The 57,294-nt window shown below is 35.1% G+C and carries 60 protein-coding genes and 5 tRNA genes (2 of these 65 only partly in view); 12 read left to right on the forward strand and 53 right to left on the reverse strand.

The features are described from left to right. The 6 genes from BUE84_RS22875 to BUE84_RS24105 all read right to left on the reverse strand — a co-directional run. Positions 1-1,235, reverse strand: the 5' portion of a protein-coding gene (locus BUE84_RS22875; RefSeq protein WP_079243635.1) for an NHLP bacteriocin system secretion protein. 28 nt of this gene lie to the left of the window's left edge; 1,235 of the gene's 1,263 nt are visible here — the first part of the coding sequence; its start codon is at positions 1,233-1,235; the stop codon falls past the left edge of the window. An 11-nt stretch (positions 1,236-1,246) separates the two neighbouring features. Then, positions 1,247-2,821: a TolC family protein gene (locus BUE84_RS22880; RefSeq protein ID WP_079243636.1), complete on the reverse strand. Its 1,575-nt coding sequence runs from the start codon at positions 2,819-2,821 to the stop codon at positions 1,247-1,249. A gap of 23 nt (positions 2,822-2,844) precedes the next feature. Then, the gene (locus BUE84_RS22885; protein WP_047426351.1) at positions 2,845-3,366 is read right to left on the reverse strand and encodes a cyclic nucleotide-binding domain-containing protein; all 522 of its coding nucleotides are present in this window, start codon (positions 3,364-3,366) and stop codon (positions 2,845-2,847) included. A 68-nt stretch (positions 3,367-3,434) separates the two neighbouring features. Continuing rightward, a complete protein-coding gene (locus BUE84_RS22890) occupies positions 3,435-3,767 on the reverse strand; it encodes a hypothetical protein (RefSeq protein WP_079243637.1) in 333 nt (110 codons plus the stop codon). A gap of 18 nt (positions 3,768-3,785) precedes the next feature. Beyond that, positions 3,786-4,433 carry a helix-turn-helix transcriptional regulator gene (locus tag BUE84_RS22895; RefSeq protein WP_079243638.1) on the reverse strand — a complete coding sequence of 216 codons (648 nt, stop codon included), beginning with the start codon at positions 4,431-4,433 and terminating at the stop codon, positions 3,786-3,788. A 42-nt stretch (positions 4,434-4,475) separates the two neighbouring features. Further along, positions 4,476-5,078, reverse strand: a complete 603-nt coding sequence (locus tag BUE84_RS24105) for a hypothetical protein (RefSeq protein WP_099049868.1) — start codon at positions 5,076-5,078, stop codon at positions 4,476-4,478. A 251-nt stretch (positions 5,079-5,329) separates the two neighbouring features. Between BUE84_RS24105 and BUE84_RS22905 the strand changes: the two genes are divergently transcribed. Continuing rightward, the gene (locus BUE84_RS22905) at positions 5,330-6,088 is read left to right on the forward strand and encodes a response regulator transcription factor (RefSeq protein WP_079243639.1); all 759 of its coding nucleotides are present in this window, start codon (positions 5,330-5,332) and stop codon (positions 6,086-6,088) included. A 259-nt stretch (positions 6,089-6,347) separates the two neighbouring features. Here BUE84_RS22905 and BUE84_RS22910 read toward each other — a convergent pair whose 3' ends face one another. The 13 genes from BUE84_RS22910 to BUE84_RS22970 form a co-directional block, all read right to left on the reverse strand. After that, positions 6,348-7,136, reverse strand: a complete 789-nt coding sequence (locus BUE84_RS22910; protein WP_185117004.1) for a DUF5694 domain-containing protein — start codon at positions 7,134-7,136, stop codon at positions 6,348-6,350. A gap of 30 nt (positions 7,137-7,166) precedes the next feature. Next, entirely contained in the window at positions 7,167-8,654 is a 1,488-nt protein-coding gene (lanM, locus tag BUE84_RS22915; RefSeq protein WP_079243640.1) for a type 2 lanthipeptide synthetase LanM, read from the reverse strand. A gap of 249 nt (positions 8,655-8,903) precedes the next feature. Further along, complete coding sequence (locus BUE84_RS22920; RefSeq protein WP_079243641.1) at positions 8,904-9,278, reverse strand: hypothetical protein; 375 nt, start codon at positions 9,276-9,278, stop codon at positions 8,904-8,906. 58 nt (positions 9,279-9,336) lie between these two features. Beyond that, a complete protein-coding gene (locus tag BUE84_RS22925) occupies positions 9,337-9,708 on the reverse strand; it encodes a hypothetical protein (RefSeq protein WP_047426365.1) in 372 nt (123 codons plus the stop codon). Between the two features lie 135 nt (positions 9,709-9,843). Next, a complete protein-coding gene (locus tag BUE84_RS22930; RefSeq protein WP_238594316.1) occupies positions 9,844-10,728 on the reverse strand; it encodes a hypothetical protein in 885 nt (294 codons plus the stop codon). Between the two features lie 205 nt (positions 10,729-10,933). Then, positions 10,934-11,263, reverse strand: a complete 330-nt coding sequence (locus BUE84_RS22935) for an NHLP leader peptide family RiPP precursor (RefSeq protein WP_079243643.1) — start codon at positions 11,261-11,263, stop codon at positions 10,934-10,936. A gap of 835 nt (positions 11,264-12,098) precedes the next feature. Beyond that, positions 12,099-14,057: an adenylate/guanylate cyclase domain-containing protein gene (locus BUE84_RS22940; RefSeq protein WP_079243644.1), complete on the reverse strand. Its 1,959-nt coding sequence runs from the start codon at positions 14,055-14,057 to the stop codon at positions 12,099-12,101. Positions 14,058-14,199: 142 nt separating this feature from the next. Further along, positions 14,200-14,535: an NHLP leader peptide family RiPP precursor gene (locus BUE84_RS22945; RefSeq protein ID WP_079243645.1), complete on the reverse strand. Its 336-nt coding sequence runs from the start codon at positions 14,533-14,535 to the stop codon at positions 14,200-14,202. 194 nt (positions 14,536-14,729) lie between these two features. After that, positions 14,730-14,813 (reverse strand) — tRNA-Leu (locus tag BUE84_RS22950). A 78-nt stretch (positions 14,814-14,891) separates the two neighbouring features. Then, a tRNA-Leu gene (locus BUE84_RS22955) sits at positions 14,892-14,973 on the reverse strand. Between the two features lie 120 nt (positions 14,974-15,093). Continuing rightward, positions 15,094-15,177: transfer RNA gene (locus BUE84_RS22960), tRNA-Leu, on the reverse strand. Positions 15,178-15,183: 6 nt separating this feature from the next. Then, a tRNA-Gly gene (locus BUE84_RS22965) sits at positions 15,184-15,259 on the reverse strand. Positions 15,260-15,263: 4 nt separating this feature from the next. Continuing rightward, a tRNA-Leu gene (locus BUE84_RS22970) sits at positions 15,264-15,345 on the reverse strand. Between the two features lie 178 nt (positions 15,346-15,523). On the opposite strand from BUE84_RS22970, the gene BUE84_RS22975 reads away from it, so the two are divergent. From BUE84_RS22975 to BUE84_RS22990, 4 genes are read left to right on the forward strand one after another with little or no spacing between them, the layout of a single operon-like run. Next, positions 15,524-15,901 carry a DUF3127 domain-containing protein gene (locus BUE84_RS22975; RefSeq protein ID WP_041461994.1) on the forward strand — a complete coding sequence of 126 codons (378 nt, stop codon included), beginning with the start codon at positions 15,524-15,526 and terminating at the stop codon, positions 15,899-15,901. Between the two features lie 58 nt (positions 15,902-15,959). Continuing rightward, complete coding sequence (aat, locus tag BUE84_RS22980; protein WP_079243646.1) at positions 15,960-16,613, forward strand: leucyl/phenylalanyl-tRNA--protein transferase; 654 nt, start codon at positions 15,960-15,962, stop codon at positions 16,611-16,613. Then, positions 16,600-17,478: a DMT family transporter gene (locus BUE84_RS22985; RefSeq protein WP_079243647.1), complete on the forward strand. Its 879-nt coding sequence runs from the start codon at positions 16,600-16,602 to the stop codon at positions 17,476-17,478. Before aat ends, BUE84_RS22985 begins: the two co-directional genes overlap by 14 nt. A gap of 47 nt (positions 17,479-17,525) precedes the next feature. After that, entirely contained in the window at positions 17,526-18,392 is an 867-nt protein-coding gene (locus BUE84_RS22990) for a hypothetical protein (protein WP_079243648.1), read from the forward strand. A gap of 46 nt (positions 18,393-18,438) precedes the next feature. On the opposite strand, the gene BUE84_RS22995 is transcribed toward BUE84_RS22990, so the two are convergent. The 8 genes from BUE84_RS22995 to BUE84_RS23030 form a co-directional block, all read right to left on the reverse strand. After that, entirely contained in the window at positions 18,439-19,821 is a 1,383-nt protein-coding gene (locus tag BUE84_RS22995; protein ID WP_079243649.1) for a tetratricopeptide repeat protein, read from the reverse strand. 207 nt (positions 19,822-20,028) lie between these two features. After that, on the reverse strand, positions 20,029-20,997 hold the full coding sequence (locus BUE84_RS23000) for a zinc-binding alcohol dehydrogenase family protein (protein ID WP_079243650.1): 969 nt from the start codon (positions 20,995-20,997) through the stop codon (positions 20,029-20,031). 240 nt (positions 20,998-21,237) lie between these two features. Beyond that, entirely contained in the window at positions 21,238-21,816 is a 579-nt protein-coding gene (locus BUE84_RS23005; protein ID WP_079243651.1) for a Crp/Fnr family transcriptional regulator, read from the reverse strand. 48 nt (positions 21,817-21,864) lie between these two features. Further along, positions 21,865-23,247 (reverse strand): phosphoglucosamine mutase, encoded by a 1,383-nt coding sequence (gene glmM / locus BUE84_RS23010; protein ID WP_079243652.1) that lies wholly within the window; start codon positions 23,245-23,247, stop codon positions 21,865-21,867. A gap of 68 nt (positions 23,248-23,315) precedes the next feature. Beyond that, entirely contained in the window at positions 23,316-24,332 is a 1,017-nt protein-coding gene (locus BUE84_RS23015; RefSeq protein WP_079243653.1) for a DUF4421 family protein, read from the reverse strand. A gap of 218 nt (positions 24,333-24,550) precedes the next feature. Next, on the reverse strand, positions 24,551-26,584 hold the full coding sequence (gene feoB, locus BUE84_RS23020) for a ferrous iron transport protein B (protein WP_079243654.1): 2,034 nt from the start codon (positions 26,582-26,584) through the stop codon (positions 24,551-24,553). Continuing rightward, a complete protein-coding gene (locus BUE84_RS23025) occupies positions 26,584-26,790 on the reverse strand; it encodes a FeoA family protein (protein WP_238594433.1) in 207 nt (68 codons plus the stop codon). Before BUE84_RS23025 ends, feoB begins: the two co-directional genes overlap by 1 nt. Positions 26,791-26,971: 181 nt before the next feature. Next, positions 26,972-27,871 (reverse strand): GLPGLI family protein, encoded by a 900-nt coding sequence (locus BUE84_RS23030; protein ID WP_079244024.1) that lies wholly within the window; start codon positions 27,869-27,871, stop codon positions 26,972-26,974. A gap of 182 nt (positions 27,872-28,053) precedes the next feature. Here BUE84_RS23030 and BUE84_RS23035 point away from each other — a divergent pair, with 182 nt between their 5' ends. Then, the gene (locus BUE84_RS23035; RefSeq protein ID WP_079243656.1) at positions 28,054-28,551 is read left to right on the forward strand and encodes a DinB family protein; all 498 of its coding nucleotides are present in this window, start codon (positions 28,054-28,056) and stop codon (positions 28,549-28,551) included. Between the two features lie 50 nt (positions 28,552-28,601). On the opposite strand, the gene BUE84_RS23040 is transcribed toward BUE84_RS23035, so the two are convergent. Further along, positions 28,602-31,313, reverse strand: coding sequence for a TonB-dependent receptor (locus tag BUE84_RS23040; RefSeq protein WP_079243657.1), 2,712 nt, complete (start codon positions 31,311-31,313; stop codon positions 28,602-28,604). Positions 31,314-31,764: 451 nt separating this feature from the next. Between BUE84_RS23040 and BUE84_RS23045 the strand changes: the two genes are divergently transcribed. Further along, a complete protein-coding gene (locus BUE84_RS23045) occupies positions 31,765-32,646 on the forward strand; it encodes a cupin-like domain-containing protein (protein ID WP_079243658.1) in 882 nt (293 codons plus the stop codon). A 55-nt stretch (positions 32,647-32,701) separates the two neighbouring features. On the opposite strand, the gene BUE84_RS23050 is transcribed toward BUE84_RS23045, so the two are convergent. The 18 genes from BUE84_RS23050 to BUE84_RS23130 form a co-directional block, all read right to left on the reverse strand. Beyond that, a complete protein-coding gene (locus BUE84_RS23050; RefSeq protein WP_079243659.1) occupies positions 32,702-33,490 on the reverse strand; it encodes a T9SS-dependent choice-of-anchor J family protein in 789 nt (262 codons plus the stop codon). Positions 33,491-33,590: 100 nt separating this feature from the next. Next, positions 33,591-35,315: a hypothetical protein gene (locus tag BUE84_RS23055; RefSeq protein WP_079243660.1), complete on the reverse strand. Its 1,725-nt coding sequence runs from the start codon at positions 35,313-35,315 to the stop codon at positions 33,591-33,593. Between the two features lie 130 nt (positions 35,316-35,445). Next, complete coding sequence (locus tag BUE84_RS23060) at positions 35,446-36,174, reverse strand: metallophosphoesterase family protein (RefSeq protein ID WP_079243661.1); 729 nt, start codon at positions 36,172-36,174, stop codon at positions 35,446-35,448. A gap of 1 nt (position 36,175) precedes the next feature. Continuing rightward, complete coding sequence (locus BUE84_RS23065; RefSeq protein WP_079243662.1) at positions 36,176-36,718, reverse strand: RNA 2'-phosphotransferase; 543 nt, start codon at positions 36,716-36,718, stop codon at positions 36,176-36,178. 10 nt (positions 36,719-36,728) lie between these two features. Further along, a complete protein-coding gene (locus BUE84_RS23070) occupies positions 36,729-37,670 on the reverse strand; it encodes an ADP-ribosylglycohydrolase family protein (RefSeq protein ID WP_079243663.1) in 942 nt (313 codons plus the stop codon). Beyond that, positions 37,670-38,356 carry an SIR2 family NAD-dependent protein deacylase gene (locus BUE84_RS23075; protein ID WP_079243664.1) on the reverse strand — a complete coding sequence of 229 codons (687 nt, stop codon included), beginning with the start codon at positions 38,354-38,356 and terminating at the stop codon, positions 37,670-37,672. The genes BUE84_RS23070 and BUE84_RS23075 overlap by 1 nt, the downstream gene beginning before the upstream one ends. Next, positions 38,353-38,937 carry a hypothetical protein gene (locus BUE84_RS23080; protein WP_079243665.1) on the reverse strand — a complete coding sequence of 195 codons (585 nt, stop codon included), beginning with the start codon at positions 38,935-38,937 and terminating at the stop codon, positions 38,353-38,355. Before BUE84_RS23080 ends, BUE84_RS23075 begins: the two co-directional genes overlap by 4 nt. Further along, complete coding sequence (locus BUE84_RS23085) at positions 38,934-39,443, reverse strand: O-acetyl-ADP-ribose deacetylase (protein WP_079243666.1); 510 nt, start codon at positions 39,441-39,443, stop codon at positions 38,934-38,936. The genes BUE84_RS23080 and BUE84_RS23085 overlap by 4 nt, the downstream gene beginning before the upstream one ends. Further along, positions 39,440-40,075: a DUF4291 domain-containing protein gene (locus BUE84_RS23090; protein WP_079243667.1), complete on the reverse strand. Its 636-nt coding sequence runs from the start codon at positions 40,073-40,075 to the stop codon at positions 39,440-39,442. Before BUE84_RS23090 ends, BUE84_RS23085 begins: the two co-directional genes overlap by 4 nt. 75 nt (positions 40,076-40,150) lie before the next feature. Next, on the reverse strand, positions 40,151-40,438 hold the full coding sequence (locus BUE84_RS24880; protein WP_238594317.1) for a hypothetical protein: 288 nt from the start codon (positions 40,436-40,438) through the stop codon (positions 40,151-40,153). Beyond that, positions 40,410-40,604: a hypothetical protein gene (locus BUE84_RS24885; RefSeq protein ID WP_238594318.1), complete on the reverse strand. Its 195-nt coding sequence runs from the start codon at positions 40,602-40,604 to the stop codon at positions 40,410-40,412. The genes BUE84_RS24880 and BUE84_RS24885 overlap by 29 nt, the downstream gene beginning before the upstream one ends. A gap of 11 nt (positions 40,605-40,615) precedes the next feature. Next, on the reverse strand, positions 40,616-41,086 hold the full coding sequence (locus BUE84_RS23100; RefSeq protein ID WP_079244025.1) for a macro domain-containing protein: 471 nt from the start codon (positions 41,084-41,086) through the stop codon (positions 40,616-40,618). Between the two features lie 94 nt (positions 41,087-41,180). After that, positions 41,181-42,251: an adenylosuccinate synthetase gene (locus BUE84_RS23105; RefSeq protein ID WP_079243668.1), complete on the reverse strand. Its 1,071-nt coding sequence runs from the start codon at positions 42,249-42,251 to the stop codon at positions 41,181-41,183. A 32-nt stretch (positions 42,252-42,283) separates the two neighbouring features. After that, positions 42,284-43,129: a hypothetical protein gene (locus BUE84_RS23110; protein WP_079243669.1), complete on the reverse strand. Its 846-nt coding sequence runs from the start codon at positions 43,127-43,129 to the stop codon at positions 42,284-42,286. Between the two features lie 2 nt (positions 43,130-43,131). Then, positions 43,132-43,467, reverse strand: coding sequence for a hypothetical protein (locus BUE84_RS23115; protein ID WP_079243670.1), 336 nt, complete (start codon positions 43,465-43,467; stop codon positions 43,132-43,134). A 77-nt stretch (positions 43,468-43,544) separates the two neighbouring features. Then, the gene (locus BUE84_RS23120; RefSeq protein WP_079243671.1) at positions 43,545-44,093 is read right to left on the reverse strand and encodes a 2OG-Fe(II) oxygenase; all 549 of its coding nucleotides are present in this window, start codon (positions 44,091-44,093) and stop codon (positions 43,545-43,547) included. 33 nt (positions 44,094-44,126) lie between these two features. Continuing rightward, positions 44,127-44,669: an NADAR family protein gene (locus tag BUE84_RS23125; protein WP_079243672.1), complete on the reverse strand. Its 543-nt coding sequence runs from the start codon at positions 44,667-44,669 to the stop codon at positions 44,127-44,129. 379 nt (positions 44,670-45,048) lie between these two features. Beyond that, entirely contained in the window at positions 45,049-45,744 is a 696-nt protein-coding gene (locus BUE84_RS23130) for an NUDIX hydrolase (RefSeq protein WP_079243673.1), read from the reverse strand. A gap of 123 nt (positions 45,745-45,867) precedes the next feature. Between BUE84_RS23130 and BUE84_RS23135 the strand changes: the two genes are divergently transcribed. Further along, on the forward strand, positions 45,868-46,509 hold the full coding sequence (locus BUE84_RS23135) for a DUF1579 domain-containing protein (protein ID WP_079243674.1): 642 nt from the start codon (positions 45,868-45,870) through the stop codon (positions 46,507-46,509). Between the two features lie 48 nt (positions 46,510-46,557). On the opposite strand, the gene lepA is transcribed toward BUE84_RS23135, so the two are convergent. The 5 genes from lepA to BUE84_RS23160 form a co-directional block, all read right to left on the reverse strand. Then, entirely contained in the window at positions 46,558-48,354 is a 1,797-nt protein-coding gene (lepA, locus tag BUE84_RS23140) for a translation elongation factor 4 (RefSeq protein WP_079243675.1), read from the reverse strand. A 124-nt stretch (positions 48,355-48,478) separates the two neighbouring features. Beyond that, positions 48,479-49,498 carry a hypothetical protein gene (locus BUE84_RS23145; RefSeq protein ID WP_079243676.1) on the reverse strand — a complete coding sequence of 340 codons (1,020 nt, stop codon included), beginning with the start codon at positions 49,496-49,498 and terminating at the stop codon, positions 48,479-48,481. A 100-nt stretch (positions 49,499-49,598) separates the two neighbouring features. Then, entirely contained in the window at positions 49,599-50,111 is a 513-nt protein-coding gene (locus tag BUE84_RS23150) for a hypothetical protein (protein WP_034694012.1), read from the reverse strand. A 6-nt stretch (positions 50,112-50,117) separates the two neighbouring features. Then, entirely contained in the window at positions 50,118-50,660 is a 543-nt protein-coding gene (locus BUE84_RS23155) for a hypothetical protein (RefSeq protein ID WP_079243677.1), read from the reverse strand. A gap of 16 nt (positions 50,661-50,676) precedes the next feature. Further along, on the reverse strand, positions 50,677-51,228 hold the full coding sequence (locus BUE84_RS23160) for an RNA polymerase sigma factor (RefSeq protein ID WP_034694015.1): 552 nt from the start codon (positions 51,226-51,228) through the stop codon (positions 50,677-50,679). Between the two features lie 180 nt (positions 51,229-51,408). Between BUE84_RS23160 and BUE84_RS23165 the strand changes: the two genes are divergently transcribed. The 4 genes from BUE84_RS23165 to BUE84_RS23180 all read left to right on the forward strand — a co-directional run bounded on the left by BUE84_RS23165 (position 51,409) and on the right by BUE84_RS23180 (position 55,945). After that, positions 51,409-52,158 carry a Rossmann-like and DUF2520 domain-containing protein gene (locus tag BUE84_RS23165; protein ID WP_079243678.1) on the forward strand — a complete coding sequence of 250 codons (750 nt, stop codon included), beginning with the start codon at positions 51,409-51,411 and terminating at the stop codon, positions 52,156-52,158. Beyond that, on the forward strand, positions 52,148-52,666 hold the full coding sequence (locus BUE84_RS23170; protein ID WP_034694018.1) for a KdsC family phosphatase: 519 nt from the start codon (positions 52,148-52,150) through the stop codon (positions 52,664-52,666). The genes BUE84_RS23165 and BUE84_RS23170 overlap by 11 nt, the downstream gene beginning before the upstream one ends. 8 nt (positions 52,667-52,674) lie before the next feature. Then, positions 52,675-53,238, forward strand: coding sequence for a Maf family nucleotide pyrophosphatase (locus tag BUE84_RS23175; protein ID WP_079243679.1), 564 nt, complete (start codon positions 52,675-52,677; stop codon positions 53,236-53,238). Between the two features lie 148 nt (positions 53,239-53,386). Next, positions 53,387-55,945, forward strand: coding sequence for a tetratricopeptide repeat protein (locus BUE84_RS23180; protein WP_079243680.1), 2,559 nt, complete (start codon positions 53,387-53,389; stop codon positions 55,943-55,945). Positions 55,946-55,962: 17 nt separating this feature from the next. Here the strand turns inward: BUE84_RS23180 and tsaB are convergent, their stop codons facing one another. Together tsaB and BUE84_RS23190 are read right to left on the reverse strand one after the other, a co-directional pair. Beyond that, complete coding sequence (gene tsaB / locus BUE84_RS23185) at positions 55,963-56,643, reverse strand: tRNA (adenosine(37)-N6)-threonylcarbamoyltransferase complex dimerization subunit type 1 TsaB (RefSeq protein WP_079243681.1); 681 nt, start codon at positions 56,641-56,643, stop codon at positions 55,963-55,965. Positions 56,644-56,724: 81 nt separating this feature from the next. Beyond that, a protein-coding gene (locus tag BUE84_RS23190; RefSeq protein WP_079243682.1) for an SDR family NAD(P)-dependent oxidoreductase crosses the window boundary here: on the reverse strand, positions 56,725-57,294 show its 3' portion. It continues 180 nt past the right edge of the window; 570 of the gene's 750 nt are visible here — the last part of the coding sequence; the start codon falls outside the window, past its right edge; it ends in the stop codon at positions 56,725-56,727.

The raw sequence follows: 57,294 nt of genomic DNA on the forward strand, positions 1-57,294 counted from the left end.
GCAGGAACTACAATGGTAGCAGGAGGTTCTTGTTTTATTGTGATTTTCCCGTTACATGACGTTCCTTCCTTTATTGAAATATTGGGACCCTTGGCAGAGGTCCATTTGAAACCGCTATAAGATTTAGGATCTTTCTCAAATTCTACATGCACTTCAAACAGAGGGCCTGAGGATAATAACCCTTTAGCCAGCTGATCGTTTTTTACTGAAGTCATCATTCCTCGTTCAGTAATAGGAAAATCAGAAACATAGGTAACTTTTCCTTCCATAAACCCATATTCCTGAGGTTGTACAGTAGACGGGACAACAAGAGCTTCCATCCCTTTCCTAATTTTTTTTCCATCCTGAGAAGGGATATACAAAACTCCTTTGAGTACGGCAAAGTTTTCTGTCCCTTTATTTTTTAATTTAAATAATGGTGTTCCTGCTCCTACAACTCCTCCGGCATCCGTTAAAACTTCTACAACTTCTCCATCATAAGGGCTTTTAATTTTATTCTGAGTTTCATATCTTTCTGATAAAAACTGAAGATTTCTTTCTGCTTCTGAAATACGCTGATTTTGCAACGTAATTTTTTGTTGTAAATCAAAACCCAGGTTATGCTGTTGGCTTGATGCTTCCGCCATTTGTCCTTTTAATCTTTCTATTGTGTTTTTTGAGGCATCTATCTGTTGTTTCGTTCCTGCTACCTGAGACTTTATAATGAGTCCTTTATTCAGTAGATTATTCTCTGATTCGAGTTGGCTGTAAAGGAATGCCAGCTTTTTCTTTTCAGCTTCTATTTCTCCCTGAATACTGACCCTGTTCTGGTTAATTAATTTTCCTTCAAGCTGATTTCCTTGACTGCCATAGGCCATTAGTTTTCCCATCTCAAATTTTCTATCTGAGAGTACAGCCTTTGCATCTTCGATTTGCTGATAAAGTTCGGGCTGTTGAATAGTAGCAATAATATCTCCTTTTTTCACATCATCTCCAATAGAGACATGAAGCTTAACAAGCTGACCTTGAGAGGTAGCAACTACTTCATGTACTTCTCCTCCAAGTACCACTCCTGTAGCATTCAATTTTGTTTTTACCGTACCCATTACTGACCAGCAAATTCCTGTTACCAATGCAATAAAAACCGTAAAAAGGGCAATCCAAGCTTTGGGCCCCGTAACTTTTATGAGCTGATCTAATTTCTCCGGAGTAGACAGTTTTTCTAATGCTGACTTTCTAAAAAACCCTGCTGACATAATTTTAATATTTAATAATTAGAGATGTTTGGTATCGTGTAAAAAACATTCTGATTTAAAGTAAATCCTTTATCTCCCTGAGATATTAATGTTCCTGTTTCATGTCTCAGATTAATAATGGCATTGGCAAATTGCTGGTATGCCTGAAGGTATTCCAATTCTGAGGATGTAAGCCTTTCCTGAAATAAGATTACATTAAGAATAGTTGTTAGCCCCGCTTGTAATTTTACCTGTTCGTTATTAAAAGCATCTTTGTATGAATTAAGAGCTTCTTTTGCTTTTTCTAAAACAACAACACTATTATCCAGAGTATTGATGGCATTACTGATATTCAGCTCTATGTTCCTTTGTAGATTATCATTTGAGATTTTCTGATCATTTAAGGCAACGAGGCTTTTGGCATAGTTTCCTTTCGCAAGATTATTATTAACAGGGAAAGTAAATGTCAGCTTAGCACCTGCGCCTAAATTCCTTCCTTCATTATTAGTAAATGAAGAAAATGTTTTGTCTATTCCATTTCCTGCAATGGCACTTCCATAGAAAACAAAACCAGTAAGATCTAATTGAGGTTTTGTATTGTTTTCTGCAAGTTTATACTGCATTTCCAAGGCATCAGAAATTTTTTCAACCGCTTTCAGATCACCTCTTTTTTCTTTAGCTATTTTAATCAGAGTATTTCTATCAAGTCCTTCTCTGTATTGAGATTCAGTAATAGCTGGAAACTCATTGGAAGGAGTATCCAATTGGAGGCTTTCTTCATTACTTAGTCCTATTACTCTTCCCAGATTTATTCTTGCTGTATACAAATTTTGTTCTGCAAGAGCTGTCAGTTTTTCCTGATTAGAGAGGTCTGCATTAACCTGGGCCAAATCTCCGGCCGGTTTTTTATCTGCTTTTATAAGCTCTCTTGTAACTTCCATTACATTTCTTACCCGGCTTTCATTTTCTTTATAAATTTCTAAACTTCTATAAGCCAGATAATAATTCCAGTATGCTTTACCTATTTGCAGAATGGTATATGAATTATTAAACTCATTATTGCTTTTAGTATTTTCTATATAAAGCTGAGAGACTCTTTCTGATAAAGTAGTAACCTCTCTTCCCCTTCCTCTTAATAAAGGTTGTGTCAATGAAAAATTGACAGATCCCAGATGATTTCCCCAGAAAGGCCCAACAAGTTGGTTAAAGCTGTCATAAGGAAAGTTATTATTATTAAAACCATATTTAAGACTTATGTCTGTTATTTGTCCTGTTCTTAATTTTTTACGTACTCCGGCTGAAAAGTCCAGGGTGTTTGTCTTCAAAAATTTATCTATATATTGATTTCTTGTATCAGCATCGAAAAGCGTGTACCGGTTATGTTTCACAGAAAGTTCAGAAAATAAATTGATATCAAATGCACTTCTCTGGATCTGAAAATCACCCTCAGCATCCTGGATTGTATAACCACTTCTTACGATGTCCGGGTTTTTTTCAAATGCGATATTCGAAATTGTTACCAAATCGCTACTTATCTTTGACTGTCCATAGAAATTAGTGATACCGATCCCTGTAAAAAATAAATAGATAAATTTATAAAGTCTCATTTTACCAATGAATATTTCCGGGATTAAACTTCTGAAAATCTGTGAAGTATCTGTCCAAAGCGAGCTCCTGCATTGGCAACACCATCCAATACATTCATATCTATAAGATCTTCTTCCTCAGGATTTCCATATCCTAGCTGGTCTGTTGTTTTACGTAATCTGTTTGAAAGAAATAATGCCAGAGCATAATAGAAATTGGATCTGAATTCAGGGTTTTCTGCCATTCTGGAACTTATTGTATCACGAGAAATCTGATAGATTACTGATGGTCTGGTTACAACTACAGAAACTGATGGCGGCCTTGATTCCAGGAAAGACATTTCTCCTACAATTTCTCCTGCTTCTAGTGTTGCAATACTGTCTCCATTGCTATTATCTGCATATATGGATAATTGCCCAGATAAAACAATAAATAAACTATCTATTGATTCACCTTTATTTATCAGCGTATATCCAATGGGTAGTTCTAATTTACTTCCATTATGAATCATCCATTCCACATCTCTGTCATTTAATTGACCTAAGAAAAAAAGTACTCTTTTCATAATTATATTTCTTTTAAGGTTATGCTAAAGTATTTTGTTTTACGTTGATAGTTTCGCCAAAAAAACTGCTATTCCTGACGTTTATTTATTTTTCTCAACGAATTATACAATCCCTTATAATCTGTTATCACACGATTATTATTCTCATCTGCCGGTTTAAGCTTTTCCTCCTTATTCATCTTCTGGGGTTTTACAGGGATATTGATATACAAATAATCCGGATCTGATTGATCGGTTACTTTAATTTTCTTACCCATAGGAGTTTTTTTTCCAAAGAATTTTTCTAAAGCTTCTTCTGGATTTTCTATTAAATATTTTTTGAAATCTTCATTTTCCCAAGCTTCAGAAATAATTCTAAAAAATGCTTCTTGTCCTCTCTTTTGTTCTTCTGTTAAGTTCATATTTTTGTTTTATACCTGTTATTCTAAAGAGTTTATGAGTTCTTTAGGGGTAATATTATATTGATCTGCAAATAATCTGGAAAAGTAATGCACATCATTATACCCTACTGCATATGCGATTTGAGAGATAGATTTTTGTATATAGTCGTCTATCATCTGTTTAGCTTTATGAAGTCGCAAGACTCTTATATATTTATTAGGCGTCAGATACACCAGGTTAGCCACTTTTCTGTGTAACTGCCTTTCACTCACGGCCATTTTATAGGAAAGCTCATAAAGGTTTAATTCATTCTGGTTCAAAGAACCAAAAATTTCTTTTTCTAAGTTTACAAGCCAATCCTGATCTACTTTTGCTATTTTCTGGGGATTAATCTCATCAGAGCACAACCCACGTACATTTTCATTAGACTCATAGATATCAAAAATTTCCGGTCGCCCACGAAATGTTAGGTTCAATGTTTTTGCTTTTGTTTTCAGCATCATTTCTTCAATGATATCACTTATTTCTTTGCTACTTGAAAATATGATTTCATCCTTTTTTTCTTTATGATGTAATGCTGTGCTCTTGCTTACGGTAATGATATTCTCTAACGGGTTTCTAATATTCAGGATAATCTGTTCCAAAACATCAGGAGAGTTCCAATCTATAGTTTTTGCTGTATTCATTTTAAAAGGGGGATTTTATTAAACAGTTTTGTAATTTCATTTTTAGCTAACCAGATATCTATTAGCATCATAAAAACCTTTAAGCCCTTCATAGTTCATGGATACAGGAATTGTTTCTGATCCCAGATAATTAATAGAATCACCTATTACATCTGCTTTTATGCCCATCAGATTCATTACTCTTAAAAGCTTGCTGTCGCATTCTGCAAAGGCAATACTATTTTTATCATTACAAATTGGGGTAATGGCAGAGACCATTAATCTCTTAAACAATGTACGGTCCTGATTGGTTTTGTTTGTTGCAAATCTTCCAATATGCCATACTGAAGAGGCGTTTTGAGAACAACCAATATCTAAAGGATTGATATTGAATAACTTTTGAATAGGAAGTGTTGTTTTGTAATCCCACTTAATTACTCTTATAGAACCCTGGATGCTTCCCATTGTATCTTTTACAACAAAAATTTCAGAATTTTTGAAATAGCTTAGTTCTTCATTATATACGTCTTTCACATCATTTTGAATTTCCATTTCTGGTATCACATTATCAGAATGATGATTGAAGTTTTCTTCTACTACAAATTGGGCTAGCTCTGCGAGCTGTTCCAGCTCTAATTGATTCAAGTAATTTTGTGTGATTCTCATGGCTTAGTTGTTTTTAACAAATCTACTTGGCAGGGATGTCAATTCCACTACACCATATTGTAGTATTCAACTGAAAGCCAAACAACTACACTTTGGTGTAGTAATTTGATTTTTCTTTGCAAAAACTTAATCCCTATTTAGGGATTTAAATAAATAACCATGATTTAATGTGAAAAAGAAAAATTTTACTCCGCAATATCATTTATTATGTTCATTTTATATTATTTTTGTATAAAACTGACAAAATAAGCATGGATGAAAAAGATTCTTTCTTTAATCATAGAAATACAATAAGCAGCGTAACTGAAGAGGAGAAGGAACAACAATTCAGTTATCTGGAATCGATTAAGGCATTTGCAAGAGCCACATACACTAGCATTTATGTAATTGATTATATGAAGCAGGGGTTTGAATATGTTTCAGACAACCCGCTTTTTCTTTGTGGCAATACTCCGGAGCAAGTATTGGAGATGGGATATGCTTTTTATTTTAAATATGTTCCTCAAAAGGACCTGGAACTTTTGTTAAAGATCAATTCTGTAGGATTTGATTTTTATGATAAGATTCCTCTTGAAAAAAGGCTGGATTACACCATTTCTTATGATTTTCACATTATAAACAAGGAGAATAAAAAGATATTAGTTAATCAAAAATTAACGCCTTTATTTCTTAATAAAGACGGAAAAATATGGAAGGCAGTATGTCTTATTTCTATTTCTTCAGAGAGGGATTCCGGGAATATTAAAATATATCAAAATGGAGAAAATAAAGTCTATCATTACAGACTGGATCAAGATATATGGGAAGCGGAAAAAAAAGCAGTATTATCCAAACGAGAACTTGAAATATTACAGCTTTGTGCAAGAGGATTCACGATTAATGATATAGCAAAAGCCATATTTATTTCTCCGGATACAGTAAAGTTTCATCGAAGAAAATTATTTGAAAGATTAGAGGTAAGCAGTATTACAGAGGCAATTGCATACGCTACAAATAATAAATTGATTTAGTGTAAGAATGTCTCCCATAGATTTAACAATCTCATTGATAAACAGCGACAATAAAATATAATATAAGCTCTTCTTCTCTGGATATATGCTCTGATGTTAAGCAATCAGTCCGGTGAAAAATTCTTTAAGAGTAAATAGAAATCTCTTATTTAAAATGAATACTCCATGGTTTCAAAGAAAACCTGTGGACAGAATTGCTTGGGTTATTAACAGAGTAAGAATTATCTTCTGTTGAAAGGGAAAACGTTCTAATAAAAAGCTATTTCTTTTTCAAATATTGTGAAACATCTACAAGTTCATATTTAGGACTTCTTTTCAGGAACTCATTAAGAAATGCTGTATGAGTAGCTCCCATAATTATCAGAACCCGGTCATCTTTTGTAACAGGAAGTTGGTTTAAGTTTGAAAATATTCTTAAATTTCTTTTATAAAATTTACTCGCTTCATCCGCTCCTTCAAAATTTCCTTTAGTACTGCTGTACGTTAAAATATCTGCATTAATGTTAATCAAACCTTCTAAAGTCTCTTTTGAATTGAAGAAAATTAATTTTTCTAACGTTGACAAACTCTCCACTTTAGCAAATTTTTTAAAAAGGTTAAGTTTATAATTCTTTGAAGTCATACTGTCTACCGGATCTTTCAACTCATCTGCAATATTATAGTTGTACATTGCTGTTTCTTTATCATCAATTCCATAGATATTTTTTACCCCTGAAACTTTGGCTACTTGATAGGCTAATGCTTCTACTTCTCCCTTATATTTAGTATTATATTTTCCGTCATGTAAAAAGTTAGAATAATCTTTCTTAAGTTCTTCGTTATTATTTGGAATGATTTCCACACAAATCATTGTCGGTTTAAAATCTGCCAACATATTAATTATAGCATCAATCTCAACACTATTTTTATCTGAATCGTATTTTACCTTATTGGCATCAGTAGTATTTCCCATATGGAAAACACCTAAGTTCAAAACTTTAGATTTTTGTCCAAATAGATTAAACCAACCTAATACTATGATTAATAATATAAACTTTCTTATTTTCATAACTTTAAATGATCTTATAACTATAAATATCTACCTAAGCTGTTCAAATATTACTTTCTTCTGGAACTCTAAATCCTCTTGAGAAAGCTTGTTTAATTTTCTTTCGATGTTTTCTACCGCACTAAGCTCAAAAAAATCTTTTACGATCCCAAATTCTGTGTGTAAGTCTCTGGATGATGTATTCACCTCAAAATAAGGAATATCTCCTCTTAACATTTGAGCGATTTCATGTTGCAGAATAAAACGTAAATCAGAACCTTCAGGAATATCTTTAAAAGCAATGGAAAGATAATCTTCAATTCTTTGTGTGTATTTTTTTCTGTCCTTTTGATTGTTAGGTAAATTCATGACATTTAAAATTTTACCATATACATTGGTTGAACGCCATATATACCTCACAGGAAGGTTATTAAATTTTTGAATGGGTGAACTATCAGATAGTAAAAATGCTTTTTCACTTAGAAACAGGTTATAACATTTTTCAAAGCCTGATATAAACTGATCGGAATATTCATCCACGAAAACATTCTTACCATTAAAGGTGGGAATATTATTCTGAATATAATCTACTTTGACAGATTTGTATTCCATTTTCCAGTCTTTAGTAAACTTATTGACTCCTTCCTTTTTGGTCACAAAGGCATGCGTATTTTTCGAATATCCCAAACCACACATCCCTGCCGGAATAAATTTCGCATCATTCCCAAAAGGTAAAAGCGCACAATTAATTACAGTATCCTGTTTATCTATATTTTCTAAATTAAGAGTATCAAACGATTTGAAATTATCTCTTAGATGTTCTGAAATCTGAGGCTGTATCGAAGTTTCATGATCAATCACTACAGGTGTATCGCCATTCGCAATAAGGTTTTCAGCATGAAAATCAGTAGAATTTAAAAGATAAAGAATACATAATAAGTATCCCGCTCTTTCATAATAACTCTTTATTTCATTTTCTGAATTGCATGGTTTTCCCAGTACAAATTCCTGCCAATGATAATCTTTTTTATTGAGTATTTGATATTTGTAATCCCCGAGAGAGAGATAATCATTAATCCAGTCTAGGAACTGAAAAAGAGAATGAGAAATTGATGCATTGGTAGGCTTGAAAACCAATTTATTCCCATTTTCTAAAAAAACCATAGAGGTTGAAAAACCATTATGAAAATCACCTTCTCCTATTTTGATATCCTGAACTGCAATAGATTTGTTTTCAATTAACATATTGTCAAATAGTTCTGCAGAACAATCTTTATATGATTCAATGATCTTGGTGTATTGATTCTGAATTTTATTTTTCTGCAGAGGCAAATACTCATCTAAAACAGGAAATTGACGACGAACGTTTTGCCAGTTATCTTTTATTAAATATTCAAAGAAATCTTCAAAAGTTAATTCATTATTATTTCTAATAAATTCTGGCAGCATCCTTGTGATATTTCTCTCATAAATAGAGCACAGATAAGAAGTCATTCTTTCTTCAACAAAGGTTGGTTCTTTTAAAGTGGAATTGGTCATTTTCTATTAGTTTTTTAATATTTATAACGTTCTTATCTTAAAGACTTTTCTTTTCTATAAATGGATTCAAGGTTATTATCTCTGACAAAATTTTTACCATTTTGATTAAATGCATTTCATTCATCCAGCCCGACACTTAATATATTTAATTGAAAGTCAATCGTTTTAACAGGAAGATATGATTTAAAATAAATAAAAAGAGAATGTGCATTCTCTTTTTATTTATGTATTCAGTTTTTATGAATAATACTATCCTACAGTAGTAGCAGTATCTTCAGTCAAACCGTTTCCAAAGCAGCTTAAGAACTGGCAGCTTCCGATTGGAACTGTTTTACCACCTGCAACCATTCCTAATTCTTCTTCTGATAATTCAAATTCTTCAATATCACCACCAAATAAAGCATATGAAAGATATGATAGGTTGATGTAGTATGTATCATTATCTACTTGATCTACTACTACGATTTTTTTGTTTCCTCCAAGAGTAAAATCTGAATGAAGTTCTTTAATTGCCTCAACAGGGTTGTTTACTAATCTTGCTTTGTAATCTGCATCGTTTAAAGCTTTAAACATTACTTCTCTAACTAGTTCTTTTTTCTCTTCTGAAATTGCTTGATAACTCATAATTTTTGAATTTTTAAATGTTAATTAATTTTTTTGTTTTTATTTATTGTATCTAGATTTATACTATTTCTGCAGATGGTTCTGTTATACTACCACCAAAGCAGCTTAAGAACTGGCAGCTTCCAATTGGAACTGTTTTACCTCCGGCAACCATTCCTAATTCTTCTTCTGATAATTCAAATTCTTCAATATCTCCTCCAAATAAAGCAAATGAAAGATATGATAGGTTGATGTAGTATGTATCATTATCTACTTGATCTACAACAGCGATTTTTTTGTTTCCTCCAAGAGTAAAGTCCGGGTGCAATTCTTTGATTGCCTCAATAGGGTTACTTACTAATCTTGCTTTATAAGCTGCATCATTTAAAGCTTTGAACATAACGTCTCTAACTAGTTCTTTTTTCTCTTCCGAGATGGCTTGATAACTCATAATTTCTAAATTTTTAAGTTTTAATGTTTATTTTATTTTTATATTCTTTATTTCAGGCGCACACTGCTCCAGAGAAGGCTTTTTGAAGCGCCTTCCAGACAACAATTATGACTTATATGGCGGGTGATCTTTTAGTTAGAAACTAAAGAGATATCTTTTAATAATCCCCCTAGAGTTTGTTTCCATGGATAGGAATAAACTGGAGAAAAGGGGTTTAAGGATAGAGATATATTTTGAATCCATGACTTTATCTTTCCATTCATTAATTTGTAATTCATCAAATTTTTGGAATGAGTAAAGGGAAAATTTCATGTCAAAGAATTGTAATATTAATTTTATCTCCGGATTTTTTATTTTTTTTCCTTCAATTCCAGCAAATGCCAATGAAAAAAGCCTTTGTTCGTCTTCATTATTTTTCGTCAAGGTGATGATAGCTTTCACAACGATTGTAACCGTTTGACAAACATTAATCACTTCACTTTCTTTTTCAATGTTAAAATTATGTGTCCAATGACCTACAGGATAGGCAAATTGATCTCCATCAATTAAATATTTTAACATATCATTACACAAACTAAATGCTCTATCTACTTCATTAAATAAAAGATGTGTTTTAATTATATTTTGTATCTGCAGCGTCTTATGGGTGAATAACTCAGGATATTTTCCCAAAAGATAATCATCATTTTGAATGGCTAGATGAGAGTATTGAACTGATTTTTCATAATGATTCAATTTATAATGATAAAGTGCCATTATTGGATAATAACCCATATATAAAATAGCCTTTTCATTCTCATTTAGATCTACTGTCATCATGCATTCGTTAATCGTCATACATGTCTCTTCAGATCTTATATCTTTTTTTTGTAATTCGATAGCAAGGTTAGAGAATAATAAAAATAGTTCATTAGTAATCTCAACATTCTCTGTTCTTACCTCTTGATCAATAAGTTCAGTTAATTTTTCTCTTGTTAATTTTTCCAATTTTAAAAGTGGCATGTCTTCATTTTGAAACATAATTTTGAGAAAACTATTTATTGTTTGCATAGAGTACTTTGAATGCATTGGTCTCTCCAAAGTGTTTCCTAAATTCTGACTAACCATCATACTATTAAAATTACATGTTAAATTATTTTTTTTTAAGTTCTCACTATTATTTATTCTGAGCAGTCATGGATAACAATTCTTTTTGTATGGCTTCTACATTCCATGATATTGCTTTTTATATTTTAATACAATTTTTAAAAGCAGGAAATAAAGAGTCTGTTAAATCTTTCCAAATCATTTGTCCTCCTCCTGCGATTATTTCTAATTGTTCTTCTGTCAGTTCTGTATTCTCTAACTCCGGCTCTGCTGGTATATTCAAATACACTTTAGATTTATCTGTCTGATCAACAACAACCAGCTCTTTTCCCTCAGGCAAAACCACTACTACACCTGTCAGTTTTTCTATTGCTTCTATTGGGTTTGAGAGTAGTTCTTTTCTAAATTCCGCATCCTCCCAAGCTTTAGATATAACTGCCTGTATAATTTGTTCTTTTTTGTCTTCCATAACATTGCCATTTTGTTGATGTAAAGGTAAAATGCTTTCTTTTTATAGATTTGCCAAGTTTTACTTCAAAACTGTCAGTTCTATTTCTTTTCGTTAATTATCTTTTTTTAACATCTGCTCCTGATAATTTCCATTTTTAATAAGGTAAAAGTAGAAAGTATTTTCTCTATAGATTTGCCAAGTTTTACTTCAAAACTGTCAGTTCTATTTCTTTTCGTTAATTATCTTTTTTTAACATCTGCTCCTGATAATTTCCATTTTTAATAAGGTAAAAGTAGAAAGTATTTTCTCTATAGATTTGCCAAGTTTTACTTCAAAACTGTCAGCTCTTTTTCTTTTCCTTCAGTTATCATTTTTAGCATCTGCTCCTGATAACTTCCTTTTTTAATAAGGTAAAAGTAGAAAGTATTTTCTCTATAGATTTGCCAAGTTTTACTTCAAAACTGTCAGCTCTTTTTCTTTTCATTCAGTTATCATTTTCAGCATCTGCTCCTGATAACTTCCTTTTTCAATAAGGTAAAAATAGAAAGTTGTTTCTCTATAGATTTGCCAAGTTTTACTTCAAAACTGTCAGCTCTTTTTCTTTTCTTTCTGTTATCATTTTCAGTATCTGCTCCTGATAACTTCCTTTTTCAATAAAGTAAAGATAGAAAGTTGTTTCTCTATAGATTTGCCAAGTTTTACTTCAAAACTGTCAGCTCTTTTTCTTTTCGTTCAGTTATCACTTTTAGCATCTGCTCCTGATAACTTTCTTTTTCAATAAGGTAAAGGTAGAAAGTTGTTTCTCTATAAATTTGCCAGCTTTTACTTCAAAACTGTCAATGATTACTATCTGTTACATTCTTTCCGAATTGACTTCTACAAAGTACATCTTAAGCTCTCCTTTTCCTTTTGCCTGGATATTTCCGCGGTATTCAAAAACAAAGCAGTCTTCATTTTTAATAAGGTGATAAAGCGATTCGCTTATATTTACTTTTCCTACCATCCCATTACTTTCTATTCTGCTGGCTGTATTGACAGTATCTCCCCACACATCGTACTGAAACTTTTTCACGCCAACAATTCCTGCGACAATAGGTCCTGCATGAATTCCTAATCGCATTTCAAAAGCAGGCTTATTTGTTTGTATGTTTTCAGTTTTTCTTTCCGCCATAAACCCTTGCATTTCAAGTCCGGCTAAAACAATATTCTTCAATGAATTCTGATCAGGCTTCGGAATTCCTCCCGCAGCCATATAGGAATCCCCTATTGTTTTTATTTTTTCAATTTGATATTTTTCAGAGATAAGATCAAAGGCCCTAAAACATACATTTATTTCTTCTACCAAACTCTGAGGAGACATTTTTTCTGCCGTTTGTGTAAAAGATTTAAAATCTGTAAACAGAATGGATACCAAATTAAAATCTCTGGCATTTACGCTTCCTTTTTGTTTTAGCTCTTCAGCAATCTCTTCCGGAAGAATATTCAGCAAAAGCTCTTCTGAACGATCTTTCTCTACTCTCAGAGCTTCTCTGGATTTTCTTACAAAATTGAGCCTGTTCCATAAACCACCGGCTACAACAAGGATAAAGCATAAAGAAACAATGACAATATTCCTTTGTTTTTCTTGTTCTTGTACCTCTTCCTTATGTTTTATCTGAATGGTATGTTCTCTCTTTACATAGGCGATACTATCCGTTAACTGCTGTTTCTGAAACTCCATATTCATCATCCTGTTGGAAGTTTCTTTAGAGTTTAAACTATCTTCAAAAATATTTGATTTTTCATAATAGCTAAGAGCTCTCTTATCATCGTTCAGTTTTTTATAAGACTGGTACAGACAGTCGCAAGCATCTTTTTTTAAGCTGAGAGATCCAATTTTTTGAGCAATAGCAAATCCCTTATTACATAGCTTTACCGCTTCATTATTTTTTCCTTGCTCTATATAAATATTACCGATAGCAATTTGAGAATCACCTATATATTGCTGGCTGTTCATTTCTTTTGCCAGTTGTAATGTATTATTGAAATATGCCAGAGCGTTAGAATAGTCCAGCTTTTTATAAAATAAAGTTCCTAGATTATTAAGTACTTCTATTTTAATCTGCTTATCATTTTGTTCGTTCGCAATACTAAGGGCTTTATTTAGGTTTTTATAAGCAAGATCAAAATCTTTCATCCTAACCTGAATAGATCCGGTTGAATTTAAGTTCTGAGCAATAGCCTTTACATCATTCACTTTTTTATAGACATCATATGCTCTTTTATAATATTTCAAAGCGCTGGTATAATCTTCAAGCTTAGAATAAATACCACCTATATTTTGAGTGGTTATTGCTATTGTCTTCGGATCTTTAATTTCCTTCTGTAGCTCCAATACTTTCTGGTAGCAGCTTAGGGCCTGAGGCAGTTTACCTAAGTAATAATAAGTTCCGCCCATGTTATTGGTAACTGAAGATATTCCTAATTTATATCCGGATTTCTTATATTCAGAGATACTTTTTTCAAAATATGAAAGAGACTGAACATAATTTCCCTGAAGAGAGTAGGAAATCGCCAAATAGCTGTAACAATCTCCCGCTTTTTTAAAGTCTTTATTTTCGTAGTAACTCTCCAGACTCTTATTAAAGTATATTACAGATTCCGCAAAATTCCCTGATTCCTGTTTCTTTATACCAATATTCAAAAGACTGTCTGCTTTGTTTTTAGTGATTGTAGATTGATTCTCTTTTTTAACATGGGTCTGAGAAAAAGCTCTAGGGTGATTTCCGATAAATAAAAAACAAAAAAACAATATGTATTTATAATTTATCATAGCGAAAAGGATTTATAGCATTGGTATAAATTAAGTATAGGGTATATCAAATGAATCTCAGACAACGTTTTAGGTTCATTAAAAAATCGTATATAATTCTTGAAAAACATGAATTATACACGATTTATAGAACCTTTACAATCTACCCTCCACCAAAAATACTGCCATCAGAATTAACTGGTTTAATGTAGATGGGTGGGTCTCCTTCATTAGCACCGCCAGATATGATATCCAACTGTTCCTCGTCTAGTTCCATATCTTCCATATTCGGCTCTGCCGGAATATTTACAAAAATGGTAGAAGAGTCTGTTTGATCCACAAACGCAAGATTCTTTCCTGCGGGCAAATTAATAGGACTTCCCAAAAAATTCTCCATAGTAGCTACCGGATTCTGGATTAAACTGTTTTTAAATACAGGATCTTTCCATGCTTTTTTTACAACAGACTGTAAAATTTCCTCGTCTTTGATTAAATTCATAATTTTTTTTTTATTGTTAAACGGTATCTGTTCTAATATGGCATGGTAAATTTATTTTGTTTTAGACTGACAGAACTGACAAAAAAGCCGACAAAAAAAAAGAAGAAAATGAGGAAATATTCTTTCTGAAAATATTGAAATAGAAATTCAACGGAAATAAAAAAGCCCTCCGTAATACATTACAGAGGGCTTTGTACCCCAGACGGGACTTGAACCCGTACGTCCTTGCGGACACAGGATTTTAAGTCCTGCGTGTCTACCAGTTCCACCACCAGGGCATGGTGTGGGCAAAAAAAAAGATTCGAACCAGAGGTTCCAACCTTTTTAACGACTCTAAAAGAGAACTTTTAGAATAGTGCGGATGAAGGGACTCGAACCCCCACGCCTCACAGCACCAGATCCTAAGTCTGGCGTGGCTACCAATTACACCACATCCGCTGGTTTTGTTGATCTGAATATTCAGATTCAACCTGATTTCTTACAAATATAAGATTTTTATTTAAAGAACACTCTCTATTAAAACAAAAAACCCTCCGTAAGATATTACAGAGGGTCTTGTACCCCAGACGGGACTTGAACCCGTACGTCCTTGCGGACACAGGATTTTAAGTCCTGCGTGTCTACCAGTTCCACCACCAGGGCATGGTGTGGAGCGAAAAACGGGATTCGAACCCGCGACCCCAACCTTGGCAAGGTTGTGCTCTACCAGCTGAGCTATTTTCGCATAGTGCGGATGAAGGGACTCGAACCCCCACGCCTCACGGCACCAGATCCTAAGTCTGGCGTGGCTACCAATTACACCACATCCGCTGGTTTTTTATATTGTAAGTTTTAAAGAGCTTGCTTCGTTTTTGTGAGTGCAAATATAGGACAATTTCCTTTACTACCAAACTTTTCAGGAAAAAAAAATAAAATTTCCATATTTTTTTTTCACGGCTTCTTTTATTACATTTCATTTTCTTACTTTTACATCGTTAATATTTACGATATGGAATTACAAGGAACGGTAAAGAAACTTTTTGATGCTCAAACATTTGCGAGCGGGTTTCAAAAAAGAGAAATGGTTATTTTGACCCAGGAACAGTATCCACAGCCGATAAACATAGAATTTTTATCTGATAAAATCAGTTTATTAGATAACCTTAAAGAAGGAGAAAACGTAAAAGTAGGAATCAACATCAGAGGGAGAGAATGGGTTTCTCCTCAAGGTGAAACTAAATACTTCAACTCTATTACAGGGTGGAGAGTAGAGAAAGTTTTTGATAATGCTTCAGAACCTACTCAGGCTATGCCTCAGCAATCTGCATCTCCAGTTTCTAATGAGAATCCGTTTGCCGGAGACGACGATGATGATTTACCTTTCTAATTAAAGAATAAAGATCAAATATAAATCCTGCTTTTTGAAGTGGGATTTTTTTCTAAACATGGTCCGATTAGACGAAAACGAGATTTCATTCCCCGACCCAGAGCTGTATGATGGCCATGAGGGAGTAATTGCTTTTGGGGGCGATTTGTCCGTAGAACGTATTTGGTTTGCTTATCAGCTGGGCATTTTTCCATGGTACAATCCCGGAGAGGAAATCCTTTGGTGGTGTCCTGATCCAAGGTTTGTTCTTGTTCCTGAAGATTTAAAGGTTTCAAAATCTATGAGAAAGGTACTCAACAGAAATGTTTTTACTTTTTCTGAGAATAAAAACTTCAGAGAGGTAATCAGGAATTGCCAGCAGGCTACCCGAAAAGGACAGTCAGGCACATGGCTCTCTGATGAATTGATGGAGTCTTTTGTTCAACTCCATGAATATGGCTTAGCCAAAAGCATTGAAGTGTGGCAGGATGAAGAACTTGTAGGTGGTTTTTACGGATTGCAGATTGGAAATGTATTCTGCGGAGAAAGTATGTTTGCTAAGGTAAGTAATGCTTCAAAAGCAGGATTTATCAACTTTGTAGAAAGTAACAAGGACAATATTGAATTAATTGACTGTCAATCACATACTGAACATCTGGAGAGTCTGGGAGCAAAAATGATTACCAAAAAAGAATTTCTAAAAATCTTACACGAAAATAATGAACGCAGATAAAGAAAAGTGGGTTCTTCTGGTTATCCTGAGCATTATCTGGGGATCATCCTTTATTTTAATCAAAAAATCGCTGGAACATTTCAATCCGTTTCAGGTTGGATCTTTAAGGGTTCTTATTGCCGGTATTATTCTGCTTCCGGTTGCTATTTCCAATTACAAGCTTTTCCCTAAAAAACATTTGAAATGGTTAATTCTGGCTGCTTTTACCGGGAATTTCATTCCGATGTTTCTGTTTCCGATCGCTGAAACCGAAATAAGCAGCAGCATTGCAGGGATTATCAACTCTATGATGCCTATTTTTGTCATTATTGTTGGAGCTTTGGTATGGAAGTTCGAAACAACAAAAAAACAAATTGTGGGCACGTTAATAAGCTTCACAGGAGTCTGTATTCTGGCATTTGGTGGTGGAGACAGTGGAGAATTTAAAATGATCCCAATTCTGTTGCTTTTATTGGCTACTTTATGTTACGCAATGAGCACAACGACCGTGAAGTCTAAGCTGATGGAGGTATCTTCTACCGTTTTATCTGCTTTTGTTTTCTCATTTGTTTTATTACTGCCTTCCATTATTGCCTTAACAGGTACAGGATTCTTTTCAGAATTCAGTTTTTCAAAGGATAATCTGATGGGACTTATGTTTGTCAGCCTTTTATCTGTTTTCGGAACCGGATTGGCAATGATGATGAATTATCGTTTATTGAAAGTTTCCTCTCCTCTTTTTGCTTCAACGGTTACTTTGGTAATGCCAATCGTTGCAATTATCTGGGGAATTATTGATGGTGAAAAACTCTCTTATTTACAATTTATAGGAGCTGGAATTATTATTGCCGGACTCATATTTTTAAGAACAAATCCAAAAAAATAAAATCATATTATAAATTAAATTATATTTGGATGATTTAACTTATAACTATGAAAAAAATTCTACTTTTGGGGGCTATAGCCTTATCTACACTTTCTTGCTCCAGCTCTGATGACACCCCTTTCGACAACAGTGATCCGTCTAATCAAAGCGTAATTCTTCCCACGAAGATGACTATGGACGGTATTGTAATGAAAGTCAATTACAACGGAACTAAAATCATCAGTATGATTAACAGCATTAATCATGGACAAAGAGTGGAGTTCTCCTATACCGAAGATTATGTTTCCGGTATTAAACATTACGAAAATAATGTTCTTGAAAGCGCTGTAGAATATGGATATTCTAATGGGCGCATGGCTTCAGCTATTATAAAGGAATATTCCACTACCGGAACTGTACAGAATACGGTTACATTTACTTATAACTATACCAGTAATACGGAAATCAATGTAAAAAGACAGACGAACTCAGGAACTGCCGGTTCTTCTACGATCAACAGTGTATTTACCTATAACAATGGAAATATGGTAAGTAACGTAGGATCAGGAACAGGAATCGTCAATGGAAATACAGTTAATTACACGGAAAAAGAGACTTATACCTATACTGATAAGAACTATTCTTTCAAAAATGTCAAAGGTTTTGACAAAATTATATTTAACGGAAATGAAAGCAGCGATGGGATAAGCATGTTATTTTCGAATATTAAGAATAGCTTAAGCACTTATAAAGGAGAGTTTACCAATACGACTGCCGGAGGTGGAACAGCAACCGGAACAACATCTCACAAATATACAACCACTTTTAATACTGCTGGTTATCCTTCTGAAGAAAGCAGACAGTCTCTTGATATGAACGGAAATGCAAACACCAGCGCTCCGGATAAATTTTTCTACGAATACAATTATCAATAAAAAAAACCTGCATTTCTGCAGGTTTTCTGTTATCTGTTAGAGAAATTTAGTTCTTTTTCTTCACTTTGCTGGCTTTGACCTTTTTCACTTCGTCTTTAATGAAAGGATATTTTTTTTGCATATCCTTAGCTAAAGAAGGATCAAGTTCCAATGCTTTCTGAAGAGATTCCATTCCTTTATCCTGGTCTTTCAGATTGTAAAAACAATTGCTCAGCTGATAAAACAACTCTGCTCTGTAATGTTTTTTTATCGCTCTGTCTAATACGGTTACTGCATCTTCATACTCTCCTACCAACATTAAAACTTCTGAATAGGCATACCAGTTGTAGAACCTTGAGGGCTCTGCATCCACCAGTTTTTTAAGACAGGAAAGACTTTCTTCAAACTTCCCTGAATCAATGAACAAAAATGCCAATCTCTTCTGATAGTCAAGATTATTTTCATTCAGCTGGGTAGCTTCTTTGGCAAAATGCAATGCTTCAGACATTCCTCCCATTTCTTCATAAAGATAAGACTGCTCCATCATTGCAAGATAAAACTGAGGGTCTTCTCTCAATGATTTCTGAAATGAGTTTAAAGCTAAAATAGGCTGTTTTAAAGCCTTGTTGCATAATCCGATCTTATAAAAAGTAAATGCTTTTGTATATTCCAGCTCCAACATTTCTTCATAAGTTTCGATGGCCTTCTGGTATTGTCCCAAAGCTTCATAACAAGCTGCTTTATTGGCATATACTCCTACAGAGTTTGAATTGATTGCCAATAAATAATCGTAGCCTCTTATCGCTTCATCATAATTTTTTCTGTTGAAGTAGAATTGTCCGTATTCAAACCATGCGGTTTCAGAATAAGGGAATTCATCTAAATATTCATTAAGAAAGGCAATAGCCTCCTCACTCTTATTCAGGTCACTGAAGCACACCATACAGTTTTCCAACGAATATTCATCCGTAGGATCTTCCTTCAGTGCTTTTCTGTAATGTTTAAGAGCGTTAAAAGGATCTCCGAGATTCACATATTCATCCGCAATAAAGTTGTGGAGAAAGTTTTCTTCTTCCTCTAATGTTAAAGCTTTTTTGCAGATTTCAATGGATTTTCTGGGATTTCCTAAGTTCGAATAATACTTGGCGTAACAAACCAAAAAGTCTGTATGCTCCATAGAAGCGCCTTTCAGTTCGTCAATAAGTTCTCTCGCCGTATTATACTCTTCCCACTCCAGAAGGATTTCAAGTCTTTTGATCTTAATATCCAACGAATTAGGGTGAAGCTTGAGTCCGTAATTAACAGCCATGTCAGCGTAATTAAAATCACCAAGCTCCAAATAATAAACAATAATGTCTTCTAGCTCTTCGGTATCGAAGTAGAATTCGTCATTGTTTTCCATCATTTCCTCGAACTTTTTTACAAGTTCATTTCCAAAATACTCTTCCAATAGTGTCCTCTTTGTCGGCCCAACGCTTGAATTTGCTTACAAACCTCGGCAAACGTTTAGTTAATAATACATCTGAAACTGATATTCAAATATTTATGCAAAGTTGCAACTTTTTTTTGAATATTCCATTTCATAAATTTCTATTATAAAAATAGTAAAAAAAGAAAACCGATAAAAGGATTGTGGATAAAAAAACGGAAATTGGGGTTAAATTCTTATGACAAGGCGTTTTCCACTTTCTATCTCAGCGTTCCATATCGTTTCGATATTTTTTATATCCACTTCTTGTGTTTCCATTTTAATTTTTCCTTCAACTGCTGCCTGAAACATTTCAGGGATAATTTCTGAAAACAGAAGAGCTGATTCTTCTTTTGTCCAGCTTCCCAACCCTGATCCTGAAATCTGAATATCAGTTCCTCGGAGGATCTGTGAAGACAGCTGAATGGTATCACCGCTCATTCCTCCTATAGTTACCAGCTTTGTTTGATGAGAAAAGGTTCCGTCTCCTTTGAAAGCAGACAAGATCATTTCTACAGAATGTCCCCAGATATAATCTATGATAATATCTATCGGAGTTTCCTGATGAATTTCTTTTATTTTTTGCTTAAAATCTTGATCGCTCAGTGTTAGAGAAACTACTTCATCAGCGCCAAGCTCAAGTAAAGCCTGCAGGGACTCTTCATTTCTTCCGGTAACAATAATCTTCTCTGCTCCATATAATCTGGCGATCTGAACAGCAATTCTGCCTGTAATTCCTGTTGCTCCGTTGATCAGAACGGTATTGCCCTGCTGAATTCCGGCCTTGAACTTTAATGCCATTGCAGAGCCCATAACAGCGTTGGGTAATGCGGCTGCCAGAGAAAAATCCAGTTCTTCAGGAATTGGTATAATCATTTTTTGATCAGCAACAGCTTTTTCAGCTACTGTTCCTTTTTTACTGAAAAAATAGACTTTATTTCCGTTTTCAAGATACCCTGCTCCGTCTGTTCCGATAACCGTTGGTTGATGTTCCTGGTTTTCAGTCGAATAATGATTTCCTCCAGCTCTGGCTCTGTCGAGGTTTTTAATTGAGGCGGCTTTTACTGAAATCAAAATTTCATTTTCCTGCACTTTCGGCTCTTGGAAATCTGCATATTGAGGTATGCTTCCTTTTTCAAATACTATGGCTGCTTTCATTCTTTTAATTTTTATACAAAATTAGGAGGGTAGAAGGCCGTGAAGCGATAACATTTGTTATCAGTTTGGGGAAAGGGAACTGGAGTGGGAGGCTGGGAGTTTATAAAGCCGGTAATAGAGTTAACAAACGCAGCGATCACTAGGAAACATGATATTGTTATTATTCTTTGCGAACGTTGCGTTTAATATGAGAATTTATGCAGTTTCTTTTTAAACTTCCGGCTTACATCTTCCAGCCTCTTAAAGTCCTTCTTTCAATATTTTGCTTTTGATCCTGCTGAGATGTACAGTAGTAATACCAAGATAGGAAGCGATGTAATGCTGGGGAACTCTTTTAATAATTTCGGGCTTTTGTTTAACCAGATTCAGATATCGCTGCTGCGGGGTGTCTTTAATGAATGAAAAGAAGTGTTTCATATAGTCGAATACCCTTTCAAAAAGAGCATCCATAAAAAGATTTCTGAGTTCGGAGTTTTCGTAGACTTCTTTCAGGAAGGCATCCACATCAGGTTTATTGATTTTGTATAAAATACAGGGTTCTATAGTCTCAAACGAAACCATACTTGGAAGCCCCTTTTTAAAGCTTTCAAGGGAAGAAAACATTGTATTTTCAAGAAAAAACTGGAAGGTAACGTCTTTCCCGTCATTATTATACCAGGCTCTAACGATGCCTTTTTCAATATAGAAAGCATTATAGGAAACCTCACCTTCTTTTAAAAGCAAAGTTTTGGCAGAGACTTCCATACGCTGGAAACTGCACAGAAATTTTCTCCATTTTTCTTTGGGAAAGGGAAACCTGTTTTTAATATGTTCAAACATTTCTGGGATAAAAAAAGAACGGACTGTTTGTCCGTTCTTCCTGTATTTTTAGATTAAACTCTTGATTTTAGCAATGATATCATCTCCTAACTGATCTGCCTCTTCCTGAGATTTAGCTTCAGTATAAATTCTGATGATTGGCTCTGTATTGGATTTTCTAAGGTGAACCCAATTGTTTTCAAAGTCTATTTTAACACCATCTACTGTAGAAACTTCTTCATTCTGATATTCCTGCTCCATTTTGCTTAAGATAGCGTCTACATCAATCTCCGGTGTAAGCTCTATTTTCTTTTTACCCATGAAATAGCTTGGATATCCGGCTCTTAATTCAGAAACGGTCTTGTTTTCTTTAGCTAAATGTGTTAAAAACAATGCAACTCCTACTAAAGAATCTCTTCCGTAATGTAATTCAGGATAGATAATTCCTCCGTTTCCTTCTCCTCCGATGACAGCATTTTTCTCTTTCATCAAAGTAACTACGTTTACTTCTCCTACAGCGCTTGCAAAGTATTCTGAATTGTGAGTCTGTGCTACATCTCTCAAGGCACGGCTTGAAGAAAGATTGGAAATTGCTACTCCATTCTGGTGTTTTAGCAGGTAATCAGCAACAGCTACCAGTGTATATTCCTCCCCGAACATTTCTCCTTTTTCATCAATAAGGGCTAATCTGTCTACATCCGGATCTACTACAACTCCTAAGTCAGCATTTTCTTTTTTCACCAGGTCACAGATATCTCCCAAATGTTCTTTCAAAGGTTCAGGATTGTGTGGGAAATGTCCTGTAGGTTCACAATATAGTTTGATGGTTTCACAACCTAATTTATCTAAAAGCATTGGGATAGCAATTCCTCCTGTAGAGTTTACAGCATCAAGAACTACTTTAAAATTCTTCGCTTTGATTGCTTCTACATCTACCATTGGTAAATCCAGGATCTGCTGAATATGGATATCAAAAGCATCGTCTCTTGTTTCATATTTTCCAAGGTCATCTACTTCTGCATAATTGAAATCTTCACTTTCTGCCAAAGCCAATACTTCAGCACCATTTTCACCTGTGATGAATTCTCCTTTTTCGTTTAAGAGTTTAAGGGCATTCCATTGTTTTGGATTATGAGAAGCAGTAAGAATAATTCCTCCGTCTGCATTCAGCTCAGGAACCATTACCTCAACGGTAGGGGTTGTAGAAAGCCCAAGGTCAACTACATTAATTCCCAATCCCTGCAATGTAGCCGTTACTAAAGAAGAAACCATCTCACCAGAAATTCTGGCGTCTCTTCCGATAATTAGGGTAAGATCTTTTTTGTTTTTATTATTTTGAAGCCAAGTTCCGAATGCAGATGCAAATTTTACTACATCCAGTGGTGTTAAGTTATCATTTACTTTTCCACCAATGGTTCCGCGAATTCCGGAAATAGATTTTATTAATGACATGATGTTTTTACTTTTATTTTGTTCTTTCTAAATTTTCCAACACAAAGATACTTAAAAGACCCTTCAACTTATAGAACGGGAATCTTTTTTTGAATTTTATCATAGGTATTTTTCACAACTTTCGGAGGAGCAAAACGATACCCAATATATAACAGTCCATAGAGATTATTATTTTCTACAGTCTGATTGTTTTTCTGATCATAGGCATAGGTTTTAAAATTCATTTTTCCTCCGAATAAAAACCGGTCCGTATTATAACCTATATGAAGCCCGCCCTGCATTCTTATGGTAGCATACTGGGCATTTTCTTTTGATCCTCCGTTCTCAAAGTCTCTGTAACTGGAGAATTTCCCTCCAATTCCGAGGGCCAGGTAAGGGGAAATATTGACATTTTTCCCAATAACCCAATTATAGAAATATCCCATATTCCCTCCGATATTATATTGTGTTTCTTTGCTTTTTACTCCGTCAATTGTATTTCTGAAAATGGTAAGGTCATAATCCAAAAAAGGTACCCAGCTTCCACTACTTTTATATTGCCATTCGCCTTGGGTATAGATACTTCGTGCTGAAAAATTTTTATTGAGAACATAAGACGTAGATCCACCAAAAGTCTGCACTCTTAAATCCGGAAACTGGATGTAGGGGTCTCTTCCTTCCTGCCATTCGGGGGACAGATCTTTCATGTTTTCCACATAAAAGCCTTTTACATTTTTATAATAGACATTCTGAATGAATCTTCCAGGAAAAAATCTGAAACTTAAATCGGTATAAGAACTTTTCCCTTTCATTACATCATCATTATTTCCATCTAAAAATCGGGGAGCAAATGATATTGTTGCACTTATTATTCTATAATCTATGGAAAAGGAAGTTTTCGTTTTGTTGTTGATGGACAGAATTGTCTCGTTGGTGTTCTTCCCCTCTCCTTCTGAAAAAACATAGCTTTCGATGTTGGTATCAAGATTCACACGAATCATCACCTGGTCTGCATAAGACTTGGTATTTGCGGTATCTGACTGTGCTTTTACCTGAAGAGCTGATAAAGAAAATAATACGAATAATCCTGCCTTTAAAAAATTCAAATCGAATAATTTACATTAGAAAAATGAAATTACTACATTTTTTTCAATTATCCGATAAACCCAATATTAAGAACAGCCGCAATCTTTATCGCAGTTGGTTCTTTTGGAGCTGAATTTCTTTGGCGCGAAATTCTTTTTGAGTACTTTAAATAAAGAGTAACAGGCAAATGTTACAATTAAGGCAATAAGTACGTACTGAATAATTAATGATGAGTCCATTACTTTAGAATCTGATATACTATCATCGACACAAAATATGCCAAACCTGTCATCATGACTACCTGAAAGCCGGTCCATTTCCAGCTTTTGGTTTCTCTGTAGACTACTGCAAGTGTAGAAACACACTGCATTGCAAATGCGTAGAAAAGAAGAACCGAAATTCCGGTTGCAAAACTGAAGACTTTTTCTCCGTTGGGTTTTACGTCTCTTCTCATTTTATCAATTACTTTCACTTCGGGAGCATCATCTTCCAAACTGTAAAGGGTAGACATTGTTCCTACAAAAACTTCTCTTGCTACGAAACTGGTAAGAATTCCTACTCCCATTTTCCAGTCGTAACCCAGCGGAGCAATTACAGGTTCTATTCCTTTACCCATTTTAGCAAGGTAAGAATGGTCTAAGTGAACATCTGTAGCCACAAATTCGTTTGTTTTCTGGCTTGGCCCGAAATAGCTTAAAAACCAGATGATGATACTTACGATGAAAATTATTTTTCCGGCTCCGGTAATGAAGTCCCATACTTTCCCCAAAACCATTTTAAAGTCATATCCGAAAAGTGGTTTTTTATAGGCTGGAAGATCCATTACGAGATACGTTTTTCCTTTACTTTTAATAAATCTTTTAAGTATTGCTGCAGAGAATAAAGCGACTAAGAAGCCAAGGAGATACATTCCCATCAAGACCAGTGCTTTATATTTGATTCCTAGAAATGTCCCTTCTGAAATAATCAGTCCGATAATGATACTGTAAACCGGAAGTCTCGCAGAACATGTCATAAATGGTGTTACCAATATGGTAAGCAATCTTTCTTTTACATTCTCAATATTTCTTGTGGAAATCACCGCCGGGATAGCACAGGCAGTTCCTGATACAAGGGGAACGATACTTTTTCCATTAAGCCCGAAAGGACGAAGCAATCTGTCCATCAGGAATACCACTCTTGCCATATATCCTGAATCTTCTAATAAATAAAGGAAATACAACAGAATTCCGATCTGTGGTGCAAACACCACAATTCCTCCAATTCCCGGAACAATTCCGTTTGAAATCAATGAATTAATTGGTCCTTCCGGAAGATGTTCGTTGGAGAATGCTGCCAGCCATGAGAAGGTCTCTTCGATCCAGTTCATAGGGTATTCCGCAAGAAAGAAAACACTTTGGAATATTACTAATAAGATCGCTAAAAAGACTACATAACCCCAGAATTTATGAACTAAAACTTTATCCAATTTTTCCGTTAATAATTCTTTGAACTGAGCTTTTTTAGAAATGACATCAGCCAATATTTTGTCTACTTTCTGATATCTTCTTACGGTTTCCTGAACCTGAAGTCTTTTCGGCACTAAACTTTTAGAATCAGATTCATTGAGTTGTTCCATTACTGAGCCAATTCTTCCAAAATCTGTTCCCAGTGAGAGGCTCATCCATGCTTTATATTCATTGTCGAAACCTTTATGTGCTGCCAGTTTCTGAATAAAATCCCTGTGCTCATTAGGGGTTTCAAAAGAAAGGGTATTTGTTTTTACAAATTCGTTGTTGTAAACAGCTTCTCTTACTGCATCAATCCCGATTTGTTCTTTGGCATTGGTTTGAATAATTTTAATGCCTAGTGCTTCGGAAAATTTTTGAATATCAATAGTAATTCCTCTTCTTTCTGCCTGGTCAATCTGATTGACAATCAGAATCATTGGGATTCCGAGATCCTGAATCTGCTGAAACAACAGCAATCCTCTTTTTAAGCTTAATGCTTCAAGAATATAAACAACTCCTGCGTAGTTTTTCTGCTCATCAATAAGGTATTTGGAAAAAATAGCCTCATCTTCTGAGCTGGGATATACGCTGTAAGAACCTGGAAGGTCAATAACCTCAACATCCTGATCTTTATAGGTATAGTTTCCCGAATGACTTGCTACGGTAACGCCGGCATAGTTTCCAGTCTTTTGCTTTTTGTTGCAAAGCGTATTAAAAACTGTTGACTTTCCTACATTAGGATTTCCGACTAAAAGTATCTGTTTTTTCTTGTTTTCCTGCATTAATTCAATTCTTCAACAATGATGTAATCTCCTTCTTCCTCACGAAGAGCAATCCGGCTTTTTTCTGCTCCAAACTCCACATACATAGGCCCATTGAATGGTGCCTGATACAAAATTCTGAAAGAGGTTTCCGGAAGAAGCCCCATTTCAATGATTTTATTGGGCATTTTCAGATTGTCATTATCATACCCCAATATCTTCCCCATTTTGTTTTTAGGGAATCCACTTAATTTATGTAATCCTTTCTCTTTCAAAGCCTAATTTTTAGTCCTGCAAATATACGCTATTTAAATTTAATCTAAATAACGTTTTGGGATAAAAGAAATCAACCCAAACACATTGCTGTATCTGGGTTGATTCAAAATATAATTTAGTTGATATGAATGCTTATTTTTTCTTCTTGTCAGAAGCCTGTTCTTTTTCTATGGGATTATCATTGGATCCGAAGAAATCTTTCACCTGCTTTTCCAGTCTTTTCATGAAATCTCCAACTGTCCCATCTGTTCCCGGCATGGGTCTGCTCATATTTTCTGCGGTCATGTAAGGACGAGACTCTGCGAATGGATCTGCTTTGTATCCTTCGTAAGACTTCAGGAATTTTTCTTTGGATGTAGGTGTTATAGTATTGCTCATCATTCCCATCTTAGCATTGATCTTATCGGCATATGATAGTTCATCATAGTTTTCGATCTTTTTATTCCCGCTCAATTGCCAAGAATAGTTTTTATCTGCGTCTTCTATTTTTACAATCAGACCAGGAAGTCCTTTAAATTTATAAGGGCCATCCTGAAAAGGAATTTCAGAACTAAACCAAGCTGTCCACTTTCTTCCTCCAAATTCCGTGGTTGCTTTCTGAGCATTGTATGCGCCTACTTTTTCTTTATCAGGTAAAATACTCCATTGTAATTTCGGTTCGTCCTCGTATGAGAATAGGTTTCTACTGATTCTATCTACATACTGAACCTTCATGTCCGGATAGCTTTTGATAATTTTATAAGAGAATTTTGGCCACTTTATAAATTTGGTCATATCCTTGAAAGACTTCGTTTTCTCCATTTCTTCTATCTGAACTTTAATGATAGAATCCTGAGCCGGCATTGTATAATCCTGATAGATTGATTTCTTTGGGGTAATATCAAGAATAGTAATGATCTTATCCATTCTTGCCGAATCTTTCTTCGGCTTAAAAGTCAGTTCATAAAAGAAACGGTTTGCTGTTTCTTTAGATTCCTGAGCTCCTGCAAATGCAAAAAGAGCAATAAGAAATACGGAGAATAACTTTTTCATTGTAGCAAGTTTTATATAATTAGTAATCACTTGTCTTCTTTTGTTACAGTTTTTCTGAAATTTTATTTTTCGGTAAAAAATATTCACCGTTTCAACTCTTTACTAATTAAAAAATTATGATTCTCTTAAAACAGTTTCATTTTTAAAACGCTTACCTTTAAGTTTCTAAAAAACAAAATATTATGGATACCTTATCTCAATTAAAATCTGAACTGGAGGGAGAGTTCCAAACCACAAAAAAATTTATTGAACTATTCCCTGAAGGAAAAAACGATTATGCTCCGCATGAAAAAAGTATGAAAATGATGCCACTTGCCACTCATCTTGTAGAAGTTTTTGAATGGCCGAATACCATTTTAAACACTTCTGAACTTGATTTTGGAAAAGGAGATTACAAACCTACTGTGCTTTCTACAAAAGAAGACCTTCTGAAAAAGCTGGAAGAAGATTATCAGGCTGGCAAAAAAGCATTGGAAAATAGTACAGAAGACGATCTGAACCCCAGCTGGACGATTAAAAATGACGGCCATGAACTGGCAAGCTGGAGCAAATACGGAGCAATACGCCATGCTTTAAACCAGATCACACATCACAGGGCTCAACTGGGTGTTTATTACAGACTGAACAATATTCCTTTGCCGGGAAGCTATGGGCCTTCAGCAGACCAGCAAAGCTTTTAAATTCAATATATCTCAATAAAAAAACCAATCCGGATGGATTGGTTTTTATTTTATTTAAAGTTGAATTTTACACTTAGCATCACCTGGCTTGGGCGGAGTTGCATACTCGTTTGTGTGATATTCGTATTATCAATATCGATTCTTTCAAATACTCTCTTATTCGCTATATTCATCCATTTTAGCTCAAAATCAATTTTCTTTTTAGCCCATGAGAACTGATATGAAACGTCGTAGAAACCATTATTATATTTTATATCCGCAGACTTTGAATTGATCTGATCCCAATAAAATCCTATGGTATGGTTTTCTAATGGATAGAAAAATACGTTAAGATTGTGGCTGTATCCTTCTGACTTTCCTTTATTATCTGTAAGGAAAATATTGGATGTCTTGTTCCATGTTTTAGATGCGTTAAAATCTACACTCATCCATGAGAAATAAGTATTATTAAATTTAATTCCTAGAGTATTTCCATTCGTTTTATTATCTATGTTATCAGTATTTCTGATGGATTGAGATTTGGAAATGGTATTGTTATAACTCAATGATGCATTGGTTTTAAATTTTGGAAAATATTTTCCTATTTCTGCATAATAGGTATTGCTGGTCCTTTTATTTTCTCTCTCTAAATATTCGGTTACTCTGAAACCTGATTCATTAACGGTACTTGAAGCAATAAGATTATTTTTTGCATCACTTATTCTATATCCAACGTTAAAGAAAAGGTTATTTAATGGATTTCTGTACTCCAATCTTGTTCCTGCATTTTTAGTAGTAGTCTGAGGGATCGGGTTTTTAGGATTCATCACATTAAATCCTCCCGGGCTTGTGAGAATATATCCTGCGTAAGCTGTCTGAATATCTCCGAAATTGTTATTAATCCCTCCATTCACACTCGCTTTGAAGAACGAAGCAAATGAATATTGAGCAAAAACATTAGGAGTAAATGTTACTTTACTTAAAGATTTTGAAACATTTCTAAATGCATCTTCAGCTTTAATATTATTGAAGTTTACAGGGAAGCTTGAAAATAAACTCCATGACTCAGATTTATAGTTGATTCCTACGGAAGCTGATGGATTAACTCTCGTAAATTTCAGATCATTTTCATAAGCTAAATTTGCAAAATCCGGTTTATTATCTACTGTACTTCCATCAAAATTTGTTGTCAGGTTATCAGTTGAAAAATCAAATCCTGCCTGTGGTGTGAATGTCCATCCTTTTGAAGAGAAACTGATATTTGCAGAATGTGATGTATCTAAAGATTTAATCCTGAAATATTGTAAAGCGGTACTGCCTGGTGTGAATTTTATGGTTGTCAAATCAGTGCTTCCAGGTTCTTTATATGGAAACTGTAAATAATTGGCAGGAGAAATTTCTAAAATCTGTTTATCATTCTGATAACTAAGATAGGATTTGAAATTTACCATTTTTTCTTTCCAAGGAATAATTGTACTTAAAGAGTTTTGGAAAGATGTTGTAGGTGATTCTAAAGCTTCATTTCCTATCCTGTAACCTTGTTTATCATTTCTTTCTGCGAAAGCTCTGTCTGCATTCCAGAATTGAGAAAATGTAGTTGTATTCTTAAAAAATCCCTTTTTGGCATTTTTTGTAAAGATCAATTCACCTTTCAGTTTGTCTGTATAAAAATTGTTTAAGAATCTGGTCGTGTATTGTGTTCCTTGCTGGATATCTCTGGTAACACTATTTGATTCTCTTTCTACTGCATTATTGGTATAGTTGGCATTGGCCTTAAGTTCCCATTCTTTTTTCTTATCAATATTAGTGAGATAATTGGCTGACAAATAATGAACACTGTTCATCAAATATCTTTTTACCGGTAGATCAGGCACAGATGCATTCTCTACACTTAACCAATTATTTTGCGAGATATTACTTCTTCTTCCTTCCCATGAACTTCCAAATGCCAGAATATTCCCTTCATTTTCCACCTGCTCGCCCATGTTATTGGTTTTATAATTGACTACCCATTGGCTTTTCTGTCCGAAAAACATGGGAGTCAGTTTTACATTCCAAAGCCATGAATCACCGAAGCCGGTTCCTACTTCTCCTCTCCCGGTCATGGTAACAGAATTTTTCAGTTTGATATTGATGGCTGCCTGATCTGAAGGTACTTTGTCCTGAAGGATTTTTACCGGCTGGTGGTTCTCCAGAACTTCTACTTTCTGTACAGCATCTTTAGGAAGTGAGTTGTTGATGGTTCCATAGCCACCTTCCATCAGGTCTTTTCCGTTTACATAGAATTTATTGATGGCATTTCCCTGGTATAAAATCGTTCCGTCTTTGTTGACCTCAATTCCTGGAATCTTTTTCATTACATCCGCAAGTGTTCTGTCGTTTTTATTATTGAATGCTTTAAGATCATAAGATATGGTATCTCCTCTTGCGGTAATCATCTTGGTTTTCAACTGTACTTCCTTAATTTCTGTGGCTTCAGACTGCATTTTAAAGTTCAGTGTCTGATCGCTGTTATTGATTTGCTTTGTAAGAGGTTTTTGATTGAAAGCTTTCACTTTTAGATCTACGTTAGATTCGGCAGAGGTAAAAGTTACTTTATATTCACCTTTGGAATTTGTAATGGCATAAGCAAGAATAGCATCTTTACCAGGTTCCTCTATGGTTACGCTGGCACTTGGTATTGCAACCCCGTCATCATCAGTAATTTTTCCTGAAACCGTTTTCTGCGCGAAAGTAAGCACAGTAAAGAAAAGCATCAGAAATAAAGAAATATTTTTTTTCATACTTATTATTTGCTCAATTAGTTAATCATTGTCGTTTTTTGTTACACTTTTTATAAAGATGAATTTTATCATCAAAGGTTAAATCATTATCACTACAAGCATAGTTATAATTTTTAAGCTTTTTATTCTTTTAAAAAAAGAAGTTTTTCTTAAACAAAGTGATAAACAATTTACCCATTTGTTTTCAAATATTTATTATATCATAAGATCATGTTTGGCATAAAAAATTTGCAAAAGAAGAGAGCCATTTATTTTTATGATTTATGCAACATTATCAGGATATATTTTGTCTTCTTGTAGTATATAATGAACAATTTTAAAAGGAAGCATAGAAATTAATATTCTTACGTATTCTAAATAGGAAAATCTGATTTGAATCATAGATTAAAAAAAAATTAAACGCTATCTCATAAATATATATTTAATAATTTTGTAACATAAAATTTATAAAATGGGAATAATTTTAAAGCCTATAGATGTTGTAGATGACATTTCGAAAGAAGAATTCTACGAAAGATATCTGAAGCCAAGAAGGCCCGTTGTCATCAAGAATATGGCAAAAAAATGGCCTGCTTACCAAAAATGGACGATGGAATATATGAAGGAGGTTGTAGGAGATGTAGAGGTCCCGCTATATGACAGCTCAAAGGCAGATCCTTCTGCTCCCATCAATGCATCAGCAGCAAAAATGAAGTTTGGAGATTATATAGATCTTATCCAGCGAGAGCCTACTGATCTTAGAATTTTCCTATTCGACCCCATAAAATATGCTCCTAAACTTTTGGAAGATTATATTTCTCCTAAAGAATTAATGGGAGGCTTCCTTGATAAATACCCGAATATGTTCTTTGGAGGAAAAGGCTCTGTTACCTTCCTGCACTTCGATATTGATATGGCTCATATTTTCCATACCCATTTCAACGGAAGAAAACATATTCTTCTTTTTGATTATAAATGGCGAGAAAGACTTTATCAGATACCTTATGCAACCTATGCCCTGGAAGATTATGATATCGAAAATCCGGATTTCACAAAATTCCCGGCGCTGGATGGTGTAGAAGGCATTGAATGCTATCTTGAGCATGGTGATACTTTATTTATGCCTACCGGATGGTGGCACTGGATGAAATACCTGGACGGAAGTTTCTCAATTTCCTTAAGAGCATGGGACAAATCATGGGCAGTAAAAGCACATTCTCTGTGGAATCTTACTGTACAGCGCAAATTTGACGACATTATGAAGTCGAACTTCAAAAAGAGCTACATGGACTGGAAAGAGAAGATGGCAGTTAAAAGAGCAGAAATGGCCTTGAAAAGAGGCTTACCAAGATAATAAAAAAGACGTTTCACTTGAAACGTCTTTTCTTTTTCATTCTATTATAAAAATGTTATTTCTTAATCATTTTATAGCCTTTTTCAGTCTCTTTATCTTTGACCTTCACTATGTAATTTCCTGCTGCCAGTTCACTTACATTTACAGTTCCGTTTTCTGTATCCATCGTTTCTTTTTTCACTAGCTTTCCGTTAAGATCATAGATGTTAATTTCAGAGATCTTAGTTTTATTTTTGATGTGTAAAACATCTTGTGCCGGGTTTGGATAGATAGATGCACGGTTCTTATCCGCTTTTGCATCAGAAACCGATAAACTGTTTGCTGAAATCTGGAAATCGTCTATCCCAATAAACCAGACATCTTCTGTAGTGGAATGAAAAGCAATATAAATTGTTTGTCCTATAAAAGGAGTCAGGTCGTACGTATACTGATTCCACGAAGTAGGAGGTTTTACTGCTGCTGCAAGCGTGTTGGTAAGGCCTGCAATGGTAGGAGTTGTTGTTGACACTTTTATATCCACTGTCTCAGCAAGCCCTGCTCCTCTGTTTCTTGCCCAGAAAGTAAGCTTATCAGATACTCCCGCAGTGACCACTATAGCAGGGCTTATGGCATAATCATCATGGGAAGTACTACCATATTCCAATCCAAGGAAGTGGGTTCCCGAATGAGGAGCATTGAAGGAAGAATCATAAGAACTAAAGGTTTCCCAGGTTCCGGGATCTCCACCATTAATTATTGTCCAGTCGGCAGGCATTGTTGCCGAATCAAAACTTTGAGAATACTGTGCCAGTAAACCTACTGGCATAAAGCACAGCAATGTTACGAATTGATAAATTTGTTTCATAGTGTTTGTTTTTGATACTAATTTAATAAAAAACTAAAACATTGATTAACAAATTACTATAAAAAACAAAAAAATCATTAGAATTTTTGTGAAAAAACTTTTATAACACTCTGTAAACGGGATACTGTCTGAATGTTTTTTCCTCAAAATAAGGAGAATGTCTGTACACCCAATCTAGCTGTGCATCTCCATCTTCAGACAGCTTTTTATCCGATGCTTTGGCAGCTTCAAACGCTTCTTTCAGTTTTTTATCCTTTTTCAGAAGTTCAGCAGCAGTATCTTCGAAGATATAGGCAGAATAGTATTCTTTCTGAGCCAGAATTCCATCAAAAAAATTCCAGTTGAAAAATGAGTCTAATGCTTCAGGTTCAAGGGTTTCTATAATATATTTTACACCAGGCTGATTGGTTGAAACCAGATAATCTCCGGCTGTAAATGCCCAATTTTTCTGTGTAGCATCAACTGTAGTTTCAAAATGCAGATAATGTCCTTCGTAAGGGTTTTTAACGGTTTTAAAATCTTTAATTTTATAAGACTCCACCATTAAAGTACTGTCCTTCTGTATTGGTTTCATCTGAATATTATTTCTTTTAAACTCATCAATCACCCGGTACTGTGACTGCGGAATCACATAATATTTTGGAATGGTAATATATCCCGTTGGAACAGCTGTAGTAAAGAGTTTTATGTTCTTTGTAAACGGCTTGTTTCTGTCATAATACAGTCTTGGTTTCCCGGAAACCTCACTGGGTTTGTATCTTCCTTCATAGCCTTTAAAGTCCATGGTAGAGAACTTTGTAGAGTCTATTTTCCAACGGATTCCGTATTGTTTTCCGGCCTGATATTGTTTCAGATTTTCTATACGAAGCAGTTTTATTTTATGATAATCTTTATCTAAATTCTGCAAGTTAACCAGCATATATTTGTAAGTAGCATCTACCCTTTTATCATACGATTTCAGCATATGGGTTTCAGGAACGGTTCCTAAAGAATTAAAAAGGGAAGTATATCCTGTAGAGTATCGGGGAGAATCTTCAAATGAGGCAAATCCTACTTCAGGAACATCTCCGTGAATGTTGACGTAGGGAGTACTTTCATACCCCAGCTTTTTCATATCTTCAAGATTTTTAGCCTGATAATCATTGTAGAAATAGTTTCCGAGAGCATTTCCCAGACGTTCTTTAAACGTAGAAATATAGGTGAACGTATATTGATAATCTGCTCCGTTGCTCACGTGATTATCAATAAAAACATCAGGTTTCAGCCACTGATAGATTTCCTGAAAACTTCTTGCATTTTTGGAATCTGCCTTGATAAAATCCCTGTTCAGGTCGTAATTCCTTGCATTTCCTCTGAAACCATACTGTTCCGGACCATTTTGATTGGCTCTGGAGTAAGATCCCCTGTTCAGCATTCCGCTTACATTGTACGCAGAAATGGCAGCAATAATAAAGTTTTGAGGAGTTTTAATCTTTTTAACGGCAAGATCTCTCATCAGCATCATCGTAGCATCAATTCCGTCCGGTTCTCCCGGGTGAATGCCGTTGTTGACGAAGAGAATGGCTTTGTCTTTTCTTAATTTTTCAAGATCTTTTTCAGGAAAAGGATTGTAAACTACCACATAAATAGGCTTTCCGTTGTCGTCGTCTCCTTTTTTAAAGTACTGAATGGTATTGAAGTTTTTAGCCAGATCCTGATAATAGCTGTTCATTTCGTCGTAGGTAACCGTTTGGTTTCCATTTCCTTTTTCAAAGGGAGTCTGAAATGATTTTTGAGCTAAAAATAAGGTAGAACTCAGGGTAAATAAAAGATATTTCAGTTTCATTGAAGTCGTATTTTCAGACTTTAAAAGTAGTTATCTTTTGGGAGAAATGAGAACATGTTGATGGGTAAAATGTTTTAAAAATAGAAACCTCACAGGTTTTGAAAACCTGTGAGGTTTGTTTCCGATAGTATCAATTTCTGCCATTTTCTTCAGGATATAAGGAGGGAAGCGGATCACTTTGCCAGAATTGTTTGGTATCAATATCCATGATGGATAAAGATCCGGTATAGGCTGCTCCGGTATCCATATTCCAGATATTGGCTTTATTGGCGGGTATTTTGATCCCAATATCAAGAGTAGGCGTATGTCCGATGAATATTTCTTTATACAAAAGCAGTCTTTTAGGATATAATTCTGAATTCTTTTCTAGTTTTTTATCCATGGCTACAGCCGTTTCCCAGAGCGTTCTGTCCCAGTGGTAATTGCTGGAATAGACTTCTTTTTCAGGACCGTGCATAGAAGCATATCCGGCATGAATAAACAGTCGGTTCTGATCATCAATGTGATAATTTTTCATCCTTTGAAAGAATTCGAGATGAATATCCAAATCTTCAAGGGAATAATCAGCATAACTTTCTACTGTACTTTTCCCTCCATTGAAAAGCCAAACATTGGGGTTTTGTCCCAAACTCAGCCAATCTTCACACCAGGCATCATGATTTCCTTTGATGAAGATACATTCCTGTTTTTCGGAAAGTTCCAGTAAGAACTGTATGATTTGTGAAGACTCGCTCCATCCGTCCACATAATCGCCGAGGAAGATCAGCCGATCATTTTCGGTCACTCCTGCTCTTTCAAGAACCTGCAACAAGGCTTTAAATCCTCCGTGGATGTCTCCTATGACTAATGTTTTGCTCATTTTACTTCGAGATATATTTTGCATCCACGAAATCTGTAAGCCAAACTCCATTTGCAGACTGATAGAAAGATAATCCTTCCTGATGCATTGTTCCGGTTCTGATGGTCAGAATCACAGGTTTGCCGTGTCTCATCCCGACCTTTGCAGCGGTCTCTTTATCAGCACTTAAGTGTACATGCTGACGTGTTCTTTTTTCAATTCCTTTTTCTAAAATGGAAGAAATATTGGCTTCTGCTGTTCCATGGTACAGAAATTCCGGAGGCTGCTTGGCTTCCAACGCCAGATCGATATCAATAGAGTGTCCCTGGCTTGCTCTGATCATGGTTTTATCTTCGTTAAAAGCAAAACGCTTTTTATTGTTGGTTTCTACTACCTCATCTAATTCTTCGGGAGTAAAAAGCATTCTCTTTTGGGCTGATTTTGCTCTTAGCTCTTCTACATCTGCCCAACCTTTTTCATCCAGTGTAAGTCCTATACTTTCCGGCTGATGCCGCAGGATCAGGCTTAAAAATTTACTTATTTTTTTCTTTTCTATTTCGTTCATGGTTTGTGTTTTAATTCATTAATTTTTGGTGTAATTTCTCACACAATTTCTCAATATCATCCTTTCTCACGAGCTCTGCAATCCATTCCTCAGGAATATTTTCAAATCCATAATAAATTCCGGCAATTCCTCCGGTGATCGCTCCTGTAGTATCGGTATCTTCCCCCAGATTGACAGCTTTTAAAACTGCTTCAGAATAACTTTCTGAGTTGACGAAGCACCATAAAGAAGCTTCCAGGCTGTGAAGAACGTACCCGCCACTCTTAATTTCATCTTCAGGATATCCGGAAATATCATTCTTTAAAATTCTATTGAAAAGTTCAACTTCATTTGGATTAAAACCTTGTTTTTCAGCATATTCCAAAGACACTTTCTGTGTATGCGTATATGCCTCTCTTTTATCCTTTCTTTTCAACAATTGAATGGAAAAAATAACATAGATGAAACAGGCAAAAACAGAGCGGAAATGACCGTGAGTTATTGCCGAAACCTCTTTTATTGTAAAATAAATTTTCTGAATATCCTCTTCATTTTCAAGATAAAAGGCAAGGGGGAGAATCCTCATTAAAGAACCATTCCCATTGTCTTCTTCAAAAATATTTCCTGAAAATTTTGCACTTTCACCTTTGATTAATCTTGCCAGAGCATGTCTTGTAGTTCCTCCGATATCGAAAAGCCTTCCATGGGCAGTCCAGTGACCATATTTGTTCCACTTCACAAAACTTTGTCCGATTTTTTCAAGATCGTAGCCTTTGGTAAGCTCTTCTGCAAGGCAAAGTGTAAGAGAACTGTCATCACTCCACGTTCCTTTGGGTTGATTCCAGGACATATATTCCAGCATTTTTGTTACCGGATTTCTTTTCAGATCTTCCCTTTTTTTAAATTCTACCGGAACACCCAGTGCATCTCCAATGCAGGCACCCATAATTCCCGCTTTTACTTTGCTTTCCATCAGGCAAGATTCACCAGTTTATCAAATAATAATTTCATTCCCTGGGTTGCTGTTTCTTTCATTACAACCGCTCTCTGCCCGTAACCAAATCCAGTTTCATTGGGATTGATAACGATTAAAAGGCAGTCATCCTTGATATCATGAATCAGTCCGGCTGCAGGATATACCTGTAAAGATGTCCCGATAACCAGTAAAATATCTGAATCTTTCACGATTTCTCTTGCATTCTGATACAAAGGAACATCTTCTCCGAACCAAACGATATATGGTCTTAATTGTGCTCCATCTTCAGCTTTGTCCCCAATTTTGATATCTTCTTTTTGTTCATAAATCAGACTTTTATTGTTGCATGAGCATGATTTGAACAATTCTCCGTGAATATGAAGAATCTTAGTAGATCCTGCTCTTTCATGAAGGTCATCAATATTCTGTGTAATGATCTGAACATCAAAATATTTCTCCAGCTCTGCCAGCAATTGATGCGCTTCGTTGGGCTGTACTTCATGCAGCTGACGTCTTCTCTGGTTGTAAAATTCCAGCACCAAAGCTCTGTCTTTTCGCCATCCTTCCGGACTTGCCACATCTGTTACATTATGATTTTCCCAAAGACCGTCTCCGTCTCTGAAAGTTTTTATTCCGCTTTCGGCACTGATTCCTGCGCCGCTTAATATGGTTAGTTTTTTCATGGTTTTTTAATTTTTTCTTTTACATTCTGAAAAATAATAATGATCAAAATGATGATAAAAACAGGAATTAGTAATATCCATACTAAAATATCTATTACTCCTATGACTTCTTTTATTCTGAATTTTTCTTTCGTTTTATAGTTAATAAAATCTACAAAATTTTCTTTATTCGTAAGCTCTTTATCATACCCCAACCAGTCAAAATTTGTGATAAAATCACCAAAAATATACAGATTGGGAGATTTAGAATCAGATAAATTAAAAAAATAAAAGGTTTCAAAATCCTGTCCCACCAGAGGTTCATATTCGATATTATACTGAAAACAAAAAAGACTTTCAGTGCTCAATAAGTCCCTTTGCTTCAAAACTTCTTTCAATTGACTTTGGTATTTTTTCAGCTTTACAATATTATTTTCCACTGGGAAAACATTTGATTTTTTTCCAGCATGTTGAAGATAATAAATATAATTTTCAGGAAACTGCAGATTCAATTCTTTTTGAAGAAATGCAATTTCTTCATTTGTCAGTCCAATATTAGGATCTTCAGGTTGATCTACGAATCTGAAATTATTTTTTTTCACAGTTGTAAAAGGTCTTTATAAATCATTTCATTTTCATCATCAAAACAGACAAAAATAACTTTCTCAATAATATCTGAATGAAATTTTCTTACTTCATCTACCGCAATTTTTCCTGCCTGTTCTTTTGGAAATCTATAAACTCCTGTACTAATATTAGGAAAAACAATCGTCTTCACATCAAGGCTTTCTGCTAAATTCAAAGAATTGCGATAACAGTTTGCCAGAAGAGTTGATTCCTTTTCCTCGTTACCGTTCCAAACAGGACCTACGGTATGAATAACATATTTTGCAGGGAGATTTCCTGCATTTGTTACTACCGCTTCTCCCGTTTTGCATTTTCCTTGTCTATTTCTGATCGCAATACATTCTTCCAATATCTGTGGCCCTCCCATTCTGTGAATAGCTCCATCTACACCGCCTCCACCAAGTAAGGATGAATTGGCAGCGTTGACAATTGCATCAGCTTGGATCTTTGTGATGTCTCCTTTTATTAATTCAATTTTCATCTTAAATTGAGTTTTCTATTTAAAACCTCATCATCAAATAATAAAGGTTTTTCTTCAGGGATGATCAGATTATCTAAATTATCATTCAGTACAAACTGATATTGTTCTGTTACAAAATCTGAAATATTTTCGATCAAAAGAATATCATCCTTAGCAAAAGACTTAATAAATTCATTCCGTAAACCAATCTGTATGGCTCTTCTTTCCAGTTTATTTCCAAAAGGATCATGATCCGGATCCCACTGCAATCTCACTGAAGATTCTTTTATCTGCTTCTGCCATTCATCTCTTGCAATCCCCAAACCTTTATTGTAAGAAGAATATACAGAATTTTCCAGATATTTTATAAAAGCTTCTTTCTTCAAATGAAGTGCTAAAACACTTTCCTGACCTTCTTTTCTACCCCATCCGTTTCTGTACATCATCCAAAGAAAATTTGGCTTTATCCAAGTCATTCTTTCGAGGCTGAAACCTCCACCGAAGAATTGGTTCTTAACAGCAAATTCTCCAATTTCTTTTCTATAAGACTGATACACTATAATTTTCTCATCATCATATTGAGCCATGATGTGATATCCTTGTTCAGGCCAATCCTGCAGTTGTTCTTTATATTCTTTTAATTTGATTTTCATTGTATTTCTTCAAATGGTTTCAGCATTTCTTCTTTCTTGGTAAGTACTGCAAAAACCTCTCTCTTAAATTTATTTTTATATTTTGTCAGGAGATGTATCTTTTGCCATTCCATTATTGGTAATAGTTAATTCTTTTATATTAGAAATCAGGTCTCCCAACTCCATATTTCCTGCTTTTTCAAACTGATCTCCTATAAATACTTGGGTTACTTTGATGTTTCCTACAATGGCTTTATTAAAACTCTCCAGCTCTTCTGATGGAATCCATAGTTCGTTGTGGTTTCTTGCTCCTACATTCTGAGCAGGATATTGAGCTGCCACTTCTTCCAGTACATCAAATACCAAGATAGTTTCCAGCTTCATCTCTGGTATTCCATTTTTCAGCAATCTCAGAAGCATACTCTTCATTAAGTACAGGATAAAAAATGGGCTGCCAATCCAATCTTGGAGGAAATTTTTCAAATCCACTTTCTATAATCAAGATCATTTCTTTTTCTCCTACTGGTCTGTATAATGTAATTGTTTTCATAACTTTAGTTTTTATTCAAAATCATATACATACACTTCCACATCTTTTGCAAGCAGTGTTCTTCCAATAATGGGTTCTATTTCTTCCCATTTTCCTCCAGCCAGACCACATCCTATTCTCGGCATATGTACTGAAGCACACTGTTCCTGAGCCTCATAAGAAAGCTTCAATAAACATTCTTCCAGAGCATTATATCTAATAGGAGGAATATCCGAATGAGTAATAATGTTATGTTGAGCAATCATATTGCAAATCCAGATATCTTTTTCTGTCTGAACCATCTGAATTTCGCCTAGGATAAAGTTTTCTTTGCTCTTAAACCATTCACGGTACGCTTGTTCCGGCTGCTTCCATCTTTTGGAAATGGTAGTTACAAAACCTTTTCCCCAACCTCCTATATCATTGCAGATATGAGAAATTATTTTGTTTCCTTCAACATTTGGTCGGATAGCGTCTCCTTTTATATATTGTATTGTTTTCATGGTCATTATTTTTCAATCATTAAATCATTCTTCTATTCTGTCATTAACTATAAAATTAATGCTTTTATCCTTCTGTTTCTTACTTCTTTAGAAATTAAAAAATCTGTTTAAAATCTTTTGAATAGGGAGAATAAGATCCGTAGACAGCATCAAATTCTATATCCAGATTTTCCAGCTTAAATTGCTCATCCATCTGATCCAAACAGGTAATCACAAGGTTCTTTTTAGCCGGAAATACATAAGCTCCATCTAACTTCAAAGCATAATTCAAGAGGCTGTAATCTATTTCTCCTGTTCTTAACTCCTTCTGATATTCATTAAATGTACAGGTTTCTTCTTCATTATTTTTCAGATTCATTTGTTTTTCATTGCTCATCCAGCCGTTTCCGTGACGGGTTGCATAGCTTCTGGTGACATAATACATTTCAATGTCTTCAATTTTTAAAAGCTTACAGATTTCGTATGCATTTTTTGAAGTGGTATGAGCATAGGTCACATTGGGAAAAACGCCATGATCCATATCGAGTAAAATACCCTGGCTTCCTTCAAAAATAAGGTGGTTGAATGAAGCCAGCCAGGTATAATCATTTATTTTCCAATCAATTTTATCAATAGCCTCTAAAAAAGGGTTCAAGAGTTCGCTGATCTCATTCTCTTCGACAAAGCCATAATAATAAGCAATCCCTTTTAGTTTTTCCATGAGCATTTCTCTTGGTCCAATAAGATCTATCGCAAACAGTTTATAAGGACTTTCGTGTCTTTTCATGGTTGCTCCTATTCCTTTTCCGCAGGTTCCATGTTCCAGATTTCTGGTATTGGTTCTGTTCTGCCATACATCAAAAGGAGTGGTCACTTTTGCCAATGGATGAATATGCAGTTCAATATTTCCATTCTTTGATTTTAGTTCTTCTCTTTCATTGAACAGAAAAACAGGGTGTATCGTACAGTGCTCGGTAAAGTAAGAAGGCAGCCCTCTGAGTGCTCCGCTTGCAAAACTGGAATGTACATGTTTTCTTTCATCCATCATTACGGTATGTGCTGCCTGCTGACCTCCTGAAAACCGGATTACAACTGCCTCAGGATGCTGAGAAGCCAGAAAATCTGTGGTAATCCCTTTTCCTTCATCTCCAAAACTTAGTCCTATTACGATTTGCGCCTTTTTCATGTCCTTTTATTTTAAATGTCAATTGCCTTGTTCTAAAGCATCTGAAACTGATCTAAACCTGTTGTTCCTAAGGTTTTATTTTTAAACTTATCACAGATAATTCCTTTGATAACATTGGGGATTTCTCTGTGATCTTCAATGGATATACAGTTTTGACCTAACAATTCTCTCCATCCCCGGTCTGCTCTGAGTGCCTGATCAGAATGCAAAACACTGATATGGTATACTTCATATTTTTTCTTTGCTTCTTCCAATAATTCAATATGGGTATAGGTTTGCTGTCCTTTCCCCATAATTTCCCTGATGGCTGAGGCAGGAAGTGTTTTCAAGCAAGGTTCATCGCCAATGGTAAACAGTAATCCTTTTTGTCCTCTTTTTTCAAAAGCATCTGTTCTGGTGTGGAATGCCGCAAAATACCATGCTAAAAGATAACTTTCACCGGCATTTCCGCCGCCTCCGGATTCAATATAGGTTCTTGTCAGCCACATATCCAGTTCTTCATCGCCTGACTCAAACTGCCCAGCCTGAAGCGGATAGCCATCATATTCATGATCTCCAATTCCCAGGAATAATAAGGCTGGATCCGGAACTCCACCCTGAATAATTCCTCCCATTAGTTTTGGTAATCCCTCTCTGATCAGTTCATGGGGAATATGTCCCATACTTCCGGTAACATCTAACCCTAAAATAATCGGAACTGAGTGAGGGTGAACTTCTGAATCTCTGGATTCTCTGAAAGAAATTCCATGGGGATTCATCGATTCATGGGCCATTCTTTTGGCATTTTGGGTGAAAATTTCCCCTGCTGATTTTGTTCCGTAACCTGCTTTGCTTGCTCTGTCATAACGAGCGTCTAAATCGTATCTTGTACTTCCCATGATTATAATTTTTTTCCAAATAAATATTCAAATCTCTTCTGGGTTACTTCAAGCTGAATATTCAGATTTCTGATTGTTAATGATAATTCCATGTCTTTCTGAACGAATGCTTCGGGATTGAAATCCGCAAAAGTCAGACTGTTTCTGTCTAAAGGACTGATATCAATAAGCCCTTCTTGTTCGCGCTCAAGTCTTTTGATTTTTAATTCGATATCTTCAACTCTGCGTCTGTAGATCAATTCGGAATCTGCTCCAATGATCTTTGCACGGTCTTCTCTGATCTGATCATTATTTCTTTGTAATGATTCGATAAATCTGGGTTTAAACTCATCTTCCATGATCAAATATTTTTATTTGTGTTAATAATACACTAATTAAACTAGACATAGGAATGCCTTCCTTTTTTACGGATAATTTATACTTTTGAATACATTACATCTGTTCTCAATACATATTTTAATCCGCTGATTAAAGTCTTTCCTTCATGTCTTAAAGGGTGATGAAAGATAAGGGCTGTTCCTTTTTTGGGAGCTACTGTAAATAGGTTCTCAAACTCTGTTTCTCCTCCTTCAAAATCATCATTCAGATAGATCATAAAGGTGTAAAAGCTTTTCTCTTTTTCATTTCGGATATAGCTTCCGTCTCTGTGCATCTTAAATTGCTGTCCCGGAGCGTACTTATAGACTCTGAGCATTTCATTAAAGTTAAACAGCTGATATCCATCACATTCCTGAGGTAAGAGTTGGTTTGCCTTGTCAAAAAGATCTTGAGCAATTGCAATATCAAAAATCATCAATCGGTCATTATTTCTGATTCCTTTATTCATTTGCTGACGCCCAAATACATTGATCTTTGCTTCTTCAAAAACCTTTTCCTGTGAAAGGCTGATGTACTGATCACATTCGGTTTCAGTAAGAAAATCTTCTATCAGAAATATCTGTGGGTGTAATTCTATTTTTTCCATAATTCCTATTTTGTGTTGGTGTTGTGTGTGTTTTTACCTTCTTAATTGATCTCTTACTTCCATCAAAGCAAATCCTAAGAGGTTTTCTCCGTTCCATAATAAAGGATTCTCAGCTCTGTTATCTGTTTCCAGCATTCCGATACCCCAGATTCTGTCATAGGGACTGGCTTCTACCAGAATTTTATCTCCTGTTGACAAAAGAAAATCTTTAAATTTCTGATTCTGAGAGAATTTCAAAAGGTTTCCTTGGGTTACCAGTTCATATTTATGCTCATCCCAACGTTTCGGATCAAAGTTCTTTACTTTTCTTCCCAGCGCTTTTGCCTGGTTAGGAGTATCTGCCTTTAAAATTTCCGCTTCGGTTTCAGGATCATTAAACAATCTGGCTTTTCCAGCCATCATATAATGTTCTGCAGTTTTATAAATGATTCCGTTTTCTTCAAATCTTCCCGGAAACCATTGACTGAAACATGATTTGGTAATAATATCTTTTGCTGAATGTCCCCAGAAAAAGAGAAATTTTATCCTTTCCTTTTTTTGAAAGCGTTCTGTAATATTTTGTATGGTGTATTTCATGATTGCGTTATTTTGACACAAATTTAAAATATTATCAGTCTTTGCACCAAATTTATTTGTGTTAATTTTACGCTAATAAACATAATTACTTGATTTACAGTGATAAAAATTTAATTTCGATAAACACGAATAGCGCAAATTTTAATCACGAATGACACAAATGTTGAATATGCTTAGGCTAAAGCGAAAGAATTTGAAGAATTTAAACAGGATGACAAAATGGAGATTATTCCTTCGTCAGAATGACAAAAGACAAACAGGATGACCTTTGTGACAGGCATTTTTTATTGAATTTACTTTGAGTGATCTTCTTTTTCTCACTCCTATCTATTAGTGAGCATTAGTGTGAATTCATTTGTGAACTTTGTGGTTAGAGATCCTATTTTATTTCAAAATAAAACCCCTGCTCTTCCAGCTCTTTATACTTTTCTTTATTGAAAGTAAAAAGTTTTCCGGGCCTGCCGCTGCCTTCTTTTTTGACGTTGTTGGTTTCGTTAAGCAGTCCGTAGCTCATGATTTTCTTACGGAAATTTCTTCTGTCAATTTCCTGTCCTACAATTGTTTTATAAAGGTTTTCAAGATCTGAAAAAGGGAATTCTTCGTTGAGAAGATTGAAGCCGATTGGCTGGTATTGAATTTTTGTGCGAAGTCTTTTTAGAGCAGTCTCAATGATTGTTTTATGATCAAAAGCAACTGAAGGAAGTTTATTGATACTGAACCATTGCGCGTCTTCGGCATCTGAGTCAGCAAACAGCTCATGATAAGAAGGGTTGACAAGCCCTAAATAAGCAACAGAAACCACTCTGTTTCTCGGATCACGACCCAGATTACCAAAAGTATACAATTGCTCCAAAAAATCGGGTTTTATGCCGGCTTCTTCATAGAGTTCTCTTTTTACCGCATCATCTACACTTTCATCATCAAGAACAAGCCCTCCCGGAAGAGCCCATCCACCTTTAAAAGGGTCAATATTTCTTTTAATCAGAAGAATCTGAAGATCTTTCTTATCAAAATATCCGAAAATAACGGCATCTACAGCCACTTTTATATCCTGTAATTTTTTAGGAGACTCCATACATTGATTTGCGTTACGAATACACAAAGCTACGATTTATGCCTGTATTAAAAAATAATTTCCGTTATAATAAAAGTTCTTATCTTTAAGTTATCTTTCTAACCATCTTAAAACTAAATTATTATGAAAAATTTATTAACAATTCTTTCTGCAGTTTTATTATTAATAGCTTGTGAGAAAGGAAAAACAACAGCTGCCACTGGCTCTGACAAAACAGATTCAGCATCTACCTCTGAATGGAAACCTGTAGATTCAGCAACCGCCATGAAAGACTGGATGGCATACTCAACTCCGGGAGAAATGCAAAAAATGCTTGCAAAATCTGATGGAACCTGGAACGGAGAAACTACCATGTGGATGGAAAACGGAGCAAAACCTATGATGAGTAAATCCGAGGCTACCAATAAAATGATGTTTGGCGGACGTTATCAGATTACTAATCACAAAGGTGACTTTATGGGAATGCCTTTTGAAGGGATGAGCATTGTAGGATATGACAATTCAAAAAAGAAGTTTGTCAGTACCTGGATAGACAATATGGGAACTGGAATCATGCATAGCGAAGGAGACTGGAATCCTTCTACAAAATCTGTTGAATTTAAAGGAAAAATGACCGATCCTTCAAGACCCGGAAAGGATTGTGATTTCAGAGAAGTATTCACCTTTGTGGATGATAACACTCAAAAACTTGAAATGTACGGCCCTGATTCTAAGACAGGAAAAGAGTACAAAACGATGGAAATAAAATATACCCGTAAAAAATAAATCAAAAAAACCGCTTCGTGTGAAGCGGTTTTTTATTTTTATAATGAATTAGTCATTCAGTTTTAATACAGCCATGAATGCCGATTGTGGTACTTCTACTCTACCAATCTGCTTCATTTTCTTCTTCCCTTCTTTCTGTTTCTCCAATAGTTTACGTTTTCTGGAGATATCTCCTCCGTAACATTTTGCAGTAACGTCTTTTCTTAAGGCTTTAATCGTTTCTCTGGCAATTACTTTCGTCCCTAATGCAGCCTGAACAGCAATATCAAACTGCTGTCTAGGAATCAGCTCACGAAGCTTTTCACACATTCTTTTACCAATATAATAAGCGTTAGAATCGTGAATCAAAGATGATAAGGCATCTACCATATCCCCATTGATCAGGATATCCATTTTTACCAGCTTGGAAGCTCTGAATCCGATTGGATGATAATCGAATGAAGCGTATCCTTTAGAGATAGATTTTAATCTGTCATAGAAGTCGAACACAACCTCAGCAAGCGGCATATTGAAAATTAACTCTACTCTTTCTGATGTCAGATAACTCTGGTTAACGATTTCTCCTCTTTTTTCGATACATAAAGTCATTACAGCTCCTACGAAATCAGATTTTGTAATGATAGAAGCCTTGATGAAAGGTTCTTCTACTCTGTCCATCGTTGAAGGATCCATCATTTCAGACGGGTTGTTGATCAAAATCGGAACTTCAGGTTCTTTTTTAGTATATCCAAAATAAGAAACGTTCGGTACCGTTGTGATTACGTTCATATTGAACTCTCTGTCTAGACGTTCCTGAACGATTTCCATGTGTAGCATTCCCAGGAATCCGCAACGGAAACCAAATCCAAGTGCTGCAGAACTTTCCGGCTCGAAAACAAGAGAAGCATCATTCAGTCTTAATTTTTCAAGAGAGAATCTTAATTCTTCAAAATCTTCAGAATCAATTGGATAAATCCCGGCAAATACCATTGGTTTTACTTCCTCGAATCCATCAATTGGTCCGTCAGCTGGCTTTTCAAATGAAGTGATGGTATCTCCTACTTTTACTTCACGGGCATCTTTAATACCCGATACAAGATATCCTACGTCACCACAATGGATTGTTTTCTTTGGAACCTGCTTTAGTTTTAATGTACCTACTTCATCAGCTCCATATTCTTTTCCTGTAGCGAAGAACTTAATCTTTTCATTTTTAGTGATGCTTCCGTTCACTACTTTGAAATAAGCTTCAATACCTCTGAACGGATTGTATACAGAGTCAAAGATCAAAGCCTGAAGTGGTCCTTCAGGATCTCCTACCGGTGCAGGAATTCTTTCAACAATCTGTTCTAAAAGGTTATGAACACCTTCTCCTGTTTTACCGGAAACTCTCAATACATCTTCATATTCGCATCCGATAAGGTTCATGATCTCATCGGTTACTTCTTCAGGGTTGGCAGATGGAAGGTCAATTTTATTCAAAATCGGAATGATCGTTAAATCATTTTCCAATGCAAGATACAGGTTGCTAATGGTTTGAGCCTGAATACTCTGTGCAGCATCTACAATAAGAAGTGCACCTTCACAGGCAGCAATAGAACGGGAAACTTCATAAGAGAAGTCTACGTGTCCCGGGGTATCAATAAGGTTTAAAATATATTTTTCTCCTTTATACTCATAATCCATTTGGATCGCGTGTGACTTAATCGTAATCCCACGTTCTTTCTCCAAATCCATATCATCCAGCGTCTGAGACTGTAATTCTCTTTGGGTAACGGTATTCGTATACTCCAATAGACGGTCTGCCAGGGTACTTTTACCATGGTCGATATGAGCGATTATGCAAAAATTTCGTATGTTTTTCATTTAAGAATCTTGTAGTTTGCAAAGATAAGAAAATGCAGGAGAATTTTTCATTCTTAATTCTTTCTTTTAACTGAAACACAGATAACAATAAGAAAAGAGGAAAAATTTTCCCTCTTTTCAAATATTATTTTGTTTTGCCAAAGTCTTCCGGTAACAGGTAATTTCCAGTAAAAGGATCAAGATAAACTTTAGGTCCTATAGTATTCTTTCTTTTGCCTGATAAACTGACATCTATCACTGCACCAATAACGCCACCAATCAAACCACCTGCAGCAGCACCAATTGTAACGCCGGTTGTAGCCGTTTCAGGAAATAATTCTGCTTTTGTTACCTCTATAAAAACTCCATGATCATCTTTGAAAATCTCAGTGTAACCTACAGGAATATTTTTGTACGCTATGCCCTTATAGACAAAAGCATAGAAATGTCTTATTGCTGTTTTTTCATCTCCTTTTAAGGCCTTTGTAACGATTCCCTTATCATTAGCCTGCAAAGTAAATCCAGGTTCAGGATTGTGAGTAAAAAAGCTGTAATAGTCTTTGTAAACCCCTTCTTTAAGTTCATTTGCTTTTAGAATACTCAGTTTTTCTTTTAATACAGAGACATAATCAGGAAAATCATTTTCTGAAATGCTAAGTTCCCAAGGGCTTGCTTTATAGGAGTCTTTAAAAAGATCAGTAAGAATTAAAGTCACTTTTCTTGCAAGGCTTTGTGCCAGATAAGGTGTTGTACGTGATGAGACGGTTGCGATAGTGTCTATTCTATCTATAAAATGATATCCGTCTTCTTTCTTAATAAATGTACTTGCCTTTAGTTCAAGCTTTCCGATAGAGTACTTTTCCTTCTTATCTTCTGAAATACTTAAATTTTCAAGCAAAAAAACCATATCATTATTTCCTCGTGTCGGATTGTACTTATAAAACCAATCCTGTATGTCTTTGCCTGCATTATTTTCGAAAACAACTTTCACTTCATCCTTATGATACATGACCATTCCGATTTCCTGAATGGCTCTTTGATCTATCACCGTAAAACTTTTGATAGAGTTTTTGCTGTCTTTAATAGATTTTGAAAGATCAATTGTTTCTATTTTCTGACCCCATAATACGATCGAAAACAATAAAAAGAAAAGTACTTTTTTCATAGATAAACTTTGGGGTAAAAATAATTTTTTTTGTTGTAAAATTAAACGGCTCTCACAGAAAAAATCTGGAAGAGCCGTCCAACATTAAAAAAATAAACTATTATGGGTTCTGTTTAGTTCCGGAAGCATTGTTATTATTTCCGTGAGGTTTTCTTTCATCCATTTTATCCTTCATCATCTTTTCGGATTGAAATAATTTCAGAACTTTTTGACAGGGAATTACCTGCTGCATTTTATCTGCATATTTTTTCCTGTTATCCAATAGCTTCTGCCCTACTTCAAAACTTTGCTGCAGTTTAGCTTTCGCTTCGTCATCTGATAAAGTTTCGGGATCAAAGTTGGAATTAAACTGACTTTTTATCTGCTTCTGGCTATCCAGATATTCGTTATACAATTGTGTAAATTCTGCTTTATCATCCGGATCAACATTCAGATTATCCATGATCATATTGTTCCTGAATTTCTTCAGGAGATCTTTTCTCTCTTCCGGAGAAAGATTATTGATGACTTCTTTCCTTTGTTTAGGATCCATCTTTTTCCAATCATAATCTGTTCTTTGGGCATTTAATCCAAAGCCATAAATAATCAAAAAAGTCAATAATATCTTTTTCATTTTCTTTTAATTATAAATATCCAAATAAACGTCCTGAGTCGAATTACTTGCTAACTCTGCAATTTCAGAATTAGAAAACGAGTCCAGATATTCATTCATTCGTGTTTCTTCTTTTTTCTTTACAGTTTTCACCGGTTTAGGGCTCTCTGTTGTTTTTTTAGTTTCAATTACCCCTTTAGAAGCGTAAACATTGCTATTTTTTTGATTTTCAACTGTTTGATTATTATTTTCAACAGAAGTTAAATCAGATTTTAAAGTTTCATAAGCCAGCTCGCTTTCTGTTTTGGGCTCTCCGTTATTGGCAACATAGGTTGTTTTAGAGTTCAGGATTTGTTCTGTGGAATCTTTATCTGAATTAAAAACATAAGTTGCTCCAAAAATCAAAGCCAGCGATGCAGCTGCTGCATACATCCAATTCAGCTTAAAGACAGGTGCTTTTTTACTTGTCTTTATATCATTCATAACGCTCTCCTGAATATTTTCAAACATATTATCAGGAACTGTGTAAATGTTTTTACGCTCTAATTTTTCTATGTCGAACTCTTTCATCTTTGTTGGTCAAAAATTATTTTTCGTAATTTTCTTTAATATAATCTTCTATTTTCTGTTTGGCATAATGATAATTCGTTTTCAACGTCCCTACCGACATATCTACAATTTTTGATATTTCTTCGTAAGGTAAGTCATCATAATACCGCATCATAAATACCAGTTTCTGCTTTTCGGGCAGGCTCTGTATAGCGTTCTGCAGTAAAATCTGTATTTCTTCAGCATCACCTTCTGTATTATCTGCAACAAGATTCTGCATATGATACTCCGGATCCTCATCAGTTTTCTGCATTTTTTTCATTTTGTTGACCTGCTGTAACGCTTCGTTGGTAGCGATTCTGTACAACCAGGTATACAACTGGCTATCATTTTTGAACTGATGAAAATTCTGATATGCTTTAATAAAAGTTTCCTGCAGAGTATCCTGTGCAAGATCTCCGTCCACAATAATTCTTCTTATGTGCCAGTACAATCTGCTTTGATAGGCGTCCATCAAGGCACGAACCCCTTTATCCTGGGTCCGTGGATTCTGCATCAACGAAATAATTTCCGCGTCCTTAATCTTCATAAGATGCCTTCATTGTTTTGGATTACAAAAATAGCTGAAAGTTAAATTAAAAATTCAATTTTCAATGTAAATATTAAAAATAATATGAGACACTTACGCAATAAACGTGCCTATATTGAAGTACAGGATTTCTGAAGTCTCTTCCTTTCCCGGCTCAGCTTAAAATCTTATATTTGTTATATGCAAATTGTAATCATCGGTTCCGGGAATGTAGCTTATCATATGGCAAAAGCTTTCACTTTGAAAGGTATTCCTCTGGCTCAGGTTTTTGGGAGGAACGAAAAAGAATTAGGTAAAATTTCTGAAGAATTAAATATTCCTTATTCCACAGATCATCTGGAAGAAGCAGATCTTTATATTCTTTGTGTAAGTGATCATTCTGTAGAAGAAGTCTCGAAAATTATTACCAAAAAAGATTGTCTGGTTGCCCATACCTCTGGATCTCTGCCAAAAGAAGTTCTTGCTGGTGAGTATAGAAAATCCTGCTTCTACCCTTTACAGACGTTTTCAAAATCCAAAGAACTGGAATATGAAAAAATTCCTTTTTTTATAGAAGGGGAAAATGAAAAAGATCAAAAAATATTGTTTGATCTCGCTTCAAAGATTTCGGAAAGAGTAATGGAAAGCAATCATGAAAAAAGAAAATATATTCACCTGACAGCTGTTTTTGCCTGTAATTTTGTGAATCATCTTTTTTCAAGAGCTAAAGAAATTTCAGATTCCCAGGATATTCCGTTTGATTATTTCTTACCGCTCATTGATGAAACGGTTCAGAAAATTCATGAAATTGAGCCCAAAACGGCACAAACAGGTCCGGCAGTAAGAAATGATATAAGGATTTTACAGCTGCATGAACAATTATTAAAAGACGAAAGTCTTGAAATTTATAAAACAATGAATCATTCTATTCAGAAAATGTATGAGCTATAAAGAGAAATTAAAAGATATTAAAGCATTTGTATTTGATGTTGACGGAGTTTTCACAGACGGAAGTGTTTATCTTCTTCCGGGAGGAAATATGTGCAGGGTAATGAATGTTCTGGACGGATATGCGGTAGTAAAAGCTTTAAAAAACAATTATTTAATCGGTGTTATTACAGGAGGAAATGATGAAATGGTAAAACACAGAATCAATTATCTGGGTATTCAGGATTACTATCCGAAGTCTCACAATAAAATAGATGATTTCGAAGACTTTAAGAAAAAATATAATCTTAAAAATGAAGAAATTCTTACCATGGGTGATGATCTTCCGGATATTCATATCATGGAAAGTTCAGCCATTGCAGCATGTCCTGAAAATGCGGTTCCGGAAGTAAAAGGAATTTCCGATTATATTTCCCCTAAAAAAGGAGGAACGGGTGCAGTTCGTGATGTAATTGAACAGGTAATGAAAGTTCAGGGAAACTGGCACGACGATAATACTCAATCTGTATAAGTATCTGTATGAAATTACTTTTAGCATCACAATCCCCAAGGAGAAAAGAACTTCTTTCCAGCCTTGGTTTTGAATTTGAGGTCGTAAAAATAGACTGCGAAGAAATTATTCCGGAAAATATCAAAATAGAAGAAGCTGCAGCTTATCTTTCTGACTTAAAAGCATCGGCTTTCAGAAATCTGGAGACTGATGAAGTGCTCCTGACTGCTGATACCATAGTTGCCATCGATAATCAGATTCTGGGAAAACCTAAAGATGAAGAAAACGCTTTTACCATGCTTCAAAGTCTTTCGGGAAGAACGCATCAGGTCTACACGGGAATTACCATCAAAACAGCCAATAAGTCTTTCACAGAAACAGATGTAGCGGATGTTACTCTGGACAAACTTTCAGATGAAGAAATAAACTATTATATTCAGAATTATAAGCCTTTTGATAAAGCCGGCAGTTATGGTGTTCAGGAATGGCTGGGAATGGCAAAGATCACAAGCCTTACAGGAAGCTATTATACTATTATGGGACTTCCTACCCATCTTGTTTATAAAATTCTGAAAGAATCTTCTCTTATTTAAAAGATTATTTGGTTCAAAACGCTCATTAAAGAAGAAATAAAATACTTCCTGAAGAAATATAAATATTATTCATTATAAAATTTTATTATTTTTACAAAATCATCAAACTGCTGATAATAAAAAGCAGATTAGCGAGTTATATTGAATAATGAAAAAGAATATATTATTCCTTTTAGTCATATGTCTTGTTGCTTCATGTGCTACCAAAACAAAAAAGCCGGAGCAGCGTTCAAGAGTATTGAAAGGATTTTCCACATATTATAACACATTATTTAATGCAAAAGATGCATTAAACAGTGAGTTTACCACCAGAGACAAAGGGCATAAGGACAACTTTTATGCTCCCTATATTCCTATTCTGACTTACGAAGAACAGCCTTTGGGAAGTGATCTTGGACAGACTGAGGCTTTTGCCGAAAATTCTATGAAGATGGCTGAAGTAGCCAACAAACCTTCAGGAAGAGGTAATTCAGGAGTTCCGAATATCCCTGGAGGACCTCCGGGAGGCGGCCCTTCAAGACCTGACGGAGAACAGGCTAAAGGAGCTACTACGCTGGAAATTGCAGAAGCAAAAGCTTTAAAAGCAATCAATAAATATTCTGTAACCAGAAATGGTGAAGAGAAAAATAAACAGATTTTTGATGCCTACATGATCCTTGCTCAGGCAAGAATTTATCGGGGTAAATCTCTTGAGGCACTTGATGCTCTGAATTATGTTTTCACCCGTATGAAAGATGATAAAAGGATTGCACTCGCAAGAATTTATCAGGGTCTTGCTTATGATAAAATCAAAGATTATCACAGGGCCCATGAAACTTTTGCCAAACTGAAAAGTGAAGATATCAGTAAAAGCTATGCAAAATTACTCAGCATTTATTATTCTGAATCTTTGCTTGATGCCGGTAAGAAAGAAGAGGCAGCCAAAGAACTTGATAATGCTTTTGAACTGAATAGCAACAGAAAACTGAAGAGTAGAATCGCTTATCTGAGAGGTCAGGTTCTGGAAAATCTGAACCAGAATGATAAAGCAAGAGAAAGCTATGCTGCAGCGTATAAATATGCCAGTGATTTCGAATTTGAAGTAAAATCTCAGGTTGCCATTGCAAAAACTTTTAACGGTAAAGGTGACTATGCCGGCGCAAAAAATTATCTGGAAGGAATCAGTAAAAAAGGAATGTATGGCTCAAGAAAAAATGAATTTTACTATGCTTTAGGGTTAATGGCCAATAAAGCTGGTAAAAAAGATGAAGCTCAGCAATTCTTCAGAAAATCTCTTTTTGAAAAGGTTTCTGATCCTCAGATCCGCGGATTGGCTTATTATGAAATAGGAAAAAGCTACCTTGATAAGAATGATTATATCGGAGCCGGAAGTTATTATGATTCTGCGCTTGCTGTCATGACTTATGAACCTTCAAAAATTCTGTTAAAGGATCAATCTGAGTATATTAAAAAGATTTCCAAAAACTACTATCTTATTAAAAAGAATGACAGTATTCTTTCTCTGGCAAAGATGAATGATGGCCAAAAAACAGATTATTTCACAAAATATATTGCCAAACTAAAGATCAAAGAAGAGAAAGAAGAACAGGAAAGAAGACGTGCAGAAAGAAGTAAAGGTTTTGATACCGGAGATTATAGTGCCAATTCTATTTTTGCCAATAGCGGCAATTCTTTTGAGGATTTTGGAATAACTACAAAAGGTTTTTATTTCAGCAATTCAGGAACGGTAAGCAAAGGTACCTCTTCATTTAAGCAAATCTGGGGAGACCGTGCTCTTGCTGATAACTGGCGTTCTTCCAAAAAAATGGCCTCTATTGAAGATATGAAAAACGAAGCGTTAGGAGTAACCTCTGCGCCTAATCCAAGACGTTTTGAGCCTGCGTATTATATTGAACAGATTCCTACAGATCAGGGAAAATTATCTCAGTTAAAAAAGGACAGAGATACTGCTTCATTAGGTCTGGGAATTATGTATCAGAATTATTTTACCAATACTCCACTGGCTACGAAAACGCTTTATGATCTTGTAGATGTAAAACCGGAAGAAAAAGTAATGCTACAGGCACTGTATGAGATTTTTGCCATGAATTATGAGAAAAATCCACAGGCTTCTGAAAGAGCGAAACAAATTCTCTTGGCTGATTACCCTTATACTTCTTACGCAGAATTTGCCAGAAATCCTAAGAACAAGTCATTTGTAAAATCAACCGAAGAAGTTGAAAACGAATACAAAAAGGCTTATGCACTATTTGAATCCGAAAAGTTTGCAGAAAGTAAAGATATTATAGATCAGACGATTCAGAAGTTTCCGAAAGATGCTCTTGTTCCTAAGCTGTATTTATTAAATGCTTTCAATGCAGGAAAATCAAGTGGAAAGGAAGTTATGATTCTGCAGCTGGAACAGATTGCCCTGAATTATTCCAAAACACCTGAAGGGATAAGAGCTAAAGAAATGCTGAATTATCTGAGAAGTGACCTTAGCTTCCAGGCAACGGACAATAAAGGAAATACTATTCCTCAACAACCATCAGGAGCACCTGCACAACCTAACACCCAAAATACAGGAGTTCCACAAATGAACAGTGGAAAAATACAGAAGCTGGATAATATAAATACGGTTCAACAGGCAAGTCCGGGGCAACCACAAAATCCTAAAAAACCTAATGACACAAAATCAGGATCGAAGATCCCGCCAAGACCTCAATAAAATAAAAAAGCGAAGATTTATTCTTCGCTTTTCTTTTTCTTTACTCCATGGAAATCTTTGAGATAAAAAGGCTCAAAATAAGCCATATCTTCAAATTCTTTGTTTCGTATTTTCTCCAGAGTCTTTCTGATGAGATATTGTGCAGAAGGATAAACATCTTCTTTAAAAACAGCATCAGGGAGATTCAGAATCTCTTTTGCTTTTTTAGCACCATCCCCTACAAACAGAACTTTTTTATCTTTAAATTCTTCAAAAGAAGTTTCATCTAAAATCTTAGCTTCGGTCTTTGATAACTCCTCCCCTGTTTTACCGTCGTAAACGGCCGTATACACTTCCATTCTCCTTGCATCCACCAATGGCGCTATAAAGTCATAGTTATCGCCTAAAAAAGGCTCTATGATGCTTTCAAGAGAGTTTACTGCTACCAGAGGAACTTTCAGTCCATAACAAAATCCTTTTGCTGAGGCTGCTCCGATTCTTAAGCCGGTATAAGATCCGGGACCTTTTCCTAAAGAAACGGCTTCAATATCTTTAAGCGAAATACCCGCTCCTTCCAATGCCCATTCTACATAGGTGTGAAGACTTTCGGATTGTTTATAGTTTTCAGAAACTTCTTCACAAAGGCATAATAGCTTCTCATTGTCTGATATGGCTACTGAACAGTTCTTGGATGATGTTTCCAGATATAGAATTTTCATTTTTTTGTTTTAAGCTAAACAGCAATATTGCAAAAGCAAAATCGCATTTAATATTCTGCAAATTTACTCCATTATTTTGGACTATTTTCTATAAATCGTTCTTGGTTCAGCCTGAGCGCTTGGATAGATGGTCATATCTGAAATGGTAACGTGTTTCGGTGCATTCACACAGTAAGCAATAGCATCAGCAATATCTTCTGCCTTCAAAGGTTCATAACCTGCATATACAGTTGAAGCCTTCTCACTGTCACCTTTGAATCTTATCAAAGAGAAATCTGTTTCTACAGCACCAGGCTGGATGTTGGTTACTTTGATTCCAAATTCGGTAAGCTCCAATCTCATTCCTTCCGAAATAACGTCTACTGCTTTCTTCGTTGCACAGTACACTACTCCATTCGCATAGGTTTGTCTTGCTGCAACAGAACTGATATTTACAATATGACCTAAATTTTTAGTTTTCATAATTGGAATAATCATTTTAGAAACATAGAGTAATCCCTTTACATTTCCGTCAATCATAGAATCCCAGTCATCTGTTTTACCTGCTGATAGAGGATCTAACCCGTGAGCATTCCCTGCGTTATTAATCAGAACATCAATCTCTTTCCAGTTTTCAGGAAGGGAATTAATGGCTGCTTCCACTTCTTCAAG

Origin of the sequence: Chryseobacterium indologenes, assembly GCF_002025665.1 — a bacterium.
GTDB classification, from domain to species: Bacteria; Bacteroidota; Bacteroidia; order Flavobacteriales; family Weeksellaceae; genus Chryseobacterium; species Chryseobacterium metallicongregator.

Bases quoted from the DNA above. Each gene is read 5' to 3' on its own strand.
- BUE84_RS22880 (WP_079243636.1), bottom strand. From the start codon at position 2,821: ATGAGACTTTATAAATTTATCTATTTATTTTTTACAGGGATCGGTATC.
- BUE84_RS22885 (WP_047426351.1), bottom strand. From the start codon at position 3,366: ATGAAAAGAGTACTTTTTTTCTTAGGTCAATTAAATGACAGAGATGTG.
- BUE84_RS22890 (WP_079243637.1), bottom strand. From the start codon at position 3,767: ATGAACTTAACAGAAGAACAAAAGAGAGGACAAGAAGCATTTTTTAGA.
- BUE84_RS22895 (WP_079243638.1), bottom strand. From the start codon at position 4,433: ATGAATACAGCAAAAACTATAGATTGGAACTCTCCTGATGTTTTGGAA.
- BUE84_RS24105 (WP_099049868.1), bottom strand. From the start codon at position 5,078: ATGAGAATCACACAAAATTACTTGAATCAATTAGAGCTGGAACAGCTC.
- BUE84_RS22905 (WP_079243639.1), top strand. From the start codon at position 5,330: ATGGATGAAAAAGATTCTTTCTTTAATCATAGAAATACAATAAGCAGC.
- BUE84_RS22910 (WP_185117004.1), bottom strand. From the start codon at position 7,136: ATGAAAATAAGAAAGTTTATATTATTAATCATAGTATTAGGTTGGTTT.
- lanM (WP_079243640.1), bottom strand. From the start codon at position 8,654: ATGACCAATTCCACTTTAAAAGAACCAACCTTTGTTGAAGAAAGAATG.
- BUE84_RS22920 (WP_079243641.1), bottom strand. From the start codon at position 9,278: ATGAGTTATCAAGCAATTTCAGAAGAGAAAAAAGAACTAGTTAGAGAA.
- BUE84_RS22925 (WP_047426365.1), bottom strand. From the start codon at position 9,708: ATGAGTTATCAAGCCATCTCGGAAGAGAAAAAAGAACTAGTTAGAGAC.
- BUE84_RS22930 (WP_238594316.1), bottom strand. From the start codon at position 10,728: ATGTTTCAAAATGAAGACATGCCACTTTTAAAATTGGAAAAATTAACA.
- BUE84_RS22935 (WP_079243643.1), bottom strand. From the start codon at position 11,263: ATGGAAGACAAAAAAGAACAAATTATACAGGCAGTTATATCTAAAGCT.
- BUE84_RS22940 (WP_079243644.1), bottom strand. From the start codon at position 14,057: ATGATAAATTATAAATACATATTGTTTTTTTGTTTTTTATTTATCGGA.
- BUE84_RS22945 (WP_079243645.1), bottom strand. From the start codon at position 14,535: ATGAATTTAATCAAAGACGAGGAAATTTTACAGTCTGTTGTAAAAAAA.
- BUE84_RS22975 (WP_041461994.1), top strand. From the start codon at position 15,524: ATGGAATTACAAGGAACGGTAAAGAAACTTTTTGATGCTCAAACATTT.
- aat (WP_079243646.1), top strand. From the start codon at position 15,960: ATGGTCCGATTAGACGAAAACGAGATTTCATTCCCCGACCCAGAGCTG.
- BUE84_RS22985 (WP_079243647.1), top strand. From the start codon at position 16,600: ATGAACGCAGATAAAGAAAAGTGGGTTCTTCTGGTTATCCTGAGCATT.
- BUE84_RS22990 (WP_079243648.1), top strand. From the start codon at position 17,526: ATGAAAAAAATTCTACTTTTGGGGGCTATAGCCTTATCTACACTTTCT.
- BUE84_RS23000 (WP_079243650.1), bottom strand. From the start codon at position 20,997: ATGAAAGCAGCCATAGTATTTGAAAAAGGAAGCATACCTCAATATGCA.
- BUE84_RS23005 (WP_079243651.1), bottom strand. From the start codon at position 21,816: ATGTTTGAACATATTAAAAACAGGTTTCCCTTTCCCAAAGAAAAATGG.
- glmM (WP_079243652.1), bottom strand. From the start codon at position 23,247: ATGTCATTAATAAAATCTATTTCCGGAATTCGCGGAACCATTGGTGGA.
- feoB (WP_079243654.1), bottom strand. From the start codon at position 26,584: ATGCAGGAAAACAAGAAAAAACAGATACTTTTAGTCGGAAATCCTAAT.
- BUE84_RS23025 (WP_238594433.1), bottom strand. From the start codon at position 26,790: ATGGGGAAGATATTGGGGTATGATAATGACAATCTGAAAATGCCCAAT.
- BUE84_RS23030 (WP_079244024.1), bottom strand. From the start codon at position 27,871: ATGAAAAAGTTATTCTCCGTATTTCTTATTGCTCTTTTTGCATTTGCA.
- BUE84_RS23035 (WP_079243656.1), top strand. From the start codon at position 28,054: ATGGATACCTTATCTCAATTAAAATCTGAACTGGAGGGAGAGTTCCAA.
- BUE84_RS23040 (WP_079243657.1), bottom strand. From the start codon at position 31,313: ATGAAAAAAAATATTTCTTTATTTCTGATGCTTTTCTTTACTGTGCTT.
- BUE84_RS23045 (WP_079243658.1), top strand. From the start codon at position 31,765: ATGGGAATAATTTTAAAGCCTATAGATGTTGTAGATGACATTTCGAAA.
- BUE84_RS23050 (WP_079243659.1), bottom strand. From the start codon at position 33,490: ATGAAACAAATTTATCAATTCGTAACATTGCTGTGCTTTATGCCAGTA.
- BUE84_RS23055 (WP_079243660.1), bottom strand. From the start codon at position 35,315: ATGAAACTGAAATATCTTTTATTTACCCTGAGTTCTACCTTATTTTTA.
- BUE84_RS23060 (WP_079243661.1), bottom strand. From the start codon at position 36,174: ATGAGCAAAACATTAGTCATAGGAGACATCCACGGAGGATTTAAAGCC.
- BUE84_RS23065 (WP_079243662.1), bottom strand. From the start codon at position 36,718: ATGAACGAAATAGAAAAGAAAAAAATAAGTAAATTTTTAAGCCTGATC.
- BUE84_RS23070 (WP_079243663.1), bottom strand. From the start codon at position 37,670: ATGGAAAGCAAAGTAAAAGCGGGAATTATGGGTGCCTGCATTGGAGAT.
- BUE84_RS23075 (WP_079243664.1), bottom strand. From the start codon at position 38,356: ATGAAAAAACTAACCATATTAAGCGGCGCAGGAATCAGTGCCGAAAGC.
- BUE84_RS23085 (WP_079243666.1), bottom strand. From the start codon at position 39,443: ATGAAAATTGAATTAATAAAAGGAGACATCACAAAGATCCAAGCTGAT.
- BUE84_RS23090 (WP_079243667.1), bottom strand. From the start codon at position 40,075: ATGAAAATCAAATTAAAAGAATATAAAGAACAACTGCAGGATTGGCCT.
- BUE84_RS24880 (WP_238594317.1), bottom strand. From the start codon at position 40,438: ATGAAGCTGGAAACTATCTTGGTATTTGATGTACTGGAAGAAGTGGCA.
- BUE84_RS24885 (WP_238594318.1), bottom strand. From the start codon at position 40,604: ATGAAAACAATTACATTATACAGACCAGTAGGAGAAAAAGAAATGATC.
- BUE84_RS23100 (WP_079244025.1), bottom strand. From the start codon at position 41,086: ATGAAAACAATACAATATATAAAAGGAGACGCTATCCGACCAAATGTT.
- BUE84_RS23105 (WP_079243668.1), bottom strand. From the start codon at position 42,251: ATGAAAAAGGCGCAAATCGTAATAGGACTAAGTTTTGGAGATGAAGGA.
- BUE84_RS23110 (WP_079243669.1), bottom strand. From the start codon at position 43,129: ATGGGAAGTACAAGATACGATTTAGACGCTCGTTATGACAGAGCAAGC.
- BUE84_RS23115 (WP_079243670.1), bottom strand. From the start codon at position 43,467: ATGGAAGATGAGTTTAAACCCAGATTTATCGAATCATTACAAAGAAAT.
- BUE84_RS23120 (WP_079243671.1), bottom strand. From the start codon at position 44,093: ATGGAAAAAATAGAATTACACCCACAGATATTTCTGATAGAAGATTTT.
- BUE84_RS23125 (WP_079243672.1), bottom strand. From the start codon at position 44,669: ATGAAATACACCATACAAAATATTACAGAACGCTTTCAAAAAAAGGAA.
- BUE84_RS23130 (WP_079243673.1), bottom strand. From the start codon at position 45,744: ATGGAGTCTCCTAAAAAATTACAGGATATAAAAGTGGCTGTAGATGCC.
- BUE84_RS23135 (WP_079243674.1), top strand. From the start codon at position 45,868: ATGAAAAATTTATTAACAATTCTTTCTGCAGTTTTATTATTAATAGCT.
- lepA (WP_079243675.1), bottom strand. From the start codon at position 48,354: ATGAAAAACATACGAAATTTTTGCATAATCGCTCATATCGACCATGGT.
- BUE84_RS23145 (WP_079243676.1), bottom strand. From the start codon at position 49,498: ATGAAAAAAGTACTTTTCTTTTTATTGTTTTCGATCGTATTATGGGGT.
- BUE84_RS23150 (WP_034694012.1), bottom strand. From the start codon at position 50,111: ATGAAAAAGATATTATTGACTTTTTTGATTATTTATGGCTTTGGATTA.
- BUE84_RS23155 (WP_079243677.1), bottom strand. From the start codon at position 50,660: ATGAAAGAGTTCGACATAGAAAAATTAGAGCGTAAAAACATTTACACA.
- BUE84_RS23160 (WP_034694015.1), bottom strand. From the start codon at position 51,228: ATGAAGATTAAGGACGCGGAAATTATTTCGTTGATGCAGAATCCACGG.
- BUE84_RS23165 (WP_079243678.1), top strand. From the start codon at position 51,409: ATGCAAATTGTAATCATCGGTTCCGGGAATGTAGCTTATCATATGGCA.
- BUE84_RS23170 (WP_034694018.1), top strand. From the start codon at position 52,148: ATGAGCTATAAAGAGAAATTAAAAGATATTAAAGCATTTGTATTTGAT.
- BUE84_RS23175 (WP_079243679.1), top strand. From the start codon at position 52,675: ATGAAATTACTTTTAGCATCACAATCCCCAAGGAGAAAAGAACTTCTT.
- BUE84_RS23180 (WP_079243680.1), top strand. From the start codon at position 53,387: ATGAAAAAGAATATATTATTCCTTTTAGTCATATGTCTTGTTGCTTCA.
- tsaB (WP_079243681.1), bottom strand. From the start codon at position 56,643: ATGAAAATTCTATATCTGGAAACATCATCCAAGAACTGTTCAGTAGCC.